Source organism: Catenisphaera adipataccumulans (assembly GCF_014202755.1).
In the GTDB taxonomy this organism is placed as follows: Bacteria; Bacillota_I; Bacilli_A; order Erysipelotrichales; family Erysipelotrichaceae; genus Catenisphaera; species Catenisphaera adipataccumulans.
On the sequence record NZ_JACHHK010000009.1, the window covers coordinates 1 to 57,671 of the forward strand.

Sequence of the window (57,671 nt, forward strand, 5' to 3'; positions counted from 1 at the left end):
ATTGCTTTGTTTTTTATTATGAATCTTATTGATATTGTTATCTTATTTTTCAGAATTTTGATTCGCACAAAAAAAGTGCGGAATTTCCGCACTATAGTAACTCTTCTATTTTCAGCCACACATCCATCAGATCATCTGCGATCGCATCGGCTGCGCTTTGATCGATGGGAAAGCGCTCTTCCCGCTTGGCGATCACATACGCACCTGCAGCCTTGGCTGCCTGAATGCCGACTTGTGAATCCTCAATGATGATCGTCTGTTCCGGAGTCGTATGCAAAGCCTGCATCGCCGTACGATAGATTAAAGGATCGGGCTTGCTGCGGGGAAGATCGGCTCCCGAAAGCGTGTAGTCGATCCATGGTGTGATGCCGGTTTGTTCCATCATCGCATCAATTTCTACCTGTTCCGAAGCGGATGCGATACCCACGGTCAGGCCGCGTGCTTTTAAATGTTTCAATAAATAATGCACATGCGGATTCTTTAAGTCATCGTAATCATTTTCGCCTTCGATCGGGAACATCGCTTTGACCGTTTCAGGTTCGATGTCCGTATCCCATAGATCGGCCAATGTACACCAAAATAAGTCCATGGACATTCCGCAGGTTTTCTTCAGCTCATCGATCGGCGCGTGCTGATGGTGTTCGCGAAAAAAATCCACCAGACGTACGAGATAAAAGACTTCGGAATCCACCAGGACGCCGTCCATATCAAACAAAACGGTATTGATCATTCTGTATCCTCCATTGTAAAGAGCGCTTGTAATTCCTCGGCGCTCATCTGTGCGATGGTGCCGGAAGCATTATCGATGAGCGAATCGCCCAAGGATTTCTTGCGCTTCTGCATTTCGTTGATTTTCTCCTCGATGGAATTCTTCATCAACAACTGATAGACGATCACATTCTTGGTCTGACCGATGCGGTACGCGCGGTCGGTCGCCTGATTCTGAGCGCTGATGTTCCACCATGGATCAAAGTGAATGACTGCCTGCGCTTTGGTCAGGTTCAGACCTGTACCGCCGGCTTTCAGTGAAATCAAGAATACATCGCTGTCATCGTTCTGAAACGCTTCAACTTCCGCTTTTCGTTCTTCTTTGGTCGTCTTACCGGTCAGGATGTGATAACGGATGCCGTCTTTTTGAAACGCCGGGATCAGCCAGTCAAAGACTTTTGTAAAACCGGAAAACAACAGGACTTTCTTTTGATTTTCCTTCAAGGTCTTGACCAAGTCAATGCACATGGTCAATTTTGTGCTTGGCGTTTTGATCTGATCGTAGACCATGCGCGGTTCGCAGCACAATTGGCGCAGCCGCGTCATCATTGCCAGGATCGTGACCGAATCGACATGATCCATCTGCAGTTCTTCCCGCAGCTGCTTGGACGCCTGTGTCAGATTCGCTAAATAAAGTTTCTTTTCCTCCGCACTGAAATCCAGCCATAGATCGCGTTCGACTTTATCCGGAAGATCGGTCAGCACTTCCTTCTTGGTGCGCCGCAGAATAAACGGTGCACTCAGTCGGCGCAGCCGTTCCTGCTGCTTTTCGTCGTGTTCCTGCTGGATCGGTTTTAAATAATTTCTTGTAAATGTGCGCAGTGAAAATAAATAACCGGGCATGAGGAAATCAAAAATGCTCCAGAGCTCGCTTAGACTGTTTTCGATCGGTGTACCGGTCAGCGCAAGACGATGGCTGCAGTCGATCGATTTCACGGCCGCCGCATTTTTGGTCCGTGGATTCTTGATATACTGTGCTTCATCCAGGATCACGTAATTAAATGTTTTGGCTTGGTAAAGTTCGGCATCCCGCCGCAGATAATCATAGGTCGTAATATACAGCTCATGGGATTCCTCCATGCGGGCCTGCCGCTCTGCCTGTGTCCCGGTCACACATACATGATCCAGATCGATCTCAAATTTTCGGATTTCCGATGCCCAGTTGAACATCAGCGAGCTCGGGCAGACAATCAGCGATGGTTCCTGCCGGCTGACAAAGTTTTCCAGCAGACATAAGACCTGCAGCGTTTTGCCCAATCCCATATCATCCGCCAAAATACCGTTGACGTTCCTATCATATAAAGCCTTCAGCCAGCGGACACCGTCTTTCTGATAATCCCGCAGCAACTTCTGATATTTTTCCGGCAGCTCGAATGTTTCCTGACGCGCCTTTGCCAGACGCTGTACATAAGTCTGCACCGAACCGTCCTGACGGATATCCGGCCGGTCCTGCAGATGGAAAGACTGATACGCCGGTTTTGTGATGGTCGTTTTTTTCAGTTCTGATCGGTTGATATTCAGTTCATCCGACAGTTCATCCAGTTCCTGCAGCGCCGGTGAATCCAGATAAATGATTTCGCCATTTTTCAGACGATAGAAGGTTTTCTTCTTTCGATAAGCCTGTAAAATAGCAGAAAGCTCGGCTGGATCCACGTCACTGTCCAGCTGGATCTTCAATAAATCATTCTGCATATAAGCGGAAACATGCACCGTCAGCGAACGGGCTTGTTTCAAATTCTTCAGTGTCTCTGACACATAGACATCGGCTTCCTTCTGGATCATCGGAATACCTTCATCTAAAAATTCGAATAACCGTCCGGAACGCGTTTTGAAGACTGCAGTCTGCTGCTCCACTTGATCCGCATAATGTTCGATGATCGCGGTGATCAATGAAACCGGATACCCCGCCGGCTCTGCCCAAAACTTTTTCTCCCGGCCGTTTTCTTCGTATGTGCCCCAGACCAAAATGCGGCTGTCTTCCATATCGCTGAATACCTTGATGTTACTGATCGTTGCCGCAAACGTCTGCAGATCTGTATCACTATGAAGCTCTAAATGATCCCGATTCGGAAGCAGCACATCCTGGTAAAAACGTTTGAACGCATTGCGTTCGATTTCCAGACCATCCTGTGCCAGCAGCTGATACAGCTGATAGACCTGGCCGTTCTCATCCCACTGCAGACGGATCAAATCCTTGTCATTGCGATATAAATAATTCTGTCCTTGGCAGAACTGGCCTTCCAGGCATTCTTTCATGATGACCGAATCGTTTGATGCCTGCAGTTCCAGCGGCAACTTTTCGGTCTGTGTCGGAATGCGGCCGATCAAATGTTCATCATCTAGTTCTTCCTGCAGCGTGCAGAATGCATCCAGCGCCGCCGGTCCCAAATGAAACGAGCTGCGTGCATCGGCCGAAACATACATGCACATAAATAAGTACATCTTCCGGCTTTGTTCATCGAGCCGGCTGACATTGAGCGTTAATGTCTTTTTGGTTCCCAAAGGAATTGTTTGTCCTTCATTGAACTGACGTGCCAGACGGCCGTTGTCTTTGACGACATACAGACGGTCGGTGCCGATGCGGGTGCGGCAGTATGTTCCCTGCCGTTCCCACTGCAGAACAATGGGCTGTTCTTTCATATGATTGATCAGCTGTTCTGCTTTTTGTTTCTGCAGCGATTCTGCCAGATCCATCGCCTGCTTGGTCGCATTGCTCAGAATTTCCTTTCGGTGTGCCTGTTCCCGCAGTGTCCGCCATTGCTTGTAGTAGGATTGAAAATCAATGGTCTGCGGCAGATCATTCCAGTCGATGTTCATCGCATTAAGAATGCTGATGAACTGCACCAGCAGCCGGACCTCCCGATAGGAATTGATATATTCACTCTCCGCTTCGATCACTACGCCGTATTCGTTGATCAATAAAAAAAACTCACAGGCTTTTTGAGATCGATTGCGATAATGGATCGAAACCGCAAACGCATTGATATCACGAATGCGTTCTTTGCGCAGCGTGATCGTTTCGATGCGTTCTGCCACATCCTCTGTATATTCGCTCAGCCACCGGATTTCCTGGTCTGAAACACCCAATCCGTCTGTACTGATTTTCATTTTCGTTTCAACACCTCTTGATACAATACGTTTTTCGAATAGCCGTATCGTTCGGCTACTTGTTTGACGGCTGCTTTCATGCGCATCGTTTCCTGCAGACAGCGGACCTCTTCGACCATCTGCTCCACATCCGGTGCCTGTTTTTCATGACTGCCGTCTGCCACGATCACCATTTCGCCCTTCAGTCCCTCTGATGCAGCGATTATTTCTGATACGCTGCCGCGCAGATATTCTTCATGCATCTTGGTCAATTCCCGGGCCAGGCAGATCTGCCGGTCTCCCAGGACTTCCAATAAATCGACCAATGTATCATGGATGCGGTGCGGGGCTTCATAGAAAATCATCGTGTAGGGGAAAGCGGCCAATGTTTCTAACTCTTTTCGACGTTTGGATGATTTATGATCCAGAAAGCCATAAAACAAATAATGGCGAGCAGACAAGCCGCTGGCCACTAATGCATTCAACGCTGCATTGGCACCGGACACCGAAACGACCGGATAACCGGCATCCAGCACCGCACGGACCAATCCCTGGCCCGGATCCGAAATCAATGGATACCCGGCATCCGAAACGACCGCGATGGTCTGACCATCTTTTAATTTACTGATGATCTTCGGAATGCTGGTGTCCTGATTATGTTCGTAATGAGAGAACAACGGTTTATGAATATCATATGCGTTGAGCAGTTTCTGCGTATTGCGCGTATCTTCCGCCGCGATCGCATCTGCCTGCCGCAGCACATCCAACGCCCGCGGGGTCATCTCCTGCAAATTGCCGATCGGTGTCGGCACCAGATACAAGATCGGCCCTTCGTTCTCAAAGCTCTTCTGTCGATCCATCGCTGAAGTCCTTATCCGGCCATAATTCTTCAAAAGAAACAAATTTTGTCTCTTCTTTATTTTCAAGTTTTGCCTGCTTCTGCAGCACATTCATTGAAGTAATGCGGTAGCGCTTGCCGTCAAAGTTAATTTGAGAATTCAACTTCGGCAGGTCCTTGCGCATCCGGGTATATTCCTCGTTTTCAAAACGCAGACAGCACATCAATTTACCGCACTGACCGCTCAATTTCGAAATATTCAAAGCCAGCAGCTGGTTTTTTGCCATATTGATCGAGACCGTCTCGAAATCGCTCATGAACCGGGAACAGCACGTTTCCATGCCGCAGTTGCCCAGTCCGCCGATCATCTTCGCCTTATTGCGCGGGCCGATCTGACGCAGTTCGATCCGGCAGTGCAGCTGCTGTGCCAGATCCTTCAGCAATTGTCGGAAATCGACACGCTGATCCGATACATACGTGAAAATGACCTTCGAACGATCCAGCGTGTACTCGCCGCTGATCAAATGCATATCCAAACCAAGATTTTCGATACAGCTGCGGCAGATCTTCATCGCCTTTTTAGCTCGGATCTTGTTTTCATTTTTCTGCACCAAGTCATATTCGGTCGCCAGACGGATGACCGGTTTTGTATCACCTTTGGCCTTCGCGGCATCAAAGTCGATGGTCGGCGCACAAACGGTGCCGATTTCTTTGCCGCGTACGGTTTCCACGACCACATCCTGTCCTTTGTGATACTGTGTATTCGCACCAAAGGTATAAGCTTTCTGTGAACCTTCAAACTGAATGAACACAAAATATTTATATTTACGCGGGGTATTGTTCTTTTCTTCTTTTCTCATGAAATCACGACCTTTCGTATCCGGTCATACAGCCGGTCCAAAAACAGGGCCAGATCGACCGGGCTGCGCAGTACATCAAATGATTCCACGAGAATTTCGTGGACTTTGATTTTTTGATCAAAGCGCAGCTTTTCATTTTTCTTCACTAAATAATCCAGCTGACGCATCCACAAACGTACAAATTCTTTTTCCGTCAGCTTGCCTTTTGCCGGAAAGATCCGCGTCTGCATATCAAAGACGCCCGCCATGGAATCCCAATGATCCATATAGTTTTTGGCTGCTTCTTTCAAGATGCGATACTCATTTTCCCCGACCAGCGCCTCAGCTTGCTCCTGCGAATAACCGCTTTGTGCCAAGATCTCGGCATCTTCCGCATCCATGACTTGTTCCAGATTTCTGCGGATCTGCCGGACCGATGCCGGACGAAACGGGAGCCATTGGCAGCGGGACTGGATCGTCGGCAGCACGTTGGCCTTTTCATCCGCGATCAGAATACCGATAATGCCCGGCTGCGGTTCTTCCAAAAACTTCAGCAGGCTGTTGGCCGCATCCGGCGTAGCCTGATCGAAATCTTCCAAAATATATAGACGATGTGCGGAAACGCCCGTTTCTTCAAAAAACCGCTGCAGGGCAGCGATATCTTTTTTCTTGATCCGCTCCTGCTTGATTTGTTTCGGTTTTTTCTCCGGATGAAATGGATCTCTTTGTTCTTTCACTGTCCCAATGGCATGGTGCCAATAGAAGTCCAGCGAATCTTCAGCAGCGATCCGTTTACATGCATCGCATTCCTGACACGCAAAGCCGTCTTCATCCGGGTGTTCACAGAAAAAGCTCTGCGCAAACAATAAAGCCGCTTCCGTTTTATTGGCTCCTTTCGGCCCCGCAAACAAAAACGCATGGGCCGTCCGTTTGTTTTTCAGAACATTGGACAATGTCCGATATACGACGGGCTGCTCCGTCTGCCATTCTTTTTTATTCATACGGCTCCACGACCTTCCGGACCACCTGCATCGCAGCTTTGATGACCGTTTCCTGATCCGGTTCGGCATCGATCACGGTGATCCGTTCCGGATACCTGCGGATCAGTTCCTCATAGCCTTGTCTGACTTTTTGATGGAACGCGCTGTTCTCCAGATCCAGGCGGTTTTTATCCCCCCGAAGGTCCATGCGCTTCTGTCCGGTTTCTGTGCTGACCGACAGAAAAATTGTCGCATCCGGCATACAGTCATCGATCGCAAAACGATTGATCGCATAGACTGCATCGATACCGATCGCACGCGCAAAGCCTTGGTAAGCCAGACTGGAATCGATGAACCGGTCGCAGAGCACGATCTTGCCTTCGGCCAAGGCCGGCAGGATTACTTCGACCAAGTGCTGGCGGCGGCTGGCTGCATAAAGCAGAGCCTCACAGCGCGGGTCCATATCGGTGTTATCCGGATCCAGCAGCAAGTCACGGATGGCTTCCGCAATGCGGCTGCCGCCGGGTTCCCGGGTATAAAGTACGTCGCGTCCGGCCTGTTTAAGCTGTGCTTCCACCCCTTTGCATACGGTGGTCTTGCCGGCGCCGTCGTTTCCTTCAAATGTGATAAAAACTCCTTTTTTCATTTTTTCTCCTATTTGTTTATTATAACAGCTTCATGATTTGAGTTCTACTTTCATATAAAATCACATACTATTTTACTTTAAAAGGAAATAGATTATAATAGGATGCGTAAAAAGTTCGTATGATGATAACGAAAGAACACCTAGTGTACCGAAGAATTAACGATTTCAGGTTCCCATATCGTTATCGGACGAGCCTTTGGAGAGATCTGTAAAGACGCCGAAGGGGTAACGCTCTCAGGCAAAAGGACAAAGGAGAGAATAAAACATGGTTTCTTTTTTTTCGAAAGTGGATTCGCTCGTATGGGGCGCGCCGCTTATCTTACTGCTGCTCGGAACCGGAATTTACTTTACGTTCCGTCTGCACGGTCTTCAATTCAGCCGTTTAAAACTGGCTTTTTCTTTGATTTTACATCCCAAAAATGACACACAGGACGGCGATGTATCCAGTTTCCAGGCATTGTGCACCGCCTTGTCTTCGACCATCGGCACCGGCAATATCGTCGGGGTCGCTACCGCGATCGCTGCCGGCGGACCGGGCGCCTTGTTCTGGATGTGGATCAGTGCCTTCTTTGGCATGGCGACAAAATTCAGCGAAGGTCTGCTGGCCATCAAATACCGCACCAAAGATGAAAACGGACAAGTGGCCGGCGGTCCGATGTACTATCTTCAAAATGGTCTTCACAATACCGTATTAGCGAAAATGTTTGCGGTCTTCGGCGTCGGTGTAGCACTGTTCGGCATCGGTACCTTTACGCAGGTCAGCTCGATTTCTGACGCTTTGACATTAAGTTTTAATGTCCCGACGTGGGTTTCTGCGATCGTACTGACCGCTTTGGTTGCGTTCATTACTTTAGGCGGGATCCGCCGCATCGCCCATGTAGCAGAAAAAATCATTCCGTTCATGTGCGTATTCTATATCGGTGGCGTGCTGCTGATCGTGCTGACGCATTTAAGCATGATCCCGTCGGTCATTGCGTTGGTGATCAAAACCGCTTTCGTGCCGCAGGCAGCTGTCGGCGGCGGTCTGGGCATTGCGGTGCAGAAAGGCATCAGCCGCGGTATTTTCTCCAATGAGAGCGGTCTGGGCAGTGCGCCGATCGCGGCCGCTGCTGCTAAGACTGATTCTTGTGTGGAACAAGGATTGATCTCCATGACCGGTACCTTTATCGATACGATCGTGGTTTGTACCATGACGGGTTTGGCCATTTTGATCACCCAGGCGAATTTGACAGGTCTGGAAGGCGCCGCGATGACGACCTATGCGTTTGAAAATGGTTTGTTTATCCCAATGGTCGGCCGTTATATCGTCAATATTGGCTTGGTTTTGTTTGCGTTCACGACCATCATTGGCTGGAATTACTATGGAGAACGCTGCATGTATTATTTAGCCGGCATGAAGGCAGTCAAGGTGTATAAGATCGTATTCTTGGTTTTGATTGCGATCGGACCATTCATGTCTTTGGAGTTTGTCTTTATCTTGGCTGATATCGTCAATGGTCTGATGGCGATTCCGAATTTAATTGGTTTGATCGGTCTGCGCAAAGATATCATTACCGAAACGGAAGCTTACTTTATGGCCGATGAAACAGAAACCGTCGGCGAATTGGCGGAAGAGTCCGTATAAAAAAGGAGGGACGGCATGGCGGAACTGTTCAATCGGGTGGATTCCCTGGTCTGGGGAGCGCCTTTGATCATTTTATTGCTTGGGACTGGTGTGTATTTTACGTTCCGGCTGAAAGGTCTGCAGTTCCGGCAGCTGAAACTTGCCTTTTCACTGATTTTTCGATCGGATAAAAATCAAGGCGAAGGCGATGTTTCCAGTTTCCAGGCTTTGTGCACGGCTTTATCTTCGACCATCGGCACGGGCAACATCGTCGGCGTCGCCACAGCGATCGCAGCCGGCGGACCGGGCGCCTTGTTCTGGATGTGGGTCAGCGCGTTCTTTGGCATGGCCACGAAATACAGTGAAGGTGTCTTAGCTATTAAATATCGGGTGAAGGACGAGAACGGCGATATGGCCGGCGGCCCGATGTACTATATTCAAAACGGTCTGCATAATAAAGTACTGGCCAAGATCTTTGCGGTCTTTGGGGTCAGTGGCGCTTTGTGGGGCAGCGGTACGTTCACACAGGTAAAGTCCATTTCCGATGCGCTGACACTAAGTTTTAACGTGCCGGTGATCGTGACCGCAGTAATCCTGACGATCATTGTGGCATTTATCATCATCGGCGGGATCCGGCGGATCGCCAAGGTGGCTGAAAAGCTGATTCCTTTTATGTGCATTTTATATATCGGCGGTGTGCTGATCATTCTGGGCACACATTTATCCGTGCTGCCGTCGGTCCTGGTCTTAATTGTGCGCAATGCGTTCATGCCGCAGGCAGCATTGGGCGGCGGTTTAGGCATTGCGATGCAGAAAGGCATCAGCCGCGGTATTTTCTCCAATGAGAGCGGTTTAGGAAGTGCGCCGATCGCGGCCGCAGCTGCCAAGACCGATTCCTGTGTGGAACAAGGACTGATCTCCATGACCGGTACCTTTATTGATACGATCATTGTTTGTACCATGACGGGACTGGCCATTGTCATCACGCAGGCCAATCTGACCGGCTTGGAAGGCGCGGCCATGACGACTTATGCGTTTGAACAGGGCCTGCCGATCGCGTTGATCGGCCGTTATATTGTCAACATCGGTCTGATCTTCTTTGCGTTTACGACGATCATCGGCTGGAATTACTACGGCGAACGATGCATGTATTATTTAGGCGGACTGAACAGTGTACGCATTTATCGTATGATCTTTATCGCAATGGTGGCCGTCGGGCCGTTTATTTCTCTGGATTTGATTTTTATCATTGCGGATATTGTCAATGGCTTGATGGCGATCCCGAATTTGATCGGTCTGATCGGTCTGCGCAAGGATATTCTGACAGAAACGAATGCCTATTTTTCCAAGGATGTATCTGACCTGTCCGGAGCACTGCAGGAAGAAACTGTTTAGCAGGGAAACCTGCTTTTTTTGTAAAAGAAAAACCGGATCGCTCCGGTCATGCGTTTTGTGGATGCGCCTGCAGCCAGGCGATGATATCGCTGCTTTCATAGAGCGGGCGGTCATCAATGAACAAGCATGGCACCTGATCAATGCCGCCGTCTTTCAGCAGACGGTCGTAGTCGGTCCTGCTTTGATGGATGTCATGATATTCAATATCCGTACGGCCGGATTGATTGATTTCATCCATGACCAGGCCGCAGAACGGACAGCCTTTAAAGTAATAAAGTTCTAGTTTCATCGTATCACCTCGTGTATATCTTATCGGGAACCAAGAAAAGAATCGACTCAAATGCCCATGCGTTAGCTAGTGCTAACCAAAACACATTGACACAAATTTTCTGGTTTTATAGACTTTAAGTGGGTAAGAACGCGTTTTCAGCTATTACAACATTTGGTATCAACTTTTTATAATCAAAAGTGATATATGAGTAGAATTCATCAATGAAAGGAGAACAGTATGAAATACTCAAAAGAAGTAGAAAACATGTGCAAAGTCACATGTGGTGCACATCATGGCTGCGCACCGATTCCTGAAGAAGGAAAATGGGTGTATTCAAAACAAATTTCGGATATTTCCGGATACAGCCACGGTGTCGGATGGTGTGCTCCGCAGCAGGGTGCCTGCAAATTGTCTTTGAATGTTAAAGAGGGAATCATTCAGGAAGCATTGATCGAAACATTGGGATGCTCCGGTATGACTCACTCGGCCGCAATGGCTTCGGAAGCATTGGTAGGAAGAACGTTGTTGGAAGCATTGAACACAGACTTGGTCTGCGATGCGATCAACACCGCAATGCGTGAATTGTTCCTGCAGATTGCTTACGGCCGTACTCAGTCGGCATTCTCTGAAGACGGTTTGGTTATCGGTGCCGGTCTGGAAGACTTAGGCAAAGGTACCCGTTCTCAGCTTGGTACAGTTTATTCTACCTTAGATAAAGGTCCTCGTTATTTGGAATTGGCAGAAGGTTATATCCTGAAGCTGGCTCTGGATGACAATGATGAAATCATCGGCTACAAATATGTTAATTTAGGCAAATTTATGGATGCGGTCAAAGCAGGTAAAGATGCCAATGAAGCATTAGAGGGTGCAACCGGACAGTACGGACGTTACGACGATGCTGCGAAGTATATTGACCCTCGTGAGGAATAATAGGAGGAAGAAAACATGTCATTATTTGAAGGTTACGAAAGACGAATCGATAAAATCAATGAGGTATTAAAGTCTTATGGCATTTCTTCCATTGAAGAAGCAAAAGAAGTCGTAGACGCAACCGGTGTTGATGTTTATAACATCGTAAAAGGCATTCAGCCGATTTGCTTCGAAAACGCATGCTGGGCATATATTGTCGGAGCTGCGATTGCTGTGAAGAAAGGCGATAAACAAGCTGCTGATATCGCAAAATCTCTGGGTGAAGGACTGCAGTCTTTCTGTATTCCGGGATCTGTTGCTGATCAGCGTAAAGTAGGCCTGGGCCACGGAAACCTGGCATCCATGCTGCTGACAAATGAAACACGCTGCTTTGCATTCTTGGCCGGTCACGAAAGTTTCGCGGCTGCTGAAGGTGCGATCGGTATTGCGAACAACGCCAACAAAGTCCGTGAGGTTCCTTTGAAAGTCATCCTGAACGGTTTAGGAAAGGATGCCGCAAAGATCATCTCCCGTGTCAACGGCTTTACTTATGTAGAAACAGAATATAATTACCATACTGGTGAACTGAAAGAATTGTCGAGAACACCGTACTCGGACGGTCCGCGTGCTAAAGTAGCCTGCTACGGTGCCGATGATGTTCGTGAAGGTGTTGCCATCATGCATCATGAAGACGTAGACGTTTCCATTACCGGAAACTCCACGAACCCGACTCGTTTCCAGCATCCGGTTGCTGGTATTTATAAGAAAGAATGCAACGAAAAAGGTAAGAAATACTTCTCTGTTGCTTCCGGCGGTGGTACGGGACGTACATTGCACCCAGATAACATGGCTGCCGGTCCGGCTTCCTATGGTATGACGGATACAATGGGACGTATGCATTCCGATGCACAGTTCGCTGGTTCTTCTTCCGTTCCGGCTCACGTAGAAATGATGGGCTTGATCGGTATGGGCAACAACCCGATGGTCGGTGCTTCTGTAGCCGTATCGGTTGCATTGTCTGAAGCTTTAAATAAGTAAAAAGGTTCATTGAAACAGACCGGATGTACATCCTTATAGCATTTTCGCAAATTCATATATCACATAACTGTCTGTTTCGATGTGACCGGGCGTGCCTGAGCACGCCCTTTTCTTTCGGAGGTAAATATGATCCTGCCTATTATTCACGATGAGGTTTTTTTAAAACAGCCTTCCCAGCCGAGTCATAACACCGTCACAGCTGCCAATCTGCTGGATACATTGAAAGCGAATCGGCAGACCTGCATCGGCATGGCCGCCAATATGATCGGCCGGCACGAAAACATCATCGCCTTTCTGGACGGTGATACATACAAAGTTATGTACAATCCGCAGATCCTCAAAAAATCCGGTCTCTATACGACGGAAGAAGGATGTCTGTCTTTGACAGGGATGCGAAAGACCAAACGTGCCAAACACATTAAAGTCAAATACGAGGACAGCGAAGGTCAGACGTATATCAAATCCTATCACGGTCTGACTGCACAGATCATTCAGCACGAAATTGATCATTGCCGCGGGATCCTCATATAAAAAAGACGGCTTACTGGCCGTCTTCATTGATATGCTTCAATAAAGCTTCTTTATATATTTTACCGTAACGGGAAAGAATGGCATCTTTCAAAGTGATCATGCCGATGGTCATTTCTTCTTCCTCGCGCAGTGGTTTGGCAATGATTTGTTCGCCGTTCAGGTCCGGATCGATGACGCCGGAGCTAATGGTATATCCATCCAGACCGATGGCCAGATTGAACAACGTCGCCCGGTCGCGGACTCGGATCCGCTTTTTTCGGTCGATCGTACTGAACAGTTCTTCACTGTAATAGAATGAATTATGTGTGCCTTGTTCAAAAGATAAATACGGATACGGTTCCAGATCAGCGAGCGTCAGTTCTTTTCGATCGGCTAATGGATGGCTGGAACTAATAAATACATGCGGTTTGGCCGTATACAATGCTTCAAACTTCAAACCGGCATTCTTGATGATTTTCTGCAGGACTTTCCGATTCGTGTCACACAAATACAAGATGCCGATCTCACTTTTCAGATGACGGACATCTTCAATGATTTCATACGTCTGTTCTTCACGCAGCGTAAAGTCATAAGCCGTCTGATCAAAGGCTTTAATGACATCAACAAAGGCATTGACCGCAAAGGAATAGTGCTGACAGGATACCGCAAAGATCGGATTCTGCGGCTGTTCATTTTTATATTTTGTCTCCAATAAATTGACTTGTTCCAGCACCTGCCGGGCGTAGCCGAGGAACTCGGTCCCCTCATTGGTACAGATCACACCTTTGTTTGTACGGTAGAAGATGGTGATCTCCATTTCTTTTTCTAATTCTTTGATGGCACTGGTCAAACTGGGCTGTGAGATATACAAAGATTCGGCTGCACTGCTGATGGTCCCCTTTTCTGCGACCGCAACGACGTATCGTAATTGTTGAAGTGTCATAGACTCCTCCTATCTTAACGTAATTATATATAGTATCCTAACAATTTTATCTTAAATTTTCCTTAAAGTTGACAATACATATGGTTTTGTCTATCTTAATAAGCAGAAAGGTCGTGAGAACATGAGAAGATAAAAATACGTTTCGTCTTTACATTCAGAAGGAGGTATTTTTATCATGCTTATTTGTTCTCAATTATCCGCGTCCTTAGCCAATGGGCGCACCCTTTTCCCTGCCGTTACATTATCTGTCAATGATCATGACCGCATTGGTTTGATCGCCGAAGAAGGCGACGGCAAATCTACATTTCTGAAATTGATCGCACACCAGCCGGCTCCCTACGTGACTATTTCCGGTACGGTATACAACATCGGCAAAGCTGGTTATCTGCCGCAGCAGCTGCCGCTCATATGGAAAGACACCTTTCCGATGGACTTCCTGCTGAAGGAACATCCTGAAGATGAAATTCCATGGGAAGCATACAATCGGCTGTCGGAACTGGATCCCTTAAAAACAGATGTGAATTTTCTTTATGAAGAACGGCCGATCTCTACTTTGTCCGGCGGTGAAAAAGTCCGTCTGCAGCTTTTAAAGCTGTCCATGTCGGCTTATGATTATTTTTGTCTGGATGAACCGACCAACGATTTAGACCTGGAAACATTGGAATGGCTGGAACAATGGATCCTCAGCCGCAGTGAACCGGTGCTTTTTGTTTCGCATGATGTGACCTTCCTGGAACATACTGCCACACGTCTGGTTCATTTTGAACAGCGCAACAAGAAAACCAAACCTGTGGTCACTGTATTCAACGGTCCTTATGATGATTATATTCATCAACGAATGCAGAATCGCCAAAAAGAAATCCAAGTCAGCGAAAGCGAAAAACGGCAATATATGGCGCAGAAACAACGCATCAACAATATCTATAATCAGGTGCAGAGCGACCTGCGTTCGGTTTCCCGTCAGGCACCGAATGTCGCAAAAAATCTGAAAGATAAAATGCGGTCTGTCAAGGCGACAAAACAGCGCATCGAGGATCAGAGCTATCATCATGTCGATTCACTGGAAGAAGAAATCAATATCGTTTGGGAAGGCACACCGCTGGCTGCCCAGCGTATCGTACTGGATTTCCATGAACCGCTGAAGATCGAGACCCGGACATTGATCGAACAAGTCGACCTGACGGTCAAAGGCCGGGACAAGATCGTGATCACCGGCCAGAACGGAGCTGGTAAAACATATCTGCTTAAAACATTCTATCAGCGGCTGCAGAAGGATCCTGGCATTCTTCTGGGTTACATGCCGCAGAATTATACCGATTTCTTCGAACCTGACGATACGCCGGTTTCTTTTCTGCATCGGGTCACCAAACAAACCGATGTCCAGACCATGCTCGGAAGCTTAAAATTTCTGCCGGAGGAAATGACGCAGCAGCTGTCGGATTGTTCATATGGACAGCAGGCAAAAGTTTATTTGGCCTATTTAACGTTAAACGGATGTAATGTTATAATAATGGACGAACCCAGCCGGAATTTATCGCCGCTTTCGCTGCCGGTGCTGATCCGCTGGATGGAAGAATATCCCGGATGTCTGATATGTGTCAGTCACGATCGGGCGCTGATCCGCGCGGCGTTTACCGCACATTATCGCATTCAGAATAAACGATGGGAGGAATGTTCATGAATACCGCATTGATCCAGGAAATCAAAGAGAAACATGTCGATCTGGTTGCCGTCACGAAAAAACATACCAAGGAAGAAGTCGATGAACTGGCATCCCTTGGACTGCATGTATTTGGTGAAAACCGGGTCCAGGAATTTTTAACGAAATATGATCCGCAGTACAGCTGGCACATTATCGGTCACTTACAGACCAACAAGGTCAAATATATTGTCGGCAAGGTCGACCGGATCGACAGTGTCGATTCCGTCAAACTGGCCAAAGAAATCAATAAACAGGCTGCTAAAAAGGGCATCGTACAGGAAGTACTGGCTGAGCTGAAGGTTTCAAAGACCGATGAAAACAAGACCGGTTACCCATTCGAGGATGCCGAAGCCTTTCTTGCCGATCTGCAGCAGTTTGACAATATTAAGGTGAAAGGCTTGATGTGCATCGCGACAAATACGGATGATCAAAGCGTGGTGGCCGGTGAGTTCGATGAAATGAAAGCATTATTCGATCGCATGAAAAAAGTGTATCCGGAGATGGATACCTTATCGATGGGCATGAGTCATGATTGGCGGCTGGCACTGGAGCACGGCGCCACACAAGTGCGTATCGGCACTGCATTATTTGAGTAAATGAAAACCGGGATCTCCCGGTTTTTTTCTTATTCAGATGTTTGATGAAAATCTTTCGGCAGTGTGATGCGCACGGCCTCGATGCGTTTTTTGTTCAAATTGATGACCTTGATCTTGATGCCGTTGTCCAGCACGATCTGTTCATTCAGCTTCGGCAGCCGGCCTAGTTTATCGATGACCAGACCGCCGATGGAGTCAAATTCTTCACTGTCCAGATCCAGACCGATCGCGTCGTTCAGATCATGCAGACTGATATACCCTTTAACATCATAGACCCGCTCTGTGACTTGTTTAATGTTGGCGGCTTCCCAGTCATCGTACTCATCCTGCACTTCACCGACGATCTCTTCGATGATATCTTCCAAGGTGATGATCCCGGCCAATTCACCATACTCATCCAGCACGATGGCCATGTTGTTGGTGGACTTTTTCATTTCCAGCAGCAAGTCGGAGATCGGCTTGTTTTCAAAGGTAAAAAACGGTTTTCGCAGCAAATTGTAGATATTGAAATGTTCCAGGTCATCATATAACAATAAGTCTTTCATATTGACCATACCAATAACATTGTCGATAGAATCTTTATAGATCGGTATACGGGTAAAACGCTCTTTTCGAAATACTTCCAGCAGATCTTCATACGAAGAAGTATCCTCTGCCATGATGACATGTACCCGCGGGACCATGACTTCCTTGGCTTTGGCATCGCCGAAATCAAACACGTTGTTGATCATTTCCTTTTCATCCTGCTCAATGACGCCTTCTTCATGGGACACATCGACAATGGTCCGCAGCTCACTTTCAGTTAAAGACGGACCGTTTTCTGATACATCAACGCCTAAGATGCGCAGGAAGATCGAACTGAACACATTGACAAACGCAATGATCGGCGTCAGTACGACCATCAGTACGCGGACGATCTTCGCATAGTGCAGCGCCATGGAATCCGCTCGTTTGGTTGCCATGGTCTTCGGGGTGATCTCTCCAAAAATCAAGATCAGCAGCGTGATGATGAAGGTCGCAATGCCGACGGCTGCGCCTCCGAATGAATAGGCGATCACGGTTGCCATACTGGAAGCCAGTGTATTCACAAAGTTATTGCCGATCAAAATGGCACTGAGCATTTTGTCCTGTTTTTCTAAAATACGCAGAACGACAGCCGCGTTTTTATTGCCTTCATCGGCCAATGTCCGCATGCGGATGCGGCTGCAGGAAACCAGTGCAGTTTCCGCGGAAGAAAAGAATCCTGAAAACAGCAGCAGTACAATTAAGGTTAGGATCCGTATCCCATTTTCTGATTCCATAGTTTTTATTCTCCTACATTCGGCAGCCACAAATGGATCGCATGGCTTTTTAGCTCAATGGTCGGGTTTTTAAACGCCCGCACTTCACCGTCCAGGTTGCCGTAAATGGTTTCATTGTTTGTATCCATATGAATAATGTGTGCCTGTTTGATCGTAACACGATCGGTATGGGAAATGTGTTCACCTTTTTCATAGGCTTTCGCAAAATAGACAATATCACGTTTCTTCAGTCCGCTGATCAAGCAGACATCGATCACACCATCATTGATCATCGCGTCCGGACACGGCTGATAGCCGCCGCCGTAATACTTGCCGTTGCAGAACACCACAAAATCATAGATAGCTGCCGGCATTCGCTGGTCATCGATCTGCATGCGGTATTCCTGTCCGAGCGGTCTGCGTAATGTCTGAAGCATGCCGGTATAATATGGGATAATGCCCTGGACCGGCAATCTGCTTTTCATATGATTAGCATATTGTGCCACATATACATCAAAACCGAAGGAAACCGTATTGATCGCATATTCGCCGTTGACGCTCATCACATCACAGTCCATGGCAATCGGATTTTTATAGTTGGCTAAATTCAGAAAATCCGCCGTGGTCCACGGCCGGAATGTTTTCACAAAGTCATTGGCGGTCCCGAGCGGCAGCACAGAAACATGGACTTCGCTGCGCGCATCGATCAGACCGTTGATCGTTTCATGAAGCAAGCCGTCACCGCCGCAGACATACAAATGCACCGGTTCGTTTTCAAACAACGCATATTTCTTCGCGATGTATTCTGCATGCTTCGGCGCTTTGGTTTTTTCAATAATGACCTGTCTGCCTTTGAAGTTTTTCTTGATTTCCTCCATCAACGCATAAAGTTTTTTTGCGTCTGTGTGAGGATTGATTAAAAATACTTCTTTCATATCGCTCATCCTTCCCTTTCATATAACCACGCTTTGATGTCTTTTTCAATCTGCGGATCCCCAGTTTCATACCAGCGTACATCCATCTGGTGACGGAACCAGGTATACTGCCGTTTGGCATATTGGCGGGAATGCACCTTGATGGCCTCCTTTACTTCATCCAAGTCAGCGGTCCCTTCAAAGTACGGCTGGAATTCTTTATAACCAATGGCTTGAAAACTGTTGTATTTCCATGTGGCGGGTTCAGAAAACAAGGCTGTCGCTTCCTGTACCAGTCCTTGATCAAACATGGCTTCCACACGCCGGTCGATCCGGTCATACAGCACCTCCCGATCGACATCCAGCCCCAACAGGAAGGCATCAAACAACATGCGGTGCTGTTGGTGTTGTTCCCTTTCCGATTTACTCATACCGGTATGCGCGATCTGCAAAGCCCGGAGGATGCGTTTGCGGTTGTGCGGATGGATCTTTTCCGCCGAGCGCGGATCGACCTTCACCAGCCGGTCATACAACGTCTTTTCATCCAGAGCTTCCAGTTCTTTTTGATACGCTTCATCGATTTCTTCCTCTTCAAACGTATAATCATATAATGCGGCTTTGATGTACAAACCCGTTCCGCCGCAAAGAATCGGTACTTTTCCTTGGGCGACGATTTCACGTTCTGCCTGCCGGCATTTTTCCTGAAAGATCTTAACGTTATAAGGTTCATCGTAATTTTGGATATCCACCAGATAATGCGGTATGCCCTGTTTTTCTTCTTCGGTGACTTTTGCCGTACCAATATCCATCTTTTTATACACCTGCATACTGTCGCCGGATATGACGGCCCCGTTCAGGCGCTTTGCCAGCTGCACTGAAAGACTGGTCTTGCCGATGCCGGTCGGCCCGACGATCACAATGATCTTATCCACGTTCAAATTCCTTTCGTAAATCTTCATCACTTAATGTGATCACGGTCGGCCGGCCGTGCGGACAATGATACGGCTGTTTACAATGCCGCAGATCCTCAATGACTTTTTCCATCTCTGGTTTGGATAAAGGCCGGTTAAATCGGATGGAACTGTGACAAGCCATCGTTGCGATCACTTTTTTGCGCAGTGATTTCATATTCACATTCTGCTCTTTGACAAAAGTATCCAGAAGATCCTGCAGAAACGGGATCGCATCTACTTCATTGAACCAATTTGGCACTTCACGCAGGATCAGCTGATCGTCGCCGAACGCCTCAAAATGCAGACCAAAGAATTCCGTTTTTTCGTTGATTTCTTTTACCTGTGCGGTGATCGTATCCGGTACATCGATCTGGATCGGCACCAACAGCGGCTGTGTCTGCATCACCGGATGGTCCAGCTGTTCCAGCAGCTGTTCATAATGATAACGTTCCTGGGCCGCGTGCTGATCGATGATGACCAAGCCTTTTTCATCCGAACACAAAATATATGAATCATGCAGCTGGGCCAATACCGTCAAGTGATTGAAAAACTCCGGACCGCGGTTTGTTTCTTCCGGTATGTCTGACTGGATCGGTTCCTGCTCTTCCTGAACAATTGGATCGGGAGCTGTCGGAATCGACTGGTAATTTTCAAATCCTTTATGGATCTCTGCGCTGCGGTCCTGCCGTTTCGGAACCGGATATGTATACGTCATTTCCGGCTGCTGATAGACGGGCTGTTTTTTGATTTGTTTGATTTCCACTGTTTTTAACTGGGCGGATAGTGTTTCCTTGATGGTTTCCCGGATCAATTCCGTCAGCTGGGACTGTTTCGACAGCCGGACTTCCCACTTATTCGGATGCACATTGACATCCACCAGCTGTGTATCCGTCGTGATCTGCAGCACGCAGATCGGATAGCGCTGTTTCGGGAGAAAATCACTGTACGCGTCTAAGATCGCGTGCTGGATGGGATTGCTGCGGATCAAGCGGGTATTTAATGTCACAAATAAGAAATACTTCGTTGCCCGGTTGATTTTTGGCTGTACTGCATAGCCTTTGATGGTGAATTCATCTTTTTGTTTTTCAAACGGAATGGCGTTCATCGCGACTTCCCGGCCGTACATCTGAAATAGGATTTCTTGAATGTTGCCGTTGCCGGAAGTCTGAAAAATGACCCGGTCATTGTGTGAAAGCGTAAATCGGATTTCTGGGTGACTTAACGCTAGCTTATTGACCAAATCCGCAATAATGGAGAATTCGTAAGTCGGACTCTTTAGATGTTTGAACCGGGCCGGTGTTTTGACAAACAGCCCCGATACATCGATGCACGTTCCTTTCGGACAGGAAATTTCTTCCTTGGTTTTCTTTTCCCCATAATCATAGACAATATGTGTGCCGGTCGTTCCGTCGTTGGTTTTCATATCGACATGGGCAACCGAAGCGATGCTTGGGATCGCCTCACCGCGGAAGCCCATGGTCTGGATATTAAATAAATCAGCTTCATCGGCGATTTTACTCGTGGCATGACGGCAGAATGAAAGATCGGCATCTTCCGGACTCATTCCGATGCCGTCATCCGTGATCATGATACGCTCGATCCCGCCTTGCCAGACTTCAATATCAATAACTTGTGCTTGAGCATCGATACTGTTTTCCACACACTCTTTAACAATGTTGGCAGGACGGTCGACTACTTCGCCGGCCGCGATCATATTGGTTAATTGTTCGCTTAATACATGAATATGTGCCATAATGCTCCTTTATTCAATGGATTTCGATAACTTTTTCAGTTCATATAAACAATCCAGCGCTTCACGCGGGCTCATCGCATCGACGTCCATGTTCTGCAGACGTTCGACAAGTTCGGATTTCTCCGGCTGAACGGTATCCATCACAAATAGATTCGGCTGATAGCCATTGTTCCGTTCCATGCCTTCGTACTCTTTCAGCAGTTCGCCGGCACGATCCAGCACGGCCTGCGGCAGGTGCGCCAGACGGGCCACGTTGATCCCATAGGATTTATCGGCTTTGCCGCTGATCACACGATATTGAAATTCGATGTGCTGTTTTTTCTCTTTGACATCCACGTGTACATTTTTGATGGTTTTCCGCTCTTCTTCCAGATCGGTCAATTCGTGATAATGCGTCGAAAATAACGTCTTGGCCCGGATCGCACTGTCAATATACTCGATCATCGCCCGTGCCAGAGCCATCCCATCGTATGTGGCCGTGCCGCGGCCGATCTCATCAAAAAGGATCAATGAGTTTTCTGTCGCATAGCGCAGCGCAATATTGGCCTCCATCATTTCGACCATGAATGTCGACTTGCCGGTCAGAATGTCATCGCTGGCACCAATGCGGGTGAAGATCCGGTCAAAAATCGGCAGCACAGCTTGTTTCGCCGGAATAAAACTGCCCATCTGTGCCATAACCACCAACAAGGCATTCTGACGCATATAGGTGGATTTACCGCCCATATTCGGACCGGTGATGATTTCAATGTGATTGTCTTCATCCATCTGCCAGGAATTGGAGACATATTTCTGACTTTTCATATGATCATCCAAAATTGGATGTTTCCCTTCAATGATGGATACTGATCGTTCTTCATGAAACTGCGGGCAGATATAGCCTTTTTCTGCGGCCAGATCGGCCAAAGCCGTCAGCACATCCACGGTTGCCAACGCGCGGGCACAGGCGTGCAGATCATAAAGGCGGGCCTTGATCTTCATCAACAGTTCATGGAACAGCTCTTGTTCCAAGCGCACACGCTCTTCCTGGGCGTGCAGAATTTGTTCCTCTTTTTCTTTCAGTTCCTGGGTGATAAAACGCGTGGCATTTGCTAATGTTTGTTTCGGATGATAACCGTACTCATCTTTGATTTGATCCAGACTGCCGTTGCGCACTTCGATGTAGTAGCCGAAAACCCGGTTATAGCCGATCTTCAGAGCTTTGATGCCGGTACGTTCTCGTTCTTTGGCTTCAATTTCCAGGATGTAATCTTTGCCTTTTTTAGCGATCTGACGGGCTTCATCCAGCTCTGCGCTGTATCCATCCGTAAAGACACCGCCGTCCTTTAAAGTCAGCGGCGGATCCTCGACGATCGCCCCTTGAATTTCTTCATACAAATCGTAACATGTCGGCACGTCCTGCAGTTCCGGATACGATGTCAGAGCAGCGGCCAGTTCCAAAATTGGTTTGGCATGTTCCAACGAAGCCGTCAGCTGCAGAATATCGCGCGGGCCGGCATTGCCGTAGGAGATCCGGCTCGCTAATCGTTCCATATCATAGATATAAATCAAATGGTCTTTGAGGTTTTCCCGCAGCATAAAATCATCTTTCAGGATCTGCACCGCGGCCTGACGTTTCGCAATGGCAGAGGCGTCGATCAGCGGCATTTCGATCCAGTTTTTCAGCATGCGCGAACCCATGGCACTCTTGCAGCGGTCCATAAATGACCACAGGCTCATGCCGCGGGAGCCGGAAACCAGATCCAGGTGCTGTTTGGTTTCATAGTCCATGATCAGGATCCGTTCTTTATCCATACTTTCCATCGGTATAAAATGATCGATGTGCTGTTTCTGAGTTTCTTTCAAATAACCCATCAATTGTGCCAGTGCCTGTTCCAGCGTCTCTTTGGCATCCAATGGCAGCAGTTTCCGGTCGGCTTCCTCCAATTTGGTTTTCTTCTGGCGCGAGACCATGATCGTTTCGTTTTCTTTCAAAGCGTTCAGCCAATTTTTATCAAAGCTCATCGGAATGACGACTTCGCTGACATGCTGGTCGAGCAGCGCCCGCTGCAAAGCGACCAGTGAATGTTCCACAGTTTGATATTTGAGCTCCCCTGTGCTCAATTCACAATAAAGCACACAAATCTCATAGCCGCTGACCATGACTGAGGCCAGATAATTGCTGGATTTGGCATCCAGAGCTTCATCCATATAGGTTCCCGGCGTAATGACTTTGATGATGCCGCGGTCCACGAGGCCTTTGGCTTCTTTTGGATCTTCAAGTTGTTCGCAGATTGCTACTTTATATCCTTTTTTAATTAATCGCTGAATATAATTTCCGGCTGCATGATGCGGGATCCCGCACATCGGAACTTTTTCGTTGTTGCCGGCTGCCTTAGCCGTCAGCACCAGGTCCAGTTCCCGGCTGGCAGTTTCTGCATCGTCCAGAAACATTTCGTAAAAATCGCCGACCCGATAGAATAATATTTTATCTGGATTTGCTTCTTTTACTTTTATATAATGTTCGATCATTGGTGTATATTTTTTCATGTTCCTATTATAGCAAATTTTCTGATTGACGGTGAATATGGTATACTATATGCAAATTGTAAGGGGGTCCCGGAGTGAAACGGACAGTAGTTTTTCGTAATAATACGTTTCAAGTGGATGTCGGCCTGCTGGTGATTTTATTGATTTTAATGTTCACGAGTTGTTTTGCGCTGTACAACGCATTCAATTTAATTAGTGAAGGCAGCGGTCCTACCTACTTGTTTCGTCAGATTTTATGGTACATCATCGGTTTTACCGTTATGTTCCTGCTGACGTCCATGTCCAATGAGGTCATTTTTAAATATGTAAAAAAGGCATATACAATTTTAATGTACTGCCTGCTTTATTTATTGGGCTCCAGCATCTTGAATCGTGTGACCGGTCATACGCTGCCGTTCGCACCTTCGATCAATGGTGCCGTTTCCTGGCTGAGCATTCCGCTGTTAGGAAGTTTTCAGCCCAGTGAGTTCATGAAGATCGTATTGATCGTGCTGGTCTCCAAAGCTATTCGGGATCATCAGGATGCTCACCCACATCCTAGCGGTGCTGATGATCTGCAGCTGTTATTGAAAATCCTGCGGATCACTTTGCCTTCATTGATTTTGATCTTCCTGCAGCCGGATACCGGTGTCTGCATCATCATCGTCTTTACGATTTTGGTGCTGTTGATCTGTTCCGGCATCCGAAAACAATATATCGTCGTTTTGCTTTCGGTCATTGTTGCCGCGGTTGTACTTTTCTTCTATTTGTTTTTATTCCATGAAGATTTCATTGCGCAGTTTATTTCCGCTTACCGTCTGCAGCGGATCGAAGCCTGGCTGAACCCGGATGAATATATTTTAGGCAGTTCAAATCAGCTGTATACTGCTTTGCTTTCATTGGGCAGCGCCGGCCTGACGGGATACGGTCTGCAGGCGAATGTCATTGCGATCCCGGAAGCGCATACGGACTTTATCTTTGCGGCGATCGGACAGTGTTTTGGCTTGATCGGCACGACCGCAATTGTTCTGCTGTGCATGGGATTGGACTTGTATTTATGCATGATGGCATATCGGATGAAAGATCGTATGGATCGATTTATTGTCATTGGTGTAGTGGCCATGTTGTTCTATCAGCAGATCCAAAACCTGGGTATGATCGTCGGTATCTTTCCGATCACCGGTATCACCTTACCGCTGATTTCGTACGGCGGCAGCAGTATCTTGTCTTATTTTATTTCATTTGCGATCATCATGAACCTCAGTCCGGAGAGTCATAAAAAAGCGATCCGTATCTTGGCGGACCGCCCAAAGAAAGCGAAAAAAGCTTAATATAAATTTTTCAGACGTTTTAAATAAGAATAAGTGCGGTATCGAACGAACCGTACTTTTTTTTCGGATGTTTTCATATGAATTTCGTTCACATCATTTAAGCCGATATGCAGGTGATCGTAACAAGCTTCAGCGTTGTGCAGCGAAACACTTCGGATGACAACTTCCCGATCGGATTTCATGATATACGGATTTAAAAGTGTATGATGGATCTTATGTGAAATCGGCATGATCTCGCACAGCTGCAGGACCTGCAGACCGGAATCAACGACTGCACCTTTCAGGGCGCGGTTCACGGCTGTCGATCCTGCCTGCGTGCTCAGACAAATACCGGAGCCGGTCGTTCTTTCAAAGAACTCCCCATCAATATAGATATCAAGATATAAGGTTTTTTCCAGACTTTCGATACGGATTTCATTCAGGGCGTAGTCTTTAAACTCTTTTTCCGGAATGTCAAATTCTAGTAAAGGTGATTCTTCAATATAGGGTTTTTGATTCACAATATCATCTAAGAATAATTCCAGCTCATCCTGCGTATAGTCTGTAAAAAAGCCCAACGTTCCCGTATGGATCCCTACAAACATGATCTTATCCAAACAATCGATGTACTTATGAATGGCCCGCAGCAGCGTGCCGTCACCGCCGATCGACAGAATGATCTCCGGATCATCCGGCCGATATTCCCATCCTGCTTTCAAACATTCTTTTTTTAAATAATCCCCTACTCGCTTTGAATTGACATCACCGCGCAGCTGAAACGAAAACCTCATAAACATCACTTTCCTTTTTGATGTTCTCATTGTACCATAAAGAACGAGGTGAAGAATATGCCAAAACCAATTGAACGCGAATTAAAAATTTTAGTACAGCCTGATCAATATGAAAAAATAATCCATTCATATGATTTTACCAAACCATGGCAGCAGACGAATACATATTATGATACCAAAAATGGTTATATTCATTCATTAGGCGGTGCAATGCGTATCCGAACGATCAATGACCGTCATATTTTTACCCTGAAGATCCGCACGGATTCTATTACGCATATTGAATTGGAAAAAGATATCGAAGCTCATACGATTGATGAGATCCATGATCCAGAGATCCTTCATTGGCTGCAGGAATATCATATTCCAATTTCAGAAATGAACGTAATTACATCTTTTACGACAAAACGACAGACCTATACAACGGAATTCGCCGAAATTAGCGCGGATCATACGGTTTTTCCCGATCATAGTGATTATGAAATTGAATATGAATATCGGAAAGAACACGATGGGATCTCCGTTTTTAATCAGATGTTACAGAAAGTCGGACTGACTTATACAAAAAACTGCCCCAGCAAGATTGCCAGGGCTTTGCATTATAATTTATGAGTGAGCCGGTAGAAGAAAGATTTTGAATTATATTCTTCTTTCTGTCTTTTTAATTCATTTAATTCAGATTCCAAAGATTCCATTTGACCGGATTTTTCTTCCAGATCTTTTTTTTCATTCTCTAATTTTTCTTTCTCATCCTTCAGAGTCTGATTTTCAGATTCTAATTCAGATATCCGATCATCTTTTTGTTGGTTCTCTAATAAAAATGTTTGTTTACTCTTTTCCAGCTCTAGAGATAATCTTTCTTTATATAATTCTTCGATTTTATCCATTGATTTTTGTTTCTCTTCCAGAACGGCTTTGAGCTTTTCGTTTTCATACCGCAATTCGGTTTCTACAGGAGAAACTTCGTGTTTTTCTTTTCTAAAATACTTAGAAAGTTTCTCTACGCCCTCTGCCTTGATCGTGATCCGCCGCGTCTTAGGATTCTTGTATTTATATCCAGCATCCGGATAATTCTTCACCAATTTCGCAACAGCTTTATCGACTGTGTTTCTGGACTTCGAAAACATTTCGCATATTTCAGCGATTTCCATATCATAATAGACTTCAACCGGTTGATTTGAATCCTGCATCCTTTTCACCCTCTAATCATGCATCCGTTTGTTCAGATTTAAATCCTATGAACAGTCATACCCTAATTTTCTGTTCATATTCTATTCCGATTTCTAGCGTGCATGTTAATCTTACCATCATATGAAAATGGAATCAATAAAATTTCTGATTTTTTTCAATCATATGAATATATTTTTTCAATATACTCGATGATTTTGGATTCATATGAAATATAAATATCAATTTCTTCCTATTCATATGAATATTTATCTTATTTTTTAATCATATTTCTTTCATGTGATTGTTCACATTATAGAAATAGCATGATTTTTTATTAAATTTTCCGTTCATATTGACATTATTCATGAGAATATGATGTTCATATATTTTTACAAATGTCTATTTATAGATAAATTTTTCATGATTTGATGATTCATATAATTATTGGAAAATTTCCCTCATTCTAGTCAATATATTCAATAACTATTTACTCTTTATTAGTGATTTCACTTTGTTTGCATTTTTTTAACTATTACAATCTATTTATACTAAGTTTTATCTTCAATATAATTTTACTGTGATTTAACTTATACGTACAAGTACGAATGAAATTCGTTATTTCTGCATTAAATATAAAAATCATATGAAGAGAATACTCGAGATCCTTTTCATATGATCATGTAAAATCCTTCTGATTATTCATATATTTATCATGTGAAACGTCCTATTTACGTCCCTGAAAGGCTCTGAGCAGGGTTAAACTGTCTGTATAATCTAAATGTCCGCCAATCGGAATACCATATGCCAATCGTGTGATTTTTACTTTATCTTTCAGAAGCTTTTCGATATATAAGGCGGTTGTTTCGCCATCCATCGTTGGATCCGTCGCCAGGATCACTTCTTGTGTTTCCTCATTGATCCGATCCAATAAGGATTGGATATTCAGCTGATCGGGAAGAATGCCTTTTTTCATGTTTATGGTTCCATTTAAGACATGGTACACGCCATTGTATTCCTGCATTGATTCAATGGCTGCAATATCTTTCGGACTTTCTACAACACAGATCATATTCCGATTCCGATCAGGATCCGCACAAATTGAACATTTTTCTCCGCTGCTCAGATTTCCACAAATCTTACAACGCTGTATTCCTGTTTTCATATGATTCATTGCATCCAGAAAGTCGTTTAACGTTTCCGGGTCCCAATCCAGCATCGTATAGGCATAACGCTCTGCTGTCTTCGCACCAACACCAGGAAGCTTCTGAAAGGCCTGAATCAAGTCATTAAATTTTTTTGGATAATTCATAGATCAATCTTCCTCCACTTTCAGATTCGGAAATATCTTCTTTAATTCATTCTCTTCTGTATTTTCCGGCTTCTTTTCCTCTTCCATAGGAACAGTCACATCAACCGGGGAAGGGAGGGTCCCTTCTTTCATCCTTTTCACAAAATCTTTTGTGACACGTTGTTTCTGATTCATATCAATCGCGAAGATCTTTTTCGGCTTGCCAATTAATTTCTTCATAAAAGGTGCATAGGATTCTTTTTCCTCCGTCAGATTGATTTCGTTGGCTTCCATCTCTGTATTCACACAAATCAGCAGATAATGATCAGATGCTGCGAATATCGATGAGGTATTAAGTGAACCAGCATACTTTCCATAATCTGGATCGGTCTGATAAAGGATACGATCTTCATATTTGTATTCATCTTCTTTTCTGATTTTCTTATCCGATCCTACTAACAGCTGCAGGATGTATTCATCGTCAAATATGATTTTATGATTCGGAATTTCTGACTGTTTCAATGTTTCACGTGAAACATCAGATTCTGCTTTACTGTCCTTTTTCGCTATTTTATTGGCTTTTTTGGCCTTTTTCTCAATTATTTCTGACTTATCAGATGTTGATTCATGTGACTTTGAAGCTGTATTCGCATGGTTTGAATATCTGATTTCAGATTTTTCTGCTGCTTTCTCATGTTCATATGATTGAGAAATCAACTTTAATAACGCAGTTTCCAGGTAATCCAGCACATTCGATGCATACGGATATTTATTGTATGTATCCATTAGTTCATCCAACAAACGAATGCGGAAGGGAAGAGGGGAAGCCGCCATATATTTCTGCACCACTGATTTTGAACGTTCGCCGACCAATGTCGAATTCGGAGAATAATCCAAAATAATACTTTCCTTTAATAGTGATATAAAATCTGACGTGAGTCGTTTCATATCCATCCCACGCTCATAAGCATCCTGCAGATTTCGGATCACATCCTCTACATCCTGCTGGTACAACTTTTCAAATAAAGAACCAATATCTTCTTTTGTCAGGATACCGTAGATTTGACGAACATCATCCACATGGATCTTGTTTTCACAATATGCACGGCATTGATCCAAAATGGATAATGCGTCGCGCATGCCGCCGTCGCTCAAAAGGGCAATCAAAGAAACCGCTTCGTCTTCGATGGCAATTTTCTCTTGTTCACAAATCACATGAATACGATATTCGATATCTTTTTGACTGACCTTCGTAAAATCAAATCGCTGGCAGCGGGAAATGATGGTCGGCAGTACTTTGTTTGGTTCCGTCGTCGCAAAAACAAAGACGACATGTTCCGGCGGTTCTTCGATGGTCTTCAGCAGAGCATTCAAAGCGCTCGCTGTCATCATATGAACCTCATCAATAATATAAACTTTGTATTTTCCTTCCATCGGTGCATATTTCACACGATCGATCAGATTACGGACTTCGTCGACACCGTTATTTGATGCGGCATCGATCTCAATGATATCCGGATGACTGCCGTTCAAGGCCATCCGACAATTTTCACAATGACCGCAGGGGCGATCGTTGTTTTCGGATGTACAGTTTAATGTACGGGCGAAAATCTTCGCAATGGATGTTTTTCCCGTACCGCGCGGGCCGCAGAATAAATACGCATGGGCAATTCGATTCTGTACCACTGCATTTTTCAATGTCTGCACGATATGCCGCTGGCCTACAACTTCATCAAATGTAGCCGGTCGATATTTACGATATAACGCTTGATACGCCATAAGACACCTGCTTTCTCGTGAGACTATTATAACATGTTCTTTGCATACAAAAAGAAACGGTCACGATTTCTTTTGTTTCCGTTTCTCTTTGAAAAATTCCTTCAGGAGATCACTGCATTCCTCCTGGCAGATGCCGCTGCTGACTTCTGGATAGTGATTAAATCCTTTGACCTTTAACAAGTCCGTACAAGATCCCATACATCCGCCTTTCGGATCATAGGCGCCGAATATCACCCGACGGATCCGTGATTGAATGATTGCTCCGGTGCACATCGGACAAGGCTCCAAAGTCACATATAAATCACAATTCTCCAGCCGCCATGTCCCCAATTTCCGACACGCTTTTTGAATGGCTAAAATTTCGGCATGGGCCGTGCTTAACTGTTTGATCTCGCGTTGATTATATGCCCGGGATATGATTTTCCCATCGTGAACGATAATGCAGCCAATCGGAACTTCATCTTTTTCTGCTGCTTTTTTGGCCTGTTTGATGGCTTGTTTCATCCATTGTTCATCTGTCATATTTGTATTATACCCCATACCTTTACAAATTCTTTATTTCTTGATAAAATGATTGCGCTACTACAATGACATCTTGTGAATCAGGTCAGGATGGGAACATAGCAGCCTTAAGCAGGCGCTGTCATGTGTAGTAGTTCTTTTTTTTGCTTATGAAAAAGCTTGATCATATGATCAAGCCTTTCTTTTTTATCGATTGATTTTCGGTAACTTTTTAAAGCTTTCTTCCAGCTCTTCATCGGTTGGAATGTAGTCTTTCATCGTACCGTCGTTATAAGCCTCATAGGCCGTCATATCAAAATAACCCGTTCCCGTTAAACCGAATACGATGGTCTTCGCTTCACCGGTCTCTTTGCATTTGAGTGCTTCATCAATTGCTGCGCGGATCGCGTGACTGCTTTCCGGTGCCGGCAGGATGCCTTCAATACGCGCAAATTGTTCCGCTGCCGCAAAGACAGATGTCTGTTCTTCCGACACAGCTTCCATGTATCCGTCATGATACAGCTGCGATAGGATCGGACTCATACCATGGTAGCGCAGACCGCCCGCATGGTTCGGAGAAGGAATGAAATCATAACCCAGCGTATACATCTTTGCCAGCGGTGTGACCATGCCCGTATCGCAGAAGTCATAAGCAAATTTACCGCGGGTAAAGCTCGGGCAGGAAGCCAGTTCGACCGCAATGATCCGGTAATCTTTTTCGCCGCGTAATTTCTCACCCATAAAAGGTGCGATCAATCCGCCCAAGTTAGAGCCGCCGCCGGCACAGCCGATGATAATATCCGGTTCAATGCCATATTTCTTCAATGCCGTCTGGGTTTCCAATCCGATCACAGACTGATGCAGAACGACCTGATTCAGTACGCTGCCCAGTACATAACGATAACCTTCATGCGTTGTCGCATCTTCAACGGCTTCAGAAATTGCACAGCCTAAGCTGCCGGTCGTACCTGGATGTTCCGCATTGATCTTTCGGCCAACTTCTGTATTCATCGATGGGGAAGGGGTGACCGTCGCACCATAGGTCCGCATCACTTCACGACGGAATGGTTTTTGTTCATAGGAAACTTTTACCATATAGACACGGCAGTCCAAATGGAAATAGGCACATGCCATTGATAAAGCAGTTCCCCATTGACCTGCACCAGTCTCTGTCGTGACGCCTTTCAGCCCTTGCTTCTTTGCATAATATGCCTGTGCAATGGAAGAATTCAGCTTGTGGCTGCCGCTGGTGTTGTTGCCTTCAAACTTATAATAAATCTTTGCCGGTGTATCCAGCGCTTTTTCCAGATGGTATGCCCGACACAGCGGAGAAGGACGGTAGGTCTTATAATATTCCTGGATTTCTTCAGGAATATCAAAGAACGGCGTATCATTGTCTAATTCCTGACGGATCAGATCGTCACAAAATACCGGCCGCAGATCTTCAAACTGCATGACTTCGCCCGTACCTGGATTTAATAACGGCGCCGGTTTATTTTTCATATCCGCACGGACGTTGTACCACTGTTTCGGAATTTCATCTTCTGATAAATAAATTTTGTTTGGAATTTTTTTCATTAAAAAAATCTCTCTTTCTCCTTCAATGAAAACATGATTTTCAATAAATGTCAAAGTTTTCAGAAACAAAAAAGACTGATTTTACATCAGTCTTTCGGTACTAATTTTTCTGTTCCGCCCATATACGGCTGCAGCGGCTTTGGAATCAAAACGGTGCCGTCTTCCTGCAAGTTATTTTCCAGGAATGCGATCAACATCCGCGGCGGAGCAACACATGTATTGTTCAACGTATGGGCAAAATACTTCTTACCGTCTTTGCCTTTGACACGGATCCGTAAACGGCGTGCCTGGGCATCGGTCAAATTCGAACAGCTGCCGACTTCAAAGTATTTCTTCTGACGCGGCGACCAAGCTTCCACATCGACCGATTTGGATTTCAGATCAGCCAGATCTCCGGAGCAGCATTCAAGCGTACGAACCGGAATATCCAGCGAGCGGAAGAATTCTACCGTATTCATATACAGCTTCTTAAACCATGCTTTGCTTTCTTCCGGTTTACAAACCACGATCATTTCCTGTTTTTCAAACTGATGGATCCGGTAGACACCGCGTTCTTCAATGCCGTGTGCACCTTTTTCCTTACGGAAACACGGTGAATAGGATGTCAATGTGTACGGCAGTTTTTCTTCATCCAAGATCGTATCGATAAATTTACCAATCATGGAATGTTCGCTGGTTCCGATCAAATAAAGATCTTCACCTTCGATCTTATACATCATGCCATCCATTTCTTCAAAAGACATCACACCGTCAACGACTGCGCTGCGGATCATGAACGGCGGGACCACATACGTAAAACCTTTGTTGATCATGAAATCACGTGCATAACTTAAGATCGATGAATGCAGACGGGCGATGTCTCCCATTAAATAATAGAAACCATTGCCGGCCACACGTCTGGCACTGTCCAGATCGATACCGTCAAATTTTTCCATAATTTCTGTATGATAAGGAATTTCAAAATCCGGAACAGCGGGTTCACCGAAGCGTTCCAATTCGACATTCTCGCTGTCATCCTTACCGATCGGAACCGTATCCTCGATCATGTTCGGGATCATCATCATCTTTTTATGAACAGATTCCCGCAAGGCATTTTCTTTTGTTTCCAAAGCTTCCAGTTCATCGGCCATCTCTGTCACGCGATTTTTGATTTCCTGGGCTTCTTCTTTTTTGCCCTGACCAATCAGCATACCAATTTTCTTGGATATCTTTTTCCGCTGTGCACGCAGATCATCTGCATGCTGCTGGGTCTGACGAAGATCCTTATCTTCTTTTAAAACTTCATTGACCAAGTGAACTTTTGAATCCTGGAATTTTTTCTTCATGTTTTCTTTGACTAAATCCGGATTCTCACGCACAAATTTGATGTCTAACATTTCTTTTCCTCCAATAAAAAAGACTTCGCTCCACAAAGGGACGATGTCTCGCGTTGCCACCCTTTTTATCTTTCATAAAAAGATCACTCTGCATGATAACGGTCTGTACCGGAATGAACTACTCTTTTCATCCATTCGTTCCAAGGGGCTTTTCATTCATTTCGCTTTCGATATTTGCACCAGCCATATCGTCTCTGAAAAAGCCGAAATCAACTACTTTTCCTTATCAACACTTTCTTTATTTATATCATTCTTTCCAGCAGAATTCAAGAATCGGATTTTCATATGAGTGAAATAAAAATCCCGCTAAAACGGCGGGATCTTTGCTTATCTATATTCTTGTTCTTCTTCCGGTTCTTGTTCCTCTTCCTGATGATCAACCAATGTCAGACGGGTCACTTTCGCATTTTCTGTCAAATTGATCAGCCGGACGCCCTGCGTATTGCGTCCATAGATTCCAATGGAATCGATCGGGATCCGGATCATGATACCGCTGCTTGATACGATCATCGCATCTTGTTCCGGATTGACTGCTTTGGCGACCATTAGATTTCCGGTCTTTTCCGTGATGTTCATGGTGCTTACACCTTTCTTACCACGCGAAGTCAGACGATAATCATCAATCTGGCTGCGCTTGCCGTAGCCGTTCTCAGAAATAGAAAGCAGCGTATCGCCTTCATGACTGACGGCACAGCCGACCACATGATCACTGCCGACATCCATACCGCGGACACCGGCTGCGGTTCGTCCCATCATCCGAATATCGGTTTCTTTAAAGCGGACAGCTTTGCCGTTGGAAGCCGCAATAATGACTTCTTCCTGACCAGTCGTCGGTTTCACGAAGAACAATAGATCATTTTCCCGTAAATCAATGGCAATCTTACCATTCTTATTGATATGACGGAATTCATCGACCGACGTCCGCTTGACGATACCGTTTTTGGTCACAAACAGCAATGTCTTGAAATCTGAATCCTGCGGAATCGAAAGCAGCGTCGTAACGTTTTCCTCCTTATTCAAGGAAATCAAATTGACGACCGGAATACCTTTCGATGTACGGGATGCATTCGGCACATTATATCCCTTGATCCGGAATACACGGCCCTTGTCGGTAAATAAAAGCAAAATATCATGCGTATTCATCGACAGCATCGTATCAATGGCATCGTCTTCATTCAGCGTCAACGACTTAATGCCGCGGCCGCCGCGATTCTGGGTCCGATAGGTATCAACTGGTGTCCGTTTGATATAGCCGGACATCGTCAGCATCACGATGACATCTTCCTTCGGAATAAGATCTTCATCATCCATATCTACATAAGCATCGGTGATTTCCGTACGACGTTCATCGCCGTATTTTTCATTGATTTCTGTTAAATCATCGCGGATGATCTTCAGGACACGGTCATGATTTGCCAAAATATCCTTGTAGTCGGCAATCTTCAGCAGCAGTTCCTGATATTCGCGCTCGATCTTATCGCGTTCCAATCCGGATAAACGGCGCAGCTGCATTGCCAGGATAGCTTTGGCCTGGATCGTATCAAAACCAAATTTTTCACATAACTCAGCATTCAAACCGGCTTCATCTTTATGGGAACTGCGGATGGTCTGGATCACTTCATCCAGCCGATCCAGCGCAATGCGGAATCCTTCTAATATATGCGCACGATCTTGTGCTTTCTTCAATTCAAATTTAGTCTTGCGGACAATGACTTCCACCTGGAAATCAATATAGTCGTTAATAATGTCTTTTAACGGCAGCTGACGCGGCCGGCCGTTTTCCAGTGCCAGCATATTGATGCCGAAACTGGACTGCAGCGGCGTCAGGCGGAACAATTGATTTAAGATCACATCTTCCTGAGCATCCTTGCGCAGTTCCATGACGATCCGAATTCCTTCCCGGTTACTTTCATCATTCAGATAGGTCACACCGTTGATTTCTTTGTTTCGGATCAATTCGGCCATTTTTTCAATTAATTTTGATTTATTGACCGCATAGGGAATTTCATAGAAAATGATCTGTTTTTTGCCATTGCTTAATTCATTCACATGATATTTGGAACGCACCATGATCGAACCGCGGCCTGTTTCATATGCTTTGCGGATCCCTTTGCGTCCCAAAATGATACCGCCGGTCGGAAAATCCGGTCCTTTGATATAGTTCATCAATTCCGGCACCGTAATATCCGGATTGTCCATCACTGCAAAAATTGCCTGAATGGTCTCACCCAGATTATGCGGCGGAATATTGGTTGCCATACCTACCGCAATACCGACGGATCCATTGATCAATAAATTTGGGATCCGGCTTGGCAGCACAGTTGGTTCGGTTTCCTCTCCATCATAGTTTTCGACGAAATCCACGGTATCCTTATTAATATCCCGCAGCATTTCTGTCGCAATTTTAGACATACGAGCCTCGGTATATCGCATCGCGGCTGCTTCATCGCCGTCCAGTGATCCAAAGTTGCCGTGGCCGTCGACCAGCGGATACCGGTAAGCGAAATCCTGCGCCATACGAACCATCGCATCATACACAGCGACATCGCCGTGCGGGTGATATTTACCTATGACTTCACCGACGATACGGGCACTTTTTTTATGTGCAACATTGGACGTAATGCCCAATTGATTCATTGCATGTAAAATACGACGATGGACCGGTTTCAGTCCATCACGAACGTCCGGCAAGGCACGTTGTACGATGACCGACATAGAATAATCCAGAAAGTCTTCACGGATTTCTTTGGAGATCTCCACTTCTTCTATACGATCATGTTCATTGTTTCGATTTTCATCTTCCATGGCAGCCTCCTATTAAAAATCCAAGTTCGCATATACTGCATTTTTCTGTATAAACTCACGCCGCGGTCCGACTTCTTCGCCCATGAGCAAATCAAAAGTCGAATCGGCATATTCTGCGTCTTCGATCGTTACGCGTTTTAAGATCCGGTTTGCCGGGTCCATGGTTGTTTCCCACAGCTGTTCGGCATCCATCTCACCTAAGCCTTTGTATCGCTGAACTTTATAGCCATCTTTTAATTCAGCACGGATCTCATCCATTTCCTGCTCTTTATAGGCGTACAGGATCTTTTTACCTTTCTGCACCTTATAAAGCGGCGGCTGTGCGATATAAACATAACCGCCTTCGATGACAGGTTTCATATACCGATATAAGAACGTCAGCATCAAGGTGGCAATGTGCGCACCGTCGACATCGGCATCGGTCATGATGACAATTTTGTGATAACGCAGTTTGGACACATCCACCTCATCTTTGATGCCGCATCCAAAAGCAGTGATCATACTGCGGATCTCTGCATTATCAAAGATCTTATGTTCACGGGCTTTTTCGACGTTGATGATCTTGCCGCGCAGCGGCAGGATCGCCTGCGTACGGGCATCGCGGCCTTGTTTCGCCGAACCGCCGGCGGAGTTCCCCTCGACAATATAAATTTCACATTCACTGGCATCTTTGCTGGAACAGTCCGTTAATTTACCTGGCAGTGAAGAAATGCCGTCCAGCGCCGATTTCCGGCGGGTCAGCTCACGGGCTTTTTTCGCAGCGACACGTGCCTTGGAAGCAACGAGCGCTTTATCAATGATAGCTTTGGCTGAATTTGGGTTTTCCAAGAAATACCGCTGCAGCTGTTTGCCGACAATACCGGAAACGATCTTACGGACTTCACTGTTGCCTAATTTTGTTTTCGTCTGACCTTCGTACTGCGGGTTTGGATGCTTGATGGAAATGATGGCCACCAAACCTTCCTTGACGTCATCTTGAGAAAGCGATTCATCTTTCTTCAGCAAGTTGTTTTTCTTGGCATATGCGTTGATTTCACGCGTCAGCGCCAGACGGAAACCATCTTCATGATAGCCGCCTTCCTGCGTGTGAATATTGTTGCAGAACGAATAGATATTTGACTGATAACTGTCGTTATATTGTAAAGCAACCTCTGCCAGAATACCGTCGACCAGACCTTCACAATAGATAACGTCATCTTCGATCATCCCTTTGTTCCGGTTCAAATATTTTACATATTCAATGATACCGCCGGCATAACGATATTCATTATGCACTGGCTGATCGCCGCGTTCATCCGTCAGCGTCAGGCAGATGCCTTTGTTTAAGAATGCCAGCTGACGTAAACGGGTATTCAAAGTTTCAAAATCATATTCGGTCGTTTCTTTAAAAATGGTCGGATCTGCCTTAAAACGCACATACGTTCCCGTTTCTTTGGTTTTACCGATCACTTTCAGCGGCTGGACCGTATGACCGCCGTTTTCAAAACGGATGTAGTAGATCTTGCCGTTCTGATAAACCGTGACTTCCAGCCATTCGCTCAAAGCGTTGACGACACTGGCGCCGACACCATGCAGACCGCCAGAAACTTTATAAGCACCGCCGCCGAATTTACCGCCGGCATGTAAAACGGTCATAATGGTTTCTACGGCACTGACACCGGTTTTTTCATGAATGCCGGTCGGCATACCGCGGCCATTATCCCGAACGGCAATGATATTACCTTTTTCGATGGTCACATCAATTTCATCCGCAAATCCAGCCAATGCCTCATCAATACCATTATCGACAATTTCCCAGACCAGATGATGAAGACCGCGGGCACTGGTCGAACCGATGTACATGCCCGGACGCAGCCGAACGGCTTCCAATCCTTCCAGCACCTGAATATCGTTCGCTGTATAGGAATGATCCACGCTGGTTGCTTCATTTTCCAGCTCATCGTATTCCAATATTTCTTGCTGCAATTCTTCCTGACTCATACATGTACCTCCTTTAACGATCCATGTTCTACTTCATATGTATGCACATGCCGCCCCGCAAACCATGCGGGATCGACTGGCTCGGTCGTCGTAATAAAAATCTGCATCTCAGACGGCAGACATTCGGCCAGCTGCCGTTTGCGATGATCATCCAGTTCACTGAACACGTCATCCAGCAGCAGGATCGGATATTCACCTGTCTGTTCATGGATGATTTCGGCCAATCCCAGCTTCAGCGCCAAAAGACAGCTGCGTTTCTGGCCTTGACTGGCCGTCTCCTGCAGCGGTTCTCCATTCAGTAAAAATAAAAAATCATCTTTATGAACACCATACTGTGTCTGCCGGTACCGACAGTCTTTTTCATATGATTGTTCATATATTTTTTTCAGCTCTGATTCCGGATCTTTTATCTCTTTTACGAAAGTCCGATACTTTGCATCAAAGATTTCTTCCCGGTCAGAGAAAAACGGATAGATTTCATGAACTTTCTGCATCCAACGTTCAATAAAGGCAGCCCGTTGTTTCATGATGATCACTTCATCCTTGATCATGGGTTCCGTGAATGTCTCGATCAGCAGACGATCCGGCGGATCCTGCTTCAGTGCCGCATTGCGGCGATGCAGAAGATTTTGATAATGCGACATCGTCATCGTGTAAGTCTTAGAAAGTTTGATCAATTCCATATCGACAAAATGACGGCGGTATCGTGGAGATTGATTGAAAAGCATTAAATCGTCGGGGCAAAATAAAACCGCATTGACTATTCCCACAAAATCTGAATACTTGTGAATCGGATTTTGAAAATAATACAAATGCTTCTTTTGATCGACAGCTGCAACCCGGATCTGACAGGAACGGCCGCGGGTCTCCACATCGGCCTGAATGGACATCGTTTCCTGTCCTTGCCGGATCAGACGCTTAAATTGATGGGTTCGAAAAGAACGTAAATGGCTCAGATAATAGATGGATTCAATCAAATTGGTCTTTCCCTGGGCATTTTTTCCATACAAACAATGAATACTGTTGGACTCAAATTGCTGTAAAAAAAATTCGTAATTTCGGAAATTTACCAATTTCAATTCCTTAATATTCATTCAAGATCGATCCTCAATCCTTCTGTTTCTACGATATCTCCCGGATGAAGCTTCCGGCCGCGGCGATCTTCTTTTTCCCCGTTGACGGTCACTTCGTTTTCCCTCAGATAAAATTTTGCTTCGCCGCCGCTGGAAACCAGATCACAGGTCTTAAGCAGCTGAGCAAGGGTAATATATTCATCTTTCACACGAAATTTCATATTTACTCCTTTTATGGTTAAATAATACCATATTTGCGCTCTTTTTGCTAGTTATATAGGACCCCCTCAGAAAATTAAAAAAGGCCTGAAACAGGCCTTAATCGTGGCTACGCATCGGAACGATGATCATCAGCGTGGATGTATCATCCGGATTTGAGATCAATATTGGTCCCTGATTGGCACTGAACTGCAAGCGCACTTTTTCGCCGCCCAGAGCTTTCAGCGCATCGGTCACAAACGTACCGTTGCAGGAAAAACGCAGATCATCGCCATGATACACACAATCGGTCAGCACTTCATCCGAATTACCAATTTCCGTTGATGCCGTTTTAATACGCGTGACCATTTCGGAACATTCCATTTTGATGACGTGGATCTTATCGGTACGGATAAAAGCCGTACGATCGATGACACCGGCTAATTCTTGTGTATCCACGCGCATCTCCGCAATAAACTGATTCGGAATGATGCGCTCAACGATCGGATAGTTACCGTCGATCAGACGCGACTGGAAGATCGTTTTATCAAAGATAAACTGGATCTTCTTCGTATCGGCATAGACATCCACCGCATCGATGGTTTCATCGATGGAACGCTGCACTTCGATCAGCGATTTTGTCGGGATCGTAATATTGAAATCCTGCGGTTCATTCAGTTCGATCTTCTTATACGCCAGGCGGAAAGAATCACTGCCGGAACAATATAAGGTCTTGCCTTTGGCATGGAAATTGACGCCTTTCAGTACCGGGCGCTGATCATCATTACCGCAGGCAAAAACTGTCTGATTGACAATGGCGGTCAGATCGTCACGATTCAAGACAAAATGGTTTTCCGGCCGTTCCAAATTGATTTCCGGATATTCCGACGCCTGGATGCCGTTGAGATTGAATTTACCATTTGGACTGGAAATCTGAACCAAAGTATAATCGATCAATTCAACATCAATGAATTCACTGTCAAGCTTACGGACAATTTCGGATAAATATTTGGATTCAATAACAATCGATCCCGTGGATTCGATTTCCAAATTATTCATTTCACCCTTATAAATCGTCGTCTGGATCGTAATATTGGAATCACTGCCGGTCAGCACAATAGAATCTTTGCGTACATCCATCCAGATACCGGATAAAGCCGGTAACGGTGAAAATACACTGATGGCACGTGAAACCATATTGATTTTATTAAAGAAAAAGCGACGGTTAATGGAAAATTTCATAAGTTCCTCCTTTTTTATTCTTTTTATTTAGTAATAACTATAACCTGTGGAAAATGTGGATACAACTCTTTTTTTTATGGATAAATAGAGGCTTTCTGCCTATTTTCCGACTGCGGATTGTCTGGGAGATCCGGGGAATCATTCCAGCTGGCTGCGGATCTTTTCACAAGCCATTCGGAATGCTTCATCGGTCTCCATCAGCCGGCGGCCGCGTTCATAAGAACTTTTGATCGTCGAGTGATCCCGGTTGCCCAGTTCCTGGCCGATGGCTGTCCACGATGAACCGAGGATCTCCCGGGTCAAGTAGACGATCATATGCCGGGCAGTTACCAGCTTACGGAGCCGGGATTTGCCTTCAATAGCAGCATAGGACAGGCCATAAAATTTGGATACTTCTTTTTTTATTTTATTTGGCGACAGGTGATCCGGTTTGGATTGAATGATTTCATCATCCAGGATCTTGCGCGCAAAATCGATATCGATCACATCCGGATTTTCAATGGTCGCACTGAAGATCAATTTATTCAGGCTGCCTTCCAATTTACGTACGTCATCAGAAAACTTATGAGCAAGAAAATCGATCACTTCATCCGTAACATCGTGACTTTCTTCATAGCCTTTTAGTTTCATCTGCAAAATAGCCCGTGCCGTATCGAATTCCGGTTTCTGGATATTGACGATCAGTCCCTGCGCAAAACGGCTGACCAAACGAGACTGTAGGCCGCTGAGCTGATTGGGATGCATATCGCTGGTAATGACGATTTGTGCATTTTTGGCAATCAGTGCATTGTATACTTTAAAGAATACTTCCTGGGAACTGGACTGCGTCAGGTTCTGGATATCGTCGATCAGAAAATAGTCGTTGTCGATCAGCTGTGACTGCACCATCTCTACGGTATTGCCGTGCACACTTTTGGTTTTCATGGCATCTAATAATATGGAAACAAGATCGCCGCTGTAAGCATAGAATACTTTAACTTCCGGCTTTTCTTTCTGTAAATAATTGCCGATCGCATGCAGAAGGTGCGTTTTTCCCAATCCGGAATTACCATATAACATGATCGGATTGTATAAGTGACGGGCCTGCGTACAGCACGACATACAGGCGGCATACGCTTCTTGATTGGATTTTCCTTCGACAAAACTTTCAAATGTATAATGAGGATCAAAATGACTTTGGATCATTTCGGATGTCCGCTGTTTAACGATTTCTTCGGGCATGAGTTTTTCCATATCATGATAATCGATAAAACGAATGGATACGGCGTCGCCCCAAACCTTGCTTAATGTCGATTCAAACAATGTATGTGCTTCAGGCTGTGCAATGATGTTTTTGGTGATCATGGAACGATAGGCAACATAGGCTTCATTGTTTTCAATCTTGAACAAGGTCGTTTTTCGGACCCAGTCGTTGAAGGTATCTTCGCTGAAAAAATGCCGGGCATGAACGGCATCCAGAGTTTCCTGCCAAATTTGATCATAAGAATTGACCGCCATGAATCCTCCTTTTCGCATTCAATATTATACACGAAAACGAAAACAATGGGGAAAAAGAAGAGTTTTCCCCATTTTGTGGAAAACAATAGTGTGGAAAATTTTATCCACGATCAATAAAATGGGGAAAAAGTGGAAAACTTTTGGGGATAACTTTTATAAATGGGGAAAACTTATCCATTATTATTCGATATTTATCGTAGATCTTACGTTTTCCACATTTTCCCTTCATATAAAATCGTAACCGTTTTCATAGGATTTTTATGGGGAAAACGAGGGGATTTCTTTGCGTATCGGTGGTTTCGTTGTAAAATGAGATCGGGTTATCCCCGCAAATTTTTTTTCTGTCAAAATTTATGAGGAGGATAGGAATATGGGAAACTATCGTTTTGTGAAGGATATGAATCAAGAAGAATATGATGGTTTTGTGAAAAATCATCAATATTGTAATCTTCTGCAAAGCTATAACTGGGCAAAAGTAAAAAAGAACTGGGATCATTTATATACAGGTGTTTACAATTCTTCCGGCCGGCTGGTCGGCACGGGACTGGTGCTGATCAAGCAGCTGCCGATGCATTTAACAATGTTTTATTTGCCGCGCGGACCGATCATGGATTATTTAAATGAAGATCTGATGGTCTTTTATTTCAATGAACTGAAGAAAATTGCCAAGCAGCATCATTGTGTGATGATCAAATTGGATCCGGCCATTCATGTCAACGATTATAAATCGTCGGAATACAATGAAAATCGTTATCCGAGCACGGAACGATATATGGAAATCTTTAAAAAGATCGGTGCGGTGCATTATGGTTTTACGACCTATATTGAAGAGACAGCACAGGCGCGCTATATATCGAATGTCTATTATCAGGAAGATATCGAAGCCAACCTGCCGAAACATACCAAGCGTCTGATCAAAGACGCCGACCGGCGCAATGTACAGATCGTGCACGGCGGTCCAGAATTCCTTGATGATTTTAGCCGTCTGGTCGCCATGACCGAAGATCGGAAGCATGTTGCCTTACGGGATGAAGATTATTTCCGTTTATTAATGGATACGTACGGCGATGATGCGGTTATCTTTCTAGCTAAATGCAACGTATACGATTTATACCATAAAGCACTGGACCGTCAGCAGCAGTTAGAAAAAGACATTGCCGACAATCCGGCAAACGCAAAAAAGAAACTGCGCCGGCTGCAGGATCAGCTGCGTTCCACGGAAAAAGAAATCAAAGAATTTAAACCGATGTTAGAGGAACTGGGAAATGAAAACAAGGAAATCGCTATTGCCGGTATCTTAAGCATTCAATACGGCAATACATGTGAAATGCTTTATGCGGGCATGGATCAGCGGTTCAAGAAGTTCATGCCGCAGTATAAGGAATATATTGAGAACTTCAAGTGGGCCTTTGACCGTGGCTGCAAGTATGCGGATATGGGCGGCGTCGAAGGAACACTGGATGACGGATTGACGAAGTTCAAGGATAATTTTAATCCGACGATCAATGAGTTCATCGGTGAATTTGATATTCCGGTCAATAAATTATTGTATCCAGCTGCGAAAAAGGCGTATCAGAAGATGAAAGCCAGCTCAAAAAAATAAGCAATAATTCATTGAAATTCTATAAAATAGAAAGTTAAAGAATATACCCATGAGTAAAAATGAACGCATGGGTATATTTATATTGTTCACTATTTTATCCTAGGAAAATTTTTTCACTGATTTTCTTCAGATTTAAATCGATCACGGTTTTTAGAAGCAGGATCAAAATTTTTAGATATCTTAGTGTACCGTCTGCATTTTGATGAACAAATCGTAACGAGAAATGCAGATATATTGAATAAAAGGAATGTTTTTTGGACGAAAAATTCCGTAAAATCAATAAATCGACGATAATTACTTTATGTAAAAAAATGCAGGCTGTGAATAATTTACGATTCTTTTTATTAAGGGATAGAATAATTGAAATTGTCATTGACATTTGTGTTCCTTTATGTTTACAATAGATAAGCAATCTTATTTGAAAACAGACTGAGGGGTGTGAAAATGAAACGAACATATCAGCCAAGTAAGAGAAAACACCAGAAAACTCACGGTTTCCGTGCTCGTATGTCGACTGTCGGAGGTCGCAACGTTCTTTCCAGAAGAAGAGCGAAAGGTAGAAAGGTATTATCCGCATAGAAATCACCTTTATGGTGATTTTTTTGTCGAGGTGAAAGAAAGCACATGAAAAAAGCATATCGAGTATGTAAAAATTATGAATTTTCTTCCATCATTCGACACCATCAATTTGTGAAATCTTCTTCGTTTGTGTGTTATTTTTTAACCCGGAAAGAGGAACATGCACGTGTCGGGATCAGTGTAGGAAAAAAGATCGGAAAAGCGGTCTGCCGCAATCAAGTCAAGCGGCAGGTACGTTCGATGATCGATGAGGTATTTGATTTTGAAGAACCTTTTGATTTGATCATCATCGTCCGGCCTGTATATTTGAAAAAATCCTATGCAGAGAACCGCAGCGAATTGAAGAAGACGATCGCACGGATCCATCAAAAGACAAGAGGTAATGTATGAGACATTTTTTTCAGAAAAACGCAAAAATCTTATTCGTTTGTTTCTTGATTCTTTTCACGTGTACGGCATGTTCCAGTCCGAGAGCAAAAGACGGCAGAACGAAGGTCGATCAGATCATTGCCAGTGAAACGGTTCAAATCAAGAAGAGTGAAGTCAATACAACCGAAATCAGCAATCAGAAACTGAAAAAGAAGTATGCGAAGCTGGATGACAATGATATGATCACGATTCAGCCAACTTCATTCAGTGAGGCATTTGACAATGGTTGGTTCGAAGGACTGATCGTCTGGCCGCTGGCCCAGCTGATCAATAAAGTTTCTGCCAGTACCGATGCCGGTATCGGAATTCTTGTGGTCACGGTCCTGATCCAGCTGTTGGTTTTCGCCCTGACCGGTAAATCACAAATGGCCAGTCAGCGTATGCAGGAAATTCAGCCGGAGCTCCAGGCCATTCAAAATAAATACCGCGGCCGGACCGATGAAGCTTCACAGATGAAGATGTATCGTGAGACACAGGCGCTGTACCAAAAATATGATATCCATCCATTTGGTACGATATTGATCACTTTTATCCAGCTGCCGATCATGATGGGAATGTACTATGCGACCATTCGATCTTATAACGTGTTGGTCGGTTCTTTCATGGGCGTCAACTTATCGACGACACCGATGGAAGGAATTCAATCATTAAATGTCGCTATCATCGCTATTTATGTTTTGATGGTCGTTGCACAGTTGGTTTCATTCCGGCTGCCGACTTGGCTGAAAAAACGCCAGGAAGAGAAGGATCATGTCAAGAAGCATGAATATCGTCAGGAAAACAAAGAAAACAACATGCAGTCGAGCATGAATATGTACATGTATACGATGACGATCATGTTTGCGTTTATCTACCTGAACTGGCCGACCGCCATGTCCTTTTATTGGTGCGTAACGTCGTTGTTCCGTATCATTCAGAATATTATTTTGCATCATGCGATGAATAAAGTGAAGACCGCGTAGCAGGAGGCAATATGGAATTTGAAAAATATACCGGGAAAACCTTAGAAGAAGCAGTGCAGGCTGCTGCGGAAGCCAAAGGTGTACAGCCGGACGAAATTCATTATGAAATCACCGAAGAAAAAGCCGGCTTTTTAGGCATCGGCAAAACGGTGGAAATTTCTGCTTACTGTGAAAAAGATGTCCAGAAATTTATTGTTGATTATATTCAGCAGTACTTTGACAATGCTGAATTGGATGGGACCGTCAGCTTGAAAGATGATAATGGGTTCTACCGTGTCAGCGTCAATGTTTCAAACAATGCGGTATTAATTGGAAAAGGCGGACGTACGCTGCAGTTCTTCAACCGTTTGGTCAAGGCAGCAGCCAGTGCGCAGTTCAAGAAGCGTGTTGGTGTGCTGATCGATGTCAATGGCTATAAAAAAGACCGCTATAAAAAACTGTGCCGGTTAGCTGTTCTGCAGGCACGGGATGTCCAGCGTACGAAGATCGACGCATCGTTGGATCCGATGCCGGCCGATGAGCGCAAAGCCATCCATAATGCTTTGGCCGATATGAATCATATTACGACCAAATCGGAAGGCGAAGGCGACCGCCGTCACATTAATATTTTATATACACCTTCTAAAGAGGTTGACAAATAACGGGGAAACTCGTTATTTTTTTCGAGGTGAAACCAATGAAAGTAATCGTAGGCTTGGGAAATCCGGGCTTGAAATACCGGGATACAAGGCATAATACCGGATTTATGGTGATGGACCGGCTGGCTGAATTGTGTCATGTGTCTTTTGAACAGGAAAAATTTGAAGCCTATTTTGTGAAAACAAAAATAGAGGGTGAAGATGTCATCTTGATGAAACCGACTACTTATATGAACAACAGCGGATTTGCGGTCCGTCAAGTCTTGGACTTCTATAAACTGTCACCTGATCATTTATTGGTGATCTATGATGATATTGATTTAAGTGTCGGACGCATCCGGCTGCGCCAAAAAGGCAGTGCAGGCGGCCACAACGGCATCAAAAGCATTATTTCTTGTATTTTTACGGAACAATTCGATCGGATCCGTGTCGGCATCGGCCGAGATCCGCGGGTCCGCATCGTAGATTGGGTATTATCCCGTTTTCGTCCGGAAGAAAAAGAACCATTTGCGCAGGCAGTGGATCTAGCGGCTCAGGCAGCTTACTATTCTATTACCCATTCCTTTGTGCAGACGATGAATGAATACAACGGCAGGTGATACTTTGAATCCAGTGATTTATGAATCGTTGAAAGACAATGAGGCCGTCTGCGAAATCGAAACACAGGGTTCCCGTCTGGGCAACTTATATCCCATGGAAGAAGCACTGCTGCTGGCAGCGGCTTTCCAAGATCATCCGCAGACCTATATTGTCGTGAAAAAAAATCGTTATGAAGCGCAGCAATTATTCCAGCGGCTGGAGCCGCTGACGGAAGATGTGCTGCTTTTTGTCGTGGAAGAAAGCCTGCGCGTGCAGTCCATCGCGGCCAGTCCGGAAGACCGGATCGCAGCAGTCGATGCATTATCACAATGCATCCGGGATCCAAGACCGCGTATTCTGATCTGCAATACGGCTGCTTTTGTGCGCTTTCTGCCGGATCGTGATTTATTTGCTTCTTTATGTTTTGATTTCCATGTGGATATGGACTGTGACATGGAGCAGCTGAAGATGCAGCTGAATCAAGCCGGCTATGTGCGGATCAATTATGTGGATCGTCCAGGAACTTTCGCGGCCCGCGGCGGCATTGTCGATATCTATGCGGCAGATTATGAACATCCGATCCGGATCGAATTTTTTGATACCGTGATCGAATCCATCCGCTTTTTTGATGAAAATACCCAGCGTACGATCAAAGAAACAGAAAATGTGCAGATCGGACCTGCCGGAGATATTTTATTTACGGCTGAGCAGAAAAAAATCATCAAGGAAAAAGTACACGAACGTCTGCAGAAAGAAATTGTCAATATGGATCAATGGGACGCCGATGTGCTCAGCGATCATGTGGAAGCCGATCTATACGATATAGAAAACGATGCCGGGGATCCGCGTCTGTATGTTTATTATTCGTATGTAACAACGGCACAGCTGACCGATTATATTCACGGAACCGTGATTTATAGTTCTGAGGAATCGGTACAGAATGCTTATAAACATGTCAATGAAGAAAATGTTACCTTTCTTCAGGAATCAGTGCAGGATCATGTCCTGCTGCCAAAATATACCATGTTTCATTCCTTGCCGGCCGCCGATCTGAATTTCCATGAATTTCTGGACTATGAACATCCACTGTTATCGGATATTTATCCGATCGAAAAGGCCAATCAATCCATGGAACAGATCTTAGAACAGGAAACCAGTGAACAAGTTTATTTTGCGGTGGAAACGGAGAACCAGAAAAAAATTGAGCCATATCTGAACGAAGTTCCGTTTGTCTATAGGTTCATCGATGCACAGTTCTATGAAGGATTTCGTTACCGGAATTATGCAGTTTATACCGAGAAAGAATTATGGACCAGGAAGACGACATTCAAACGGTATAAAAAATCGTTCCGGGAAGGCAAAATGCTTGAGGCGGTCACGGATCTGCAGAAAGGGGACTATGTCGTACATGAACAATATGGAATTGGTCAGTACCTAGGCATCGTTACCCGCCGTATCAATAATCAGCCCATCGATTATCTGCATATTTTATATCGAAACGGCGATGATTTATATGTTCCGCTGTCCCAGTTTCAGTTGGTCCGTAAATATATTTCAAAAGAAGGAACTGGTGTACATTTAAGTAAATTGGGATCGGATCAGTGGAAAAAAAGCAAAGAAAAGGTCAATCAAAAAGTCGAAGAAATTGCTGCCCGTCTGGTCGATTTGTATGCGCTGCGCAGCGAAAATATTGGTTATGCGTATGGACCGGATGACGCCTTGCAGAAGGAATTCGAAGATGCTTTTGAATATGAACTGACACCGGATCAAGAACAGGCAACGGCAGAAATCAAGGCAGAAATGGAAAAGCCAAAACCGATGGATCATTTATTATGCGGCGATGTTGGCTTCGGCAAGACCGAGGTTGCCATGCGCTGTGCTTTTAAAGTCATCGAAAACGGCAAACAGGTAGCATTCCTATGCCCGACGACGATCTTATCGATGCAGCATTATCAGACCGTCAGCGAGCGTTTTAAAGAAACAGGCTGTAATATTGCGTTGGTCAATCGGTTTGTCAAGCCGGCAGAAGTCAAACAGATCCAAAAAGATCTGAAAGAGGGAAAGATCGATATGATCATCGGTACGCATAAATTATTAAACAAAGATTTCCAATACAAAGATCTTGGTTTTCTGATCGTTGACGAAGAACAGCGCTTCGGGGTCGAGCACAAAGAACGTATCAAGGAACTGAACCAAAGTATCGATGTTTTATCACTGAGTGCTACGCCGATCCCGCGGACGCTGCAGATGTCGCTGATCGGTGTACGAACGATTTCGCAGCTGAATACACCGCCGGCACAGCGTCATCCTATTCAAACTTATATCATCGAAAAACGCGGCAACGTGATCCGGGATATCATCGAACGGGAACTGGCACGAGGCGGTCAGGTCTTCTATCTATATAACCATATTTCCAATATTCATGCGGTCGCTAAAAATCTGCAGGAAGCCTTTCCGGATGTGAAAGTAGCCGTGGCACACGGGCAGATGGAACGGGATGACATTGAACAAACGATGCTGGAATTTCAGGAACAAAAGTATCAAATTCTGGTCTGCACGACTATCATCGAAACCGGGCTGGATATGGCCAACGCAAATACGATCATCATCGAAGATGCGGATCGTTTTGGATTAAGCCAGCTTTATCAGATCCGCGGCCGGGTCGGCCGCCGGGAACGAATCGGTTATTGTTACTTAATGATTCAGCCGCATAAAGAATTGACAGAACAGGCAAATAAGCGTATAAAATCTATCAAAGAATTTACACAGCTTGGTTCCGGTTATAAAATTGCGATGCGCGATTTGACCATCCGCGGTGCCGGGGATTTACTTGGTCCGCAGCAGGCTGGTTTTATCGATCAGGTCGGGCTGGATCTATATCTGGAAATGTTAGGGAATGCGATCGCACGACGACGCGGTGAAACAGTTGAAGAGAAGAAACCAGAAAAAACAGCACAGGTGACCATGAACGGTTATATCCCAAAGACATTTACCGACAGTGACGGAGACAAATTGACTTTGTATCAGGATATCCGCAAACTGGAAGATGAAAAACAGCTGCAGCAGTATGAAAAACGTATCAACGATTTATACGGCCGGATCCCGCCGCAAGTACAGAAATTATTTGAACGCCGGCGCATTGATTTGTTTGCGAACCGACCGGATATTGAAGCGGTCAAAGAAACCAATCATACGATCACGATCATCATGGATCCCGTATGGAGCGCGAAATGCAACGGAGTTGCTTTGTTTGAAGCCATGAACAAGATCAGCCGTAAAATTCAGCTGACTTTAAAAGACGGCCGGATCCGCTTGTATTGGACCAATCAAAAAGGCAGCTACGATCTATTGATGAAAGTGATTCAGGAAATGAACACCAATAAGGAGATATATGAGACTCGATAAATATTTAAAAACAGCACGGATCTTAAAACGCCGCGAAGCCGCAAAGGAACTGGCTCTGCAGGGGCGTATCCAAGTCAACGGCCGGATCGCCAAGCCGAGCACCGAAGTGGAAATCGGCGATGTGATCCGGGTACAATTCGGATACCGGATCCTGGAAATTCGCGTGCTGGATATCCAAAAACAAGTATCCAAACAGAATGCACAGTTGTTGTTTGAGATCATTAAGGAGGAACGGACCGATGCTTGATGTTGTCTGCGGGGCTTTGATCATAGACGGAAAAGTACTGATCGCCAAACGCAGTCACGGGGCATCGATCGGGAAATTTGAGTTTCCCGGCGGTAAAGTGGAACCGGGAGAAACGCGTAAGGAAGCACTGATCCGTGAGATGAAAGAAGAATGTCAGATCGATATTGAACAAGTGGAATTTCTGCAGGAAAGCGTCGACGAAAACCAAAATGTTCATCTGACTTGCTTTACCTGCACCGCGAAAGAAAAACCCACGAAACTTTTGGTCCACAGCGAATACATCTGGACAACACCGGATCATATTTACGATCATGATTTTTTTGAAACCGATCGCTCGTTAGTGGAGAAATTACAGGAGAGATGGTCATGTTTGAACGAACCAAAGAAACCAAAGTCTTAAGAGATCCGATCCACGGTTATATCCACATTCGGTATCGAGTTATCTGGAATTGTCTCAACAGCAGAGAATTTCAGCGTCTGCACCGGATCCATCAGCTGGGCGGTGATTTTCAGGTTTATCATGCAGCGGAACATTCTCGTTTCGGGCATAGTTTAGGGGTCTATGAGGTCTGCCGGCGGATGGTGACGGAAGTGGATTCCATTGCGGGGGCTTTGTCGGAAAGTGAAAAAATCGCCGTCATGGCCGCTGCGCTGCTCCACGATCTGGGGCACGGACCTTATTCGCATTTTTTTGAATCGATCCAGGATATTTCTCATGAAGAACGGACGATGCGGATCATTGCCGATCCGGCCTCGGAAGTCCATCAGGCTCTGACGGCAGAAGATGAAAAACTGCCGCAGGAAGTGATCCGCATCTTGAAACATGAACACCAGCGTCCGATCTTAAATCAGATGATTTCTTCTCAGCTGGATGCGGACCGGATGGATTATCTGCTGCGGGATGCATATGAAACAGGAACCAGCTACGGCACTTTTGATTTGGAGCGCGTGCTGCGGACACTGCGGATCTGCGATGATATGTTATGTGTGAAACAAAGCGGGATGCATTCGATCGAAGATTACATCATGGCGCGCTATCACATGTATTGGCAGGTATATCTGCATCCGGATGCGAAATCTTATGAAATGCTTCTGGCGACATTTTTTAAACGTTATATGGAAATCAACGAGCCGATCGAGGTATTCGAGCCGCTGCGGCATCCGCTGTCCAATGAGGAATTCTTCCTGATGGATGAATGCCGGATGATGTATGGATTCCAATGTGCACTGAACAGCAAAGATGCGATCCTGCGTGATTTTGCCGATCGGATATTGAATCGTCGATTGTTTGCGTGGATCGAAAATCCAAATGAAGACCAGATCCGCCAGCTGGAAGAACGTTTGAAAGATCGGCCGTACTATTTGATCGAAGAACCGGAACACAAGGGATCTTTCTTGCCGTATTCCGAGGAACGATCCAAAATTTGGATCCTGACCAATCGAAATGAATTAAAGCCGTTGTCCCAGTGCAGTGAGATCGTACGGGCGTTATTGAAAATGGAAGATGTGCCGGAAAAGCGGATTTTTTATCCGAAAGATATTGCAATTCATTAAATGTATGATATGATTCCTTCGCTATGTGTTATGAAGTTCGTTTGAAAGATATGGTCGGCCAGGCGGAGATCTTCACAGGTCCGGCCGTTGTACGTGAAATTCCCAACGGCATTGAAATTCAGTTTGAACAGGACGGGCACAAACATGTTTGGAAGATCTATGAAAAAGGACTTTTGATCCGCAGCCAGGCGGAAGTGGATGTTCATCTGACTTTCCGGGAAAATGCGGTCACACAGGGCCATATTGATACAGAATACGGCCGGATGGATCTGCAGATCCGGACGAAAAAATATCGAAAAAATGAAAACAGTATTGAAATTCAATATGAATTGATACAAAATGAGCAAAGACAATTCTTTCATTTTATCTTATACAAAAAGGAGAGTACCTATGGAATCCATTGAAATCGAATTGAAAAAAGCCATCCGGCAGGCGGTTCGGTCCGCATTTGATCTGGACTTGACGTTGGATCAGATCGTGATCGAAACGCCGAAACAGAAAAACCACGGAGACTTTTCCAGCAATGCGGCCATGCAGCTGACCCGTACGCTGCATCAGAACCCGCGTCAGATCGCGCAGGCGATCGTCGATCATTTGGATCTGCAGGCCGCTGCCATCGAATCGGTCGAAATTGCCGGTCCGGGATTCCTGAACTTTACATTATCGAAAGACCGCTTTTCGAAAGTGATCAGCGACATTCTTGAACAGCAGGAAAATTACGGTCAGCAGCCGTCCAACGGCCAAAAGGTCGATTTGGAATATGTCAGTGCCAATCCGACCGGTTCGCTGCATTTGGGTCATGCGCGCGGTGCGGCCTGGGGCGACAGCTGTGCCCGGATCATGAAAAAAGCAGGCTACGATGTAACGCGGGAATATTATGTGAATGATGCCGGCAATCAGATCACGAACCTGGCCTTGTCGCTGAATGCCCGCTATCGGGAAGCACACGGCATCGAGACCCCCATCGGCAAAGATGGATACTTGGGTCAGGATGTCAAGAAAAAAGGCTATGAGCTGGCAAAAGAATATCCAAATCAATACTTGGAACCGAATGAAGAAAACTTGAATTTCTTCCGGGATAAAGGTGTTGAATTCGAGCTGGATAAAATTAAAGTAGATTTAGATGCATTCCGGGTCCATTTCGATGTCTGGACCAGCGAACGGGCACTGCGTGATTCCGGTGCTGTAGAACGCTGTGTGCAGGTGTTAAAAGAAAAAGGATACACCTATGAGAAAGACGGCGCCTTGTGGTTCCGTTCAACGGATTTTGGCGATGACAAAGACCGCGTGCTGCGGAAACAAGATGGTTCATTGACCTATCTGGTACCAGATATTGCGTGTCATGACCACAAATATGAACGGAACTTTGATGAAATCATCGATTTCTTCGGTGCCGATCATCATGGCTATATCGCCCGTTTGAAAGCAACCATGCAGGCGCTGGGAAATGATCCGGACAAACTGCATGTCGATATTATTCAGATGGTTCGCCTGGTCTCCGGAGGCGAAGAGATGAAAATGTCGAAACGTCTAGGCAATGCGACGACGATCCGCGAATTATGTGAAAGCGTCGGCGTAGATGCTGCCCGTTATTTCTTTGTATCGCGTGCACTGGATTCGCACTTGGATTTTGATGTCGAATTAGCAAAGAAACAAAGCAACGATAATCCAGTCTACTATGCACAATATGCGCATGCACGCATGTGCTCGATCTTGAAACAGGCAGACGGCATTGATACAGCGGATACCTTTGACCGTCTGACGGATGAAAAAGAAATCGAGTTGATGAAAACGCTGCAGGAATTCAGCAAAGTCATTGTCGACAGCGCGAAGACGCGTCAGGTCCATAAGGTATGTCATTATATTCAAAACCTGGCTTCGAAATTCCATAGTTTCTACAATGCCTGCAAGGTCATTGACCGGGCAGATCCGGAATTGAGCAGCCAGCGGCTGGCTTTGGTGAAAGCAACGAAAATTGTTTTGGCAAATGCGTTACATTTGATTGGTGTGGAAGCAATTGAATCCATGTAATTATTTTGAAGGAGTAGAACTATGAGCAGTAAATCAATGATCGATGCGGCCTATGAAATTATGAGCCGCCAAAATAATAGTATGCCGTTCTTGGACTTATACAAAAAAGTCAGTGAAGAAATGGGATACAATGAGACTCAATTTGAGGATAACATCGCACAATGTTACACCGATTTGTCATTGGACAGCCGGTTCTTGAACTTGGAAGGAAACAATTGGGATCTGAAAAAACGCCATACGTATTCGGAGAGCGTCATGGACACCGATGCGATCGCTATCGATGAGGATGAAGACGACGAATAGGTGTTTTTTCGGGCTAATAGAGGAAAAATCTGCTGATTTGCAGATTTTTTTTCTATCGGTATGATAAACTATAAACATTGAAGGGAGAAAATTATGCTGAAAAGTGTAACCTATGTCCTGAAAGAAAACTTATCCAATTTATACCGGATCTATAGTATTTCCAAGTATGAATTGTTAGGGGATATGCGCGATTCGAAATTCGGCATCTTCTGGAATTTCGCTTCGCCGGCCATTCAGGTCTTTACGTATTGGCTGGTCTTTGGTATTGCCTGGGGCCGGAATGCGGTAACGTACCGCGGCATTACGGTTTCCTATCTGCCGTGGCTGGTGGTTGGTTTTGCGTGCTGGTGGTATATCCGGCCTTGTATCACAGAAGGCTGCAGCGCGGTTTTTTCGAAGACCAACGTCATTACGAAGATGAAATTTCCGGTGTCGGTCTTACCGGCAACCGTTTGTTTAAAAGAATTGTTCAATCACTGGATCATGATGATCATCACCATTGTGACATTGATGCTCTGCGGCTATTATCCCAATTGGAATTGGCTGTGGATCCTTTATTATATGTTCTGCGCCTTTATGCTGGCGGAAGCCATCGGTCTGGTGCTGTCGGTATTGACGATGTTATGGCGGGATGTTAAGAAATTCATCACTTCGATCATGCGGATGCTGATGTATTTTTCGCCGATCTTATGGACCTGCGAGTTTAAAAGCCATGTTCCGTTTCATTCTCTGCTGAATAAATTGGTCAAAGCCAATCCAGTCTATTATATTATCCAGGGATATCGTGATGCGGTATTCTACGGCCGCAGTGTGCTGAACCATCCAGTCATCACGCTGTATTTCTGGTGTCTGGTCTTGGTGATCTTCATTATTGGCTGTGCTTTGATGTATAAGTTCAAGAAGAAATTTATCGATATGATTTAGGAGGTCGTATGGCAAAGAAAGTAGATAGCGAATATGCGGTCATCTGTGATCATATCTCGAAGATTTATACCCTTCGAAATAAAGATAATCAGCACCGCACAGATAAAAAAGAATTCTATGCGCTGAAAGATGTTTCATTTAAGACGAAAAAAGGTGAGGTCGTCGGAATATTGGGAACCAACGGTTCGGGAAAATCGACGCTGTCTTTGCTGCTGTCGGGAATTTCCGAGATCAACGAAGGAACGATGCAGATCAACGGTGAACAGGCGTTGATTGCCATTCAGACCGGCCTGCAGATGCAGCTGACCGGTTTGGAAAATATCGATGCCAAAGGGGCCCTGATGGGTCTGCGGAAAAAACGCATCGAAGAGATCACCAACGATGTCATTGATTTTGCGGAATTGGGCGATTTCCTGTATCAGCCGGTCAAAAAGTATTCCAGCGGTATGAAATCCCGTTTGGGATTTTCCATTTCACTGGCATTAAATCCGGATATTTTTATTGTCGATGAAGCACTGTCGGTCGGCGATAAAGGATTTGCGAAAAAATGTATGGATCGAATGATGAAACTTCGGGATGAAGAAGGCAAGACGATCTTTTTCATTTCGCATTCTCTGCCGCAGGTTCGTGAGTTCTGCCGGACAGGCATGTGGATCGAAGGCGGCCGTCTGATCGAAATCGATGATATCGACAAAGTCTGCGATGATTATGCAGAATATGTCGATTTCATGAATGCGATGACGAAGAAACAGAAAAAAGAGTTTTTGGAAAAAAAGTTTGAAAAACGGTTAATTGAGCCTAAACCGAAGCACAGACTTTTTCATAGATGAGAGGTGTCAAGAATGAAAACTGTAATTACGTATGGAACTTATGATTTATTTCACATCGGCCATCTGAACTTGTTAAAACGGGCAAAAGCACTGGGCGATTATTTGATCGTGGCCGTCAGTACGGATCGTTTCAACTGGGAAGAAAAACATAAGAAGTGTCAGATTCCCGATAAGGACCGGATGGCGATCGTTGAAGCCATTCGTTATGTTGACAAGGTCATTCCGGAAGACAGCTGGGATCAGAAGATCAAAGATGTGCAGAAATACAATGTAGATGTTTTTGTCATGGGTGATGACTGGAAAGGCAAATTTGATTTCCTGAAAGATTATTGTGAAGTGGTTTATCTGCCGCGGACCGAGGGCATCAGTTCTACGCAGCTGAAAGAAGATCTGAAGAACAAGTAATATGAAACCGAAGATCAGTATTGTTATTCCGTATTCACAATATCCGAACTATTTAAAAGAATGTCTGACTTCACTGAATGAGAGCACTTATCAGGATGAAGAAGTCCTTTTAGTAACGGATCATGTGACCGAGGAATTACCGGCTTTGCGGGAAGGAATCAAAGTTATTGACAGTCATGGCAGCGGTGTCGCTGCCGCACGTAATACCGGCATCGAGGCGGCATCCGGCGAATATATCTATTTTATGGATGCAGATGACTATGTATTGAATAACACATTGGAAAAACTTTGGCAGGCTGCTGACGGGCAGGATCTGGTCTATGGTATTGTCAATAATACCTGGAACAATAAAGCCAATTTTTTAGAGAAAAAAGCGAAAAAAGAAGAAGAACAGGAAGACATCGAAGAAAAGGAAGAGCGCCGGCAGGAACGCATCGCACAATATCAGTCCACTCTGCCGGAAGATGCGAACCTGGAACAGGAAATGGCGATTTATTTCCTGCTGCGGAACCGAAAAGGCATCCGCAATTTTACTGTCTTAGGCAATTTATACAAGAAATCGTTCTTGGATCGATACAATATCCGTTTTTGTGAAGATTTCCGTTATTACAGCAATATGACCTTCATGTGCCCGGTATTGGAACATGTTGAAAGTGCTGTACAGGTGCAGGATGCGATCTATGTCAAACGGAAACACAATGATCCGATCAATTATCCAGCTCTGCGCCAGGAGGATAGCGATGACCGGTTTGAAGAACGTCTGAAGGCCGTTGCCTATACGCGTACGTTATTGAATCCGGAAGGCCATGTTCGTTATTTTCTGGATATGAAACTGATCCATTATTTTACGAACGTCATGACCAAGCGGATCCGCCGTTCGGAAGATGATAAATGGCGGAACGAGTATTTCAATATGTTGATTCCGTATGTGGAAGATACCCAGCCAGCTGTACTGGATGCATTGGGCCGTCAGAATACGCGTTTGGTCCGTGCCCTGCTGAAAGGGGATATCAACGGCGTTCAGAAAGCCATTCGCTGGAAGTTCGGGAAAAAGAAACTCA

General features: G+C 45.1%; 52 protein-coding genes, 1 other RNA gene, 1 riboswitch and 1 other annotated feature (1 of these 55 running past the window's edge). Of the genes, 27 read left to right on the plus strand and 26 right to left on the minus strand.

Annotation, left to right across the window (positions count from 1 at the left end; translation table 11 throughout):
- Positions 1-91: 91 nt before the first annotated feature.
- The 6 genes from HNQ47_RS09205 to tmk are packed head-to-tail and all read right to left on the minus strand — an operon-like array spanning position 92 to position 7,158.
- Positions 92-730: an HAD family hydrolase gene (locus HNQ47_RS09205; protein ID WP_183329109.1), complete on the minus strand. Its 639-nt coding sequence runs from the start codon at positions 728-730 to the stop codon at positions 92-94.
- Positions 727-3,876, minus strand: a complete 3,150-nt coding sequence (locus tag HNQ47_RS09210; RefSeq protein WP_183329110.1) for a DEAD/DEAH box helicase — start codon at positions 3,874-3,876, stop codon at positions 727-729. Before HNQ47_RS09210 ends, HNQ47_RS09205 begins: the two co-directional genes overlap by 4 nt.
- The gene (rsmI, locus tag HNQ47_RS09215) at positions 3,873-4,715 is read right to left on the minus strand and encodes a 16S rRNA (cytidine(1402)-2'-O)-methyltransferase (protein WP_183329111.1); all 843 of its coding nucleotides are present in this window, start codon (positions 4,713-4,715) and stop codon (positions 3,873-3,875) included. Before rsmI ends, HNQ47_RS09210 begins: the two co-directional genes overlap by 4 nt.
- Positions 4,693-5,553: a regulatory iron-sulfur-containing complex subunit RicT gene (gene ricT / locus HNQ47_RS09220; protein ID WP_183329112.1), complete on the minus strand. Its 861-nt coding sequence runs from the start codon at positions 5,551-5,553 to the stop codon at positions 4,693-4,695. The genes rsmI and ricT overlap by 23 nt, the downstream gene beginning before the upstream one ends.
- Positions 5,550-6,533 (minus strand): hypothetical protein, encoded by a 984-nt coding sequence (locus HNQ47_RS09225; protein ID WP_183329113.1) that lies wholly within the window; start codon positions 6,531-6,533, stop codon positions 5,550-5,552. Before HNQ47_RS09225 ends, ricT begins: the two co-directional genes overlap by 4 nt.
- Positions 6,526-7,158 (minus strand): dTMP kinase, encoded by a 633-nt coding sequence (gene tmk, locus HNQ47_RS09230; RefSeq protein ID WP_183329114.1) that lies wholly within the window; start codon positions 7,156-7,158, stop codon positions 6,526-6,528. The genes HNQ47_RS09225 and tmk overlap by 8 nt, the downstream gene beginning before the upstream one ends.
- Before the next feature lie 186 nt (positions 7,159-7,344).
- Positions 7,345-7,418: riboswitch (glycine riboswitch) on the plus strand.
- Between the two features lie 5 nt (positions 7,419-7,423).
- Between tmk and HNQ47_RS09235 the strand changes: the two genes are divergently transcribed.
- The gene (locus tag HNQ47_RS09235; protein ID WP_183329115.1) at positions 7,424-8,782 is read left to right on the plus strand and encodes an alanine/glycine:cation symporter family protein; all 1,359 of its coding nucleotides are present in this window, start codon (positions 7,424-7,426) and stop codon (positions 8,780-8,782) included.
- Between the two features lie 15 nt (positions 8,783-8,797).
- A complete protein-coding gene (locus HNQ47_RS09240) occupies positions 8,798-10,156 on the plus strand; it encodes an alanine/glycine:cation symporter family protein (protein WP_183329116.1) in 1,359 nt (452 codons plus the stop codon).
- A gap of 46 nt (positions 10,157-10,202) precedes the next feature.
- Here the strand turns inward: HNQ47_RS09240 and HNQ47_RS09245 are convergent, their stop codons facing one another.
- Positions 10,203-10,445, minus strand: a complete 243-nt coding sequence (locus HNQ47_RS09245; protein ID WP_183329117.1) for a glutaredoxin family protein — start codon at positions 10,443-10,445, stop codon at positions 10,203-10,205.
- A gap of 219 nt (positions 10,446-10,664) precedes the next feature.
- Here HNQ47_RS09245 and HNQ47_RS09250 point away from each other — a divergent pair, with 219 nt between their 5' ends.
- The 3 genes from HNQ47_RS09250 (at position 10,665) to HNQ47_RS09260 (ending at position 12,905) form a co-directional block, all read left to right on the plus strand.
- Positions 10,665-11,357 carry an iron-sulfur cluster assembly scaffold protein gene (locus HNQ47_RS09250; RefSeq protein ID WP_183329118.1) on the plus strand — a complete coding sequence of 231 codons (693 nt, stop codon included), beginning with the start codon at positions 10,665-10,667 and terminating at the stop codon, positions 11,355-11,357.
- Positions 11,358-11,372: 15 nt separating this feature from the next.
- Positions 11,373-12,374: a GGGtGRT protein gene (locus HNQ47_RS09255; protein ID WP_183329119.1), complete on the plus strand. Its 1,002-nt coding sequence runs from the start codon at positions 11,373-11,375 to the stop codon at positions 12,372-12,374.
- 126 nt (positions 12,375-12,500) lie between these two features.
- The gene (locus tag HNQ47_RS09260) at positions 12,501-12,905 is read left to right on the plus strand and encodes a peptide deformylase (RefSeq protein WP_183329120.1); all 405 of its coding nucleotides are present in this window, start codon (positions 12,501-12,503) and stop codon (positions 12,903-12,905) included.
- Between the two features lie 10 nt (positions 12,906-12,915).
- Here the strand turns inward: HNQ47_RS09260 and HNQ47_RS09265 are convergent, their stop codons facing one another.
- Positions 12,916-13,827 (minus strand): LysR family transcriptional regulator, encoded by a 912-nt coding sequence (locus HNQ47_RS09265; RefSeq protein ID WP_183329121.1) that lies wholly within the window; start codon positions 13,825-13,827, stop codon positions 12,916-12,918.
- Positions 13,828-14,002: 175 nt separating this feature from the next.
- Here HNQ47_RS09265 and HNQ47_RS09270 point away from each other — a divergent pair, with 175 nt between their 5' ends.
- Together HNQ47_RS09270 and HNQ47_RS09275 are read left to right on the plus strand one after the other, a co-directional pair.
- Complete coding sequence (locus HNQ47_RS09270; protein ID WP_183329122.1) at positions 14,003-15,508, plus strand: ATP-binding cassette domain-containing protein; 1,506 nt, start codon at positions 14,003-14,005, stop codon at positions 15,506-15,508.
- The gene (locus HNQ47_RS09275) at positions 15,505-16,125 is read left to right on the plus strand and encodes a YggS family pyridoxal phosphate-dependent enzyme (RefSeq protein ID WP_183329123.1); all 621 of its coding nucleotides are present in this window, start codon (positions 15,505-15,507) and stop codon (positions 16,123-16,125) included. Before HNQ47_RS09270 ends, HNQ47_RS09275 begins: the two co-directional genes overlap by 4 nt.
- A 29-nt stretch (positions 16,126-16,154) precedes the next feature.
- On the opposite strand, the gene HNQ47_RS09280 is transcribed toward HNQ47_RS09275, so the two are convergent.
- The 5 genes from HNQ47_RS09280 to mutS are packed head-to-tail and all read right to left on the minus strand — an operon-like array spanning position 16,155 to position 23,554.
- Positions 16,155-17,426, minus strand: coding sequence for an HlyC/CorC family transporter (locus HNQ47_RS09280; RefSeq protein WP_183329124.1), 1,272 nt, complete (start codon positions 17,424-17,426; stop codon positions 16,155-16,157).
- Between the two features lie 5 nt (positions 17,427-17,431).
- On the minus strand, positions 17,432-18,340 hold the full coding sequence (locus HNQ47_RS09285) for a diacylglycerol/lipid kinase family protein (RefSeq protein WP_183329125.1): 909 nt from the start codon (positions 18,338-18,340) through the stop codon (positions 17,432-17,434).
- A 5-nt stretch (positions 18,341-18,345) separates the two neighbouring features.
- Positions 18,346-19,251 carry a tRNA (adenosine(37)-N6)-dimethylallyltransferase MiaA gene (gene miaA, locus HNQ47_RS09290; protein ID WP_183329126.1) on the minus strand — a complete coding sequence of 302 codons (906 nt, stop codon included), beginning with the start codon at positions 19,249-19,251 and terminating at the stop codon, positions 18,346-18,348.
- On the minus strand, positions 19,244-21,025 hold the full coding sequence (mutL, locus tag HNQ47_RS09295) for a DNA mismatch repair endonuclease MutL (RefSeq protein ID WP_183329127.1): 1,782 nt from the start codon (positions 21,023-21,025) through the stop codon (positions 19,244-19,246). The genes miaA and mutL overlap by 8 nt, the downstream gene beginning before the upstream one ends.
- Before the next feature lie 9 nt (positions 21,026-21,034).
- On the minus strand, positions 21,035-23,554 hold the full coding sequence (gene mutS / locus HNQ47_RS09300; protein ID WP_183329128.1) for a DNA mismatch repair protein MutS: 2,520 nt from the start codon (positions 23,552-23,554) through the stop codon (positions 21,035-21,037).
- Between the two features lie 74 nt (positions 23,555-23,628).
- Between mutS and HNQ47_RS09305 the strand changes: the two genes are divergently transcribed.
- Positions 23,629-24,864: an FtsW/RodA/SpoVE family cell cycle protein gene (locus tag HNQ47_RS09305; RefSeq protein ID WP_183329129.1), complete on the plus strand. Its 1,236-nt coding sequence runs from the start codon at positions 23,629-23,631 to the stop codon at positions 24,862-24,864.
- On the opposite strand, the gene HNQ47_RS09310 is transcribed toward HNQ47_RS09305, so the two are convergent.
- On the minus strand, positions 24,861-25,634 hold the full coding sequence (locus tag HNQ47_RS09310) for an NAD kinase (RefSeq protein WP_183329130.1): 774 nt from the start codon (positions 25,632-25,634) through the stop codon (positions 24,861-24,863). The two genes, HNQ47_RS09305 and HNQ47_RS09310, sit on opposite strands and share 4 nt — an antisense overlap.
- Before the next feature lie 57 nt (positions 25,635-25,691).
- Here HNQ47_RS09310 and HNQ47_RS09315 point away from each other — a divergent pair, with 57 nt between their 5' ends.
- Positions 25,692-26,246, plus strand: coding sequence for a CYTH domain-containing protein (locus HNQ47_RS09315; RefSeq protein ID WP_183329131.1), 555 nt, complete (start codon positions 25,692-25,694; stop codon positions 26,244-26,246).
- On the opposite strand, the gene HNQ47_RS09320 is transcribed toward HNQ47_RS09315, so the two are convergent.
- The 4 genes from HNQ47_RS09320 to tadA all read right to left on the minus strand — a co-directional run bounded on the left by HNQ47_RS09320 (position 26,234) and on the right by tadA (position 30,393).
- Positions 26,234-26,785: a hypothetical protein gene (locus tag HNQ47_RS09320; protein WP_246346127.1), complete on the minus strand. Its 552-nt coding sequence runs from the start codon at positions 26,783-26,785 to the stop codon at positions 26,234-26,236. The genes HNQ47_RS09315 and HNQ47_RS09320 overlap by 13 nt on opposite strands.
- A gap of 743 nt (positions 26,786-27,528) precedes the next feature.
- Positions 27,529-28,113 carry a recombination mediator RecR gene (recR, locus tag HNQ47_RS09325; protein WP_183329133.1) on the minus strand — a complete coding sequence of 195 codons (585 nt, stop codon included), beginning with the start codon at positions 28,111-28,113 and terminating at the stop codon, positions 27,529-27,531.
- Positions 28,114-28,116: 3 nt separating this feature from the next.
- The gene (dnaX, locus tag HNQ47_RS09330) at positions 28,117-29,871 is read right to left on the minus strand and encodes a DNA polymerase III subunit gamma/tau (RefSeq protein ID WP_183329134.1); all 1,755 of its coding nucleotides are present in this window, start codon (positions 29,869-29,871) and stop codon (positions 28,117-28,119) included.
- Between the two features lie 60 nt (positions 29,872-29,931).
- Positions 29,932-30,393 carry a tRNA adenosine(34) deaminase TadA gene (gene tadA, locus HNQ47_RS09335; RefSeq protein WP_183329135.1) on the minus strand — a complete coding sequence of 154 codons (462 nt, stop codon included), beginning with the start codon at positions 30,391-30,393 and terminating at the stop codon, positions 29,932-29,934.
- 49 nt (positions 30,394-30,442) lie between these two features.
- On the opposite strand from tadA, the gene ffs reads away from it, so the two are divergent.
- An RNA gene (gene ffs / locus HNQ47_RS09340) (signal recognition particle sRNA small type) lies at positions 30,443-30,540 on the plus strand.
- Between the two features lie 39 nt (positions 30,541-30,579).
- On the opposite strand, the gene HNQ47_RS09345 is transcribed toward ffs, so the two are convergent.
- The 8 genes from HNQ47_RS09345 to dnaA all read right to left on the minus strand — a co-directional run bounded on the left by HNQ47_RS09345 (position 30,580) and on the right by dnaA (position 42,121).
- Positions 30,580-31,950: a TrpB-like pyridoxal phosphate-dependent enzyme gene (locus HNQ47_RS09345; protein ID WP_183329136.1), complete on the minus strand. Its 1,371-nt coding sequence runs from the start codon at positions 31,948-31,950 to the stop codon at positions 30,580-30,582.
- Between the two features lie 86 nt (positions 31,951-32,036).
- A complete protein-coding gene (gene serS / locus HNQ47_RS09350) occupies positions 32,037-33,326 on the minus strand; it encodes a serine--tRNA ligase (protein WP_183329137.1) in 1,290 nt (429 codons plus the stop codon).
- Between the two features lie 33 nt (positions 33,327-33,359).
- Positions 33,360-33,565, minus strand: a binding site (T-box leader).
- 88 nt (positions 33,566-33,653) lie between these two features.
- Positions 33,654-36,131, minus strand: a complete 2,478-nt coding sequence (gene gyrA, locus HNQ47_RS09355; RefSeq protein WP_183329138.1) for a DNA gyrase subunit A — start codon at positions 36,129-36,131, stop codon at positions 33,654-33,656.
- A 12-nt stretch (positions 36,132-36,143) separates the two neighbouring features.
- Positions 36,144-38,111, minus strand: coding sequence for a DNA topoisomerase (ATP-hydrolyzing) subunit B (gene gyrB, locus HNQ47_RS09360; RefSeq protein ID WP_183329139.1), 1,968 nt, complete (start codon positions 38,109-38,111; stop codon positions 36,144-36,146).
- Positions 38,108-39,205 carry a DNA replication/repair protein RecF gene (gene recF, locus HNQ47_RS09365; protein ID WP_183329140.1) on the minus strand — a complete coding sequence of 366 codons (1,098 nt, stop codon included), beginning with the start codon at positions 39,203-39,205 and terminating at the stop codon, positions 38,108-38,110. Before recF ends, gyrB begins: the two co-directional genes overlap by 4 nt.
- Positions 39,202-39,405, minus strand: coding sequence for a S4 domain-containing protein YaaA (gene yaaA / locus HNQ47_RS09370; protein ID WP_183329141.1), 204 nt, complete (start codon positions 39,403-39,405; stop codon positions 39,202-39,204). Before yaaA ends, recF begins: the two co-directional genes overlap by 4 nt.
- A gap of 97 nt (positions 39,406-39,502) precedes the next feature.
- On the minus strand, positions 39,503-40,624 hold the full coding sequence (gene dnaN, locus HNQ47_RS09375) for a DNA polymerase III subunit beta (RefSeq protein WP_183329142.1): 1,122 nt from the start codon (positions 40,622-40,624) through the stop codon (positions 39,503-39,505).
- 138 nt (positions 40,625-40,762) lie between these two features.
- Positions 40,763-42,121 carry a chromosomal replication initiator protein DnaA gene (gene dnaA / locus HNQ47_RS09380; protein ID WP_183329143.1) on the minus strand — a complete coding sequence of 453 codons (1,359 nt, stop codon included), beginning with the start codon at positions 42,119-42,121 and terminating at the stop codon, positions 40,763-40,765.
- Between the two features lie 370 nt (positions 42,122-42,491).
- Between dnaA and HNQ47_RS09385 the strand changes: the two genes are divergently transcribed.
- The 17 genes from HNQ47_RS09385 to HNQ47_RS09465 form a co-directional block, all read left to right on the plus strand.
- A complete protein-coding gene (locus HNQ47_RS09385; protein ID WP_183329144.1) occupies positions 42,492-43,724 on the plus strand; it encodes a peptidoglycan bridge formation glycyltransferase FemA/FemB family protein in 1,233 nt (410 codons plus the stop codon).
- A 444-nt stretch (positions 43,725-44,168) separates the two neighbouring features.
- Positions 44,169-44,303: a 50S ribosomal protein L34 gene (gene rpmH, locus HNQ47_RS09390; RefSeq protein ID WP_183329145.1), complete on the plus strand. Its 135-nt coding sequence runs from the start codon at positions 44,169-44,171 to the stop codon at positions 44,301-44,303.
- Between the two features lie 45 nt (positions 44,304-44,348).
- Positions 44,349-44,693, plus strand: a complete 345-nt coding sequence (gene rnpA / locus HNQ47_RS09395; protein ID WP_183329146.1) for a ribonuclease P protein component — start codon at positions 44,349-44,351, stop codon at positions 44,691-44,693.
- Positions 44,690-45,694, plus strand: coding sequence for a YidC/Oxa1 family membrane protein insertase (locus HNQ47_RS09400; RefSeq protein WP_183329147.1), 1,005 nt, complete (start codon positions 44,690-44,692; stop codon positions 45,692-45,694). The genes rnpA and HNQ47_RS09400 overlap by 4 nt, the downstream gene beginning before the upstream one ends.
- Before the next feature lie 11 nt (positions 45,695-45,705).
- Entirely contained in the window at positions 45,706-46,335 is a 630-nt protein-coding gene (locus HNQ47_RS09405; RefSeq protein WP_183329148.1) for a Jag family protein, read from the plus strand.
- A 35-nt stretch (positions 46,336-46,370) separates the two neighbouring features.
- On the plus strand, positions 46,371-46,931 hold the full coding sequence (gene pth, locus HNQ47_RS09410; protein WP_183329149.1) for an aminoacyl-tRNA hydrolase: 561 nt from the start codon (positions 46,371-46,373) through the stop codon (positions 46,929-46,931).
- Positions 46,912-50,316 (plus strand): transcription-repair coupling factor, encoded by a 3,405-nt coding sequence (mfd, locus tag HNQ47_RS09415; protein ID WP_183329150.1) that lies wholly within the window; start codon positions 46,912-46,914, stop codon positions 50,314-50,316. Before pth ends, mfd begins: the two co-directional genes overlap by 20 nt.
- On the plus strand, positions 50,303-50,563 hold the full coding sequence (locus HNQ47_RS09420) for an RNA-binding S4 domain-containing protein (RefSeq protein ID WP_183329151.1): 261 nt from the start codon (positions 50,303-50,305) through the stop codon (positions 50,561-50,563). The genes mfd and HNQ47_RS09420 overlap by 14 nt, the downstream gene beginning before the upstream one ends.
- Positions 50,556-50,963 carry a (deoxy)nucleoside triphosphate pyrophosphohydrolase gene (locus HNQ47_RS09425; RefSeq protein ID WP_183329152.1) on the plus strand — a complete coding sequence of 136 codons (408 nt, stop codon included), beginning with the start codon at positions 50,556-50,558 and terminating at the stop codon, positions 50,961-50,963. The genes HNQ47_RS09420 and HNQ47_RS09425 overlap by 8 nt, the downstream gene beginning before the upstream one ends.
- On the plus strand, positions 50,930-52,117 hold the full coding sequence (locus tag HNQ47_RS09430) for an HD domain-containing protein (protein ID WP_183329153.1): 1,188 nt from the start codon (positions 50,930-50,932) through the stop codon (positions 52,115-52,117). The genes HNQ47_RS09425 and HNQ47_RS09430 overlap by 34 nt, the downstream gene beginning before the upstream one ends.
- A 23-nt stretch (positions 52,118-52,140) precedes the next feature.
- Positions 52,141-52,521, plus strand: coding sequence for a YwiB family protein (locus tag HNQ47_RS09435; RefSeq protein ID WP_183329154.1), 381 nt, complete (start codon positions 52,141-52,143; stop codon positions 52,519-52,521).
- On the plus strand, positions 52,508-54,148 hold the full coding sequence (argS, locus tag HNQ47_RS09440; RefSeq protein WP_183329155.1) for an arginine--tRNA ligase: 1,641 nt from the start codon (positions 52,508-52,510) through the stop codon (positions 54,146-54,148). Before HNQ47_RS09435 ends, argS begins: the two co-directional genes overlap by 14 nt.
- Before the next feature lie 21 nt (positions 54,149-54,169).
- Entirely contained in the window at positions 54,170-54,451 is a 282-nt protein-coding gene (rpoE, locus tag HNQ47_RS09445; RefSeq protein ID WP_183329156.1) for a DNA-directed RNA polymerase subunit delta, read from the plus strand.
- Positions 54,452-54,544: 93 nt separating this feature from the next.
- Positions 54,545-55,375, plus strand: coding sequence for an ABC transporter permease (locus tag HNQ47_RS09450; RefSeq protein WP_183329157.1), 831 nt, complete (start codon positions 54,545-54,547; stop codon positions 55,373-55,375).
- A gap of 8 nt (positions 55,376-55,383) precedes the next feature.
- Complete coding sequence (locus HNQ47_RS09455; protein ID WP_183329158.1) at positions 55,384-56,205, plus strand: ABC transporter ATP-binding protein; 822 nt, start codon at positions 55,384-55,386, stop codon at positions 56,203-56,205.
- A 12-nt stretch (positions 56,206-56,217) separates the two neighbouring features.
- Positions 56,218-56,610, plus strand: a complete 393-nt coding sequence (tagD, locus tag HNQ47_RS09460; protein ID WP_183329159.1) for a glycerol-3-phosphate cytidylyltransferase — start codon at positions 56,218-56,220, stop codon at positions 56,608-56,610.
- A gap of 1 nt (position 56,611) precedes the next feature.
- Positions 56,612-57,671, plus strand: partial view of a bifunctional glycosyltransferase/CDP-glycerol:glycerophosphate glycerophosphotransferase gene (locus tag HNQ47_RS09465; protein WP_183329160.1) — the 5' end (the start) only. 1,157 nt of this gene lie beyond the right edge of the window; the window shows 1,060 of its 2,217 coding nt (coding positions 1-1,060); it begins with the start codon at positions 56,612-56,614; the stop codon falls past the right edge of the window.

What these genes read in the sequence shown, in the direction of transcription:
- HNQ47_RS09400 (WP_183329147.1), top strand. Translation starts at nt 44,690, where the DNA reads ATGAGACATTTTTTTCAGAAAAACGCAAAAATCTTATTCGTTTGTTTC.
- mutL (WP_183329127.1), bottom strand. Translation starts at nt 21,025, where the DNA reads ATGGCACATATTCATGTATTAAGCGAACAATTAACCAATATGATCGCG.
- pth (WP_183329149.1), top strand. Translation starts at nt 46,371, where the DNA reads ATGAAAGTAATCGTAGGCTTGGGAAATCCGGGCTTGAAATACCGGGAT.
- HNQ47_RS09455 (WP_183329158.1), top strand. Translation starts at nt 55,384, where the DNA reads ATGGCAAAGAAAGTAGATAGCGAATATGCGGTCATCTGTGATCATATC.
- HNQ47_RS09245 (WP_183329117.1), bottom strand. Translation starts at nt 10,445, where the DNA reads ATGAAACTAGAACTTTATTACTTTAAAGGCTGTCCGTTCTGCGGCCTG.
- HNQ47_RS09310 (WP_183329130.1), bottom strand. Translation starts at nt 25,634, where the DNA reads ATGAGGTTTTCGTTTCAGCTGCGCGGTGATGTCAATTCAAAGCGAGTA.
- HNQ47_RS09450 (WP_183329157.1), top strand. Translation starts at nt 54,545, where the DNA reads ATGCTGAAAAGTGTAACCTATGTCCTGAAAGAAAACTTATCCAATTTA.
- argS (WP_183329155.1), top strand. Translation starts at nt 52,508, where the DNA reads ATGGAATCCATTGAAATCGAATTGAAAAAAGCCATCCGGCAGGCGGTT.
- rnpA (WP_183329146.1), top strand. Translation starts at nt 44,349, where the DNA reads ATGAAAAAAGCATATCGAGTATGTAAAAATTATGAATTTTCTTCCATC.
- dnaX (WP_183329134.1), bottom strand. Translation starts at nt 29,871, where the DNA reads ATGGCGTATCAAGCGTTATATCGTAAATATCGACCGGCTACATTTGAT.
- HNQ47_RS09315 (WP_183329131.1), top strand. Translation starts at nt 25,692, where the DNA reads ATGCCAAAACCAATTGAACGCGAATTAAAAATTTTAGTACAGCCTGAT.
- HNQ47_RS09205 (WP_183329109.1), bottom strand. Translation starts at nt 730, where the DNA reads ATGATCAATACCGTTTTGTTTGATATGGACGGCGTCCTGGTGGATTCC.
- rpmH (WP_183329145.1), top strand. Translation starts at nt 44,169, where the DNA reads ATGAAACGAACATATCAGCCAAGTAAGAGAAAACACCAGAAAACTCAC.
- HNQ47_RS09435 (WP_183329154.1), top strand. Translation starts at nt 52,141, where the DNA reads ATGTGTTATGAAGTTCGTTTGAAAGATATGGTCGGCCAGGCGGAGATC.
- HNQ47_RS09275 (WP_183329123.1), top strand. Translation starts at nt 15,505, where the DNA reads ATGAATACCGCATTGATCCAGGAAATCAAAGAGAAACATGTCGATCTG.
- HNQ47_RS09260 (WP_183329120.1), top strand. Translation starts at nt 12,501, where the DNA reads ATGATCCTGCCTATTATTCACGATGAGGTTTTTTTAAAACAGCCTTCC.
- rsmI (WP_183329111.1), bottom strand. Translation starts at nt 4,715, where the DNA reads ATGGATCGACAGAAGAGCTTTGAGAACGAAGGGCCGATCTTGTATCTG.
- HNQ47_RS09270 (WP_183329122.1), top strand. Translation starts at nt 14,003, where the DNA reads ATGCTTATTTGTTCTCAATTATCCGCGTCCTTAGCCAATGGGCGCACC.
- dnaN (WP_183329142.1), bottom strand. Translation starts at nt 40,624, where the DNA reads ATGAAATTTTCCATTAACCGTCGCTTTTTCTTTAATAAAATCAATATG.
- mfd (WP_183329150.1), top strand. Translation starts at nt 46,912, where the DNA reads ATGAATACAACGGCAGGTGATACTTTGAATCCAGTGATTTATGAATCG.
- HNQ47_RS09225 (WP_183329113.1), bottom strand. Translation starts at nt 6,533, where the DNA reads ATGAATAAAAAAGAATGGCAGACGGAGCAGCCCGTCGTATATCGGACA.
- yaaA (WP_183329141.1), bottom strand. Translation starts at nt 39,405, where the DNA reads ATGAAATTTCGTGTGAAAGATGAATATATTACCCTTGCTCAGCTGCTT.
- dnaA (WP_183329143.1), bottom strand. Translation starts at nt 42,121, where the DNA reads ATGGCGGTCAATTCTTATGATCAAATTTGGCAGGAAACTCTGGATGCC.
- tmk (WP_183329114.1), bottom strand. Translation starts at nt 7,158, where the DNA reads ATGAAAAAAGGAGTTTTTATCACATTTGAAGGAAACGACGGCGCCGGC.
- tagD (WP_183329159.1), top strand. Translation starts at nt 56,218, where the DNA reads ATGAAAACTGTAATTACGTATGGAACTTATGATTTATTTCACATCGGC.
- recF (WP_183329140.1), bottom strand. Translation starts at nt 39,205, where the DNA reads ATGAATATTAAGGAATTGAAATTGGTAAATTTCCGAAATTACGAATTT.
- HNQ47_RS09255 (WP_183329119.1), top strand. Translation starts at nt 11,373, where the DNA reads ATGTCATTATTTGAAGGTTACGAAAGACGAATCGATAAAATCAATGAG.
- HNQ47_RS09235 (WP_183329115.1), top strand. Translation starts at nt 7,424, where the DNA reads ATGGTTTCTTTTTTTTCGAAAGTGGATTCGCTCGTATGGGGCGCGCCG.
- HNQ47_RS09385 (WP_183329144.1), top strand. Translation starts at nt 42,492, where the DNA reads ATGGGAAACTATCGTTTTGTGAAGGATATGAATCAAGAAGAATATGAT.
- HNQ47_RS09405 (WP_183329148.1), top strand. Translation starts at nt 45,706, where the DNA reads ATGGAATTTGAAAAATATACCGGGAAAACCTTAGAAGAAGCAGTGCAG.
- rpoE (WP_183329156.1), top strand. Translation starts at nt 54,170, where the DNA reads ATGAGCAGTAAATCAATGATCGATGCGGCCTATGAAATTATGAGCCGC.
- gyrB (WP_183329139.1), bottom strand. Translation starts at nt 38,111, where the DNA reads ATGAGTCAGGAAGAATTGCAGCAAGAAATATTGGAATACGATGAGCTG.
- HNQ47_RS09265 (WP_183329121.1), bottom strand. Translation starts at nt 13,827, where the DNA reads ATGACACTTCAACAATTACGATACGTCGTTGCGGTCGCAGAAAAGGGG.
- HNQ47_RS09285 (WP_183329125.1), bottom strand. Translation starts at nt 18,340, where the DNA reads ATGAAAGAAGTATTTTTAATCAATCCTCACACAGACGCAAAAAAACTT.
- HNQ47_RS09240 (WP_183329116.1), top strand. Translation starts at nt 8,798, where the DNA reads ATGGCGGAACTGTTCAATCGGGTGGATTCCCTGGTCTGGGGAGCGCCT.
- serS (WP_183329137.1), bottom strand. Translation starts at nt 33,326, where the DNA reads ATGTTAGACATCAAATTTGTGCGTGAGAATCCGGATTTAGTCAAAGAA.
- recR (WP_183329133.1), bottom strand. Translation starts at nt 28,113, where the DNA reads ATGAATTATCCAAAAAAATTTAATGACTTGATTCAGGCCTTTCAGAAG.
- HNQ47_RS09425 (WP_183329152.1), top strand. Translation starts at nt 50,556, where the DNA reads ATGCTTGATGTTGTCTGCGGGGCTTTGATCATAGACGGAAAAGTACTG.
- HNQ47_RS09430 (WP_183329153.1), top strand. Translation starts at nt 50,930, where the DNA reads ATGTTTGAACGAACCAAAGAAACCAAAGTCTTAAGAGATCCGATCCAC.
- HNQ47_RS09280 (WP_183329124.1), bottom strand. Translation starts at nt 17,426, where the DNA reads ATGGAATCAGAAAATGGGATACGGATCCTAACCTTAATTGTACTGCTG.
- HNQ47_RS09210 (WP_183329110.1), bottom strand. Translation starts at nt 3,876, where the DNA reads ATGAAAATCAGTACAGACGGATTGGGTGTTTCAGACCAGGAAATCCGG.
- tadA (WP_183329135.1), bottom strand. Translation starts at nt 30,393, where the DNA reads ATGACAGATGAACAATGGATGAAACAAGCCATCAAACAGGCCAAAAAA.
- HNQ47_RS09345 (WP_183329136.1), bottom strand. Translation starts at nt 31,950, where the DNA reads ATGAAAAAAATTCCAAACAAAATTTATTTATCAGAAGATGAAATTCCG.
- HNQ47_RS09320 (WP_246346127.1), bottom strand. Translation starts at nt 26,785, where the DNA reads ATGGAAATCGCTGAAATATGCGAAATGTTTTCGAAGTCCAGAAACACA.
- gyrA (WP_183329138.1), bottom strand. Translation starts at nt 36,131, where the DNA reads ATGGAAGATGAAAATCGAAACAATGAACATGATCGTATAGAAGAAGTG.
- HNQ47_RS09250 (WP_183329118.1), top strand. Translation starts at nt 10,665, where the DNA reads ATGAAATACTCAAAAGAAGTAGAAAACATGTGCAAAGTCACATGTGGT.
- ricT (WP_183329112.1), bottom strand. Translation starts at nt 5,553, where the DNA reads ATGAGAAAAGAAGAAAAGAACAATACCCCGCGTAAATATAAATATTTT.
- HNQ47_RS09420 (WP_183329151.1), top strand. Translation starts at nt 50,303, where the DNA reads ATGAGACTCGATAAATATTTAAAAACAGCACGGATCTTAAAACGCCGC.
- mutS (WP_183329128.1), bottom strand. Translation starts at nt 23,554, where the DNA reads ATGAAAAAATATACACCAATGATCGAACATTATATAAAAGTAAAAGAA.